General features: G+C 63.7%; 49 protein-coding genes and 1 riboswitch (2 of these 50 cut by a window edge). Of the genes, 31 read left to right on the top strand and 18 right to left on the bottom strand.

What is annotated here, in order from left to right; genetic code table 11:
• Both prcB and prcA read left to right on the top strand, forming a co-directional pair.
• A protein-coding gene (gene prcB / locus AC1Q6C_RS15935; RefSeq protein WP_030536341.1) for a proteasome subunit beta crosses the window boundary here: on the top strand, nucleotides 1–118 show its final stretch. 761 nt of this gene lie to the left of the window's left edge; the window shows 118 of its 879 coding nt (coding positions 762–879); its start codon lies beyond the left edge, outside the window; the stop codon is at nucleotides 116–118.
• On the top strand, nucleotides 115–882 hold the full coding sequence (prcA, locus tag AC1Q6C_RS15930; RefSeq protein ID WP_003945006.1) for a proteasome subunit alpha: 768 nt from the start codon (nucleotides 115–117) through the stop codon (nucleotides 880–882). Before prcB ends, prcA begins: the two co-directional genes overlap by 4 nt.
• Before the next feature lie 37 nt (nucleotides 883–919).
• On the opposite strand, the gene AC1Q6C_RS15925 is transcribed toward prcA, so the two are convergent.
• Nucleotides 920–2,338, bottom strand: coding sequence for a bifunctional phosphatase PAP2/diacylglycerol kinase family protein (locus tag AC1Q6C_RS15925; protein WP_007729871.1), 1,419 nt, complete (start codon nucleotides 2,336–2,338; stop codon nucleotides 920–922).
• A gap of 144 nt (nucleotides 2,339–2,482) precedes the next feature.
• On the opposite strand from AC1Q6C_RS15925, the gene pafA reads away from it, so the two are divergent.
• From pafA to AC1Q6C_RS15890, 7 genes are all read left to right on the top strand, one after another.
• A complete protein-coding gene (gene pafA / locus AC1Q6C_RS15920) occupies nucleotides 2,483–3,841 on the top strand; it encodes a Pup--protein ligase (protein WP_007729869.1) in 1,359 nt (452 codons plus the stop codon).
• Between the two features lie 110 nt (nucleotides 3,842–3,951).
• Nucleotides 3,952–4,962 carry a helix-turn-helix transcriptional regulator gene (locus AC1Q6C_RS15915; protein WP_003944939.1) on the top strand — a complete coding sequence of 337 codons (1,011 nt, stop codon included), beginning with the start codon at nucleotides 3,952–3,954 and terminating at the stop codon, nucleotides 4,960–4,962.
• The gene (locus AC1Q6C_RS15910) at nucleotides 4,962–5,939 is read left to right on the top strand and encodes a helix-turn-helix transcriptional regulator (protein WP_030536343.1); all 978 of its coding nucleotides are present in this window, start codon (nucleotides 4,962–4,964) and stop codon (nucleotides 5,937–5,939) included. The genes AC1Q6C_RS15915 and AC1Q6C_RS15910 overlap by 1 nt, the downstream gene beginning before the upstream one ends.
• A 134-nt stretch (nucleotides 5,940–6,073) precedes the next feature.
• Entirely contained in the window at nucleotides 6,074–6,349 is a 276-nt protein-coding gene (gene tatA / locus AC1Q6C_RS15905; RefSeq protein WP_003944836.1) for a Sec-independent protein translocase subunit TatA, read from the top strand.
• Nucleotides 6,350–6,422: 73 nt separating this feature from the next.
• Nucleotides 6,423–7,451 (top strand): twin-arginine translocase subunit TatC, encoded by a 1,029-nt coding sequence (gene tatC, locus AC1Q6C_RS15900; RefSeq protein ID WP_003945030.1) that lies wholly within the window; start codon nucleotides 6,423–6,425, stop codon nucleotides 7,449–7,451.
• Nucleotides 7,452–7,499: 48 nt separating this feature from the next.
• Nucleotides 7,500–10,211: a DEAD/DEAH box helicase gene (locus AC1Q6C_RS15895; RefSeq protein WP_003944907.1), complete on the top strand. Its 2,712-nt coding sequence runs from the start codon at nucleotides 7,500–7,502 to the stop codon at nucleotides 10,209–10,211.
• Between the two features lie 52 nt (nucleotides 10,212–10,263).
• Complete coding sequence (locus AC1Q6C_RS15890; protein ID WP_003944884.1) at nucleotides 10,264–11,088, top strand: DUF4333 domain-containing protein; 825 nt, start codon at nucleotides 10,264–10,266, stop codon at nucleotides 11,086–11,088.
• A 4-nt stretch (nucleotides 11,089–11,092) separates the two neighbouring features.
• Here AC1Q6C_RS15890 and AC1Q6C_RS15885 read toward each other — a convergent pair whose 3' ends face one another.
• Complete coding sequence (locus AC1Q6C_RS15885; RefSeq protein ID WP_058226780.1) at nucleotides 11,093–12,058, bottom strand: 5'-3' exonuclease; 966 nt, start codon at nucleotides 12,056–12,058, stop codon at nucleotides 11,093–11,095.
• 37 nt (nucleotides 12,059–12,095) lie between these two features.
• Here AC1Q6C_RS15885 and AC1Q6C_RS15880 point away from each other — a divergent pair, with 37 nt between their 5' ends.
• Nucleotides 12,096–13,232, top strand: coding sequence for a M24 family metallopeptidase (locus AC1Q6C_RS15880; protein ID WP_003944794.1), 1,137 nt, complete (start codon nucleotides 12,096–12,098; stop codon nucleotides 13,230–13,232).
• Here the strand turns inward: AC1Q6C_RS15880 and AC1Q6C_RS15875 are convergent, their stop codons facing one another.
• Nucleotides 13,233–13,658, bottom strand: a complete 426-nt coding sequence (locus AC1Q6C_RS15875; RefSeq protein ID WP_007729859.1) for a PPOX class F420-dependent oxidoreductase — start codon at nucleotides 13,656–13,658, stop codon at nucleotides 13,233–13,235.
• Between the two features lie 30 nt (nucleotides 13,659–13,688).
• Here AC1Q6C_RS15875 and dprE2 point away from each other — a divergent pair, with 30 nt between their 5' ends.
• From dprE2 to AC1Q6C_RS15835, 8 genes are all read left to right on the top strand, one after another.
• Complete coding sequence (gene dprE2 / locus AC1Q6C_RS15870) at nucleotides 13,689–14,450, top strand: decaprenylphospho-beta-D-erythro-pentofuranosid-2-ulose 2-reductase (protein ID WP_058226715.1); 762 nt, start codon at nucleotides 13,689–13,691, stop codon at nucleotides 14,448–14,450.
• Complete coding sequence (locus tag AC1Q6C_RS15865) at nucleotides 14,447–15,730, top strand: bifunctional cobalt-precorrin-7 (C(5))-methyltransferase/cobalt-precorrin-6B (C(15))-methyltransferase (RefSeq protein ID WP_065455759.1); 1,284 nt, start codon at nucleotides 14,447–14,449, stop codon at nucleotides 15,728–15,730. Before dprE2 ends, AC1Q6C_RS15865 begins: the two co-directional genes overlap by 4 nt.
• On the top strand, nucleotides 15,727–16,476 hold the full coding sequence (gene cobM / locus AC1Q6C_RS15860) for a precorrin-4 C(11)-methyltransferase (protein ID WP_003944967.1): 750 nt from the start codon (nucleotides 15,727–15,729) through the stop codon (nucleotides 16,474–16,476). The genes AC1Q6C_RS15865 and cobM overlap by 4 nt, the downstream gene beginning before the upstream one ends.
• A 23-nt stretch (nucleotides 16,477–16,499) precedes the next feature.
• A complete protein-coding gene (locus tag AC1Q6C_RS15855) occupies nucleotides 16,500–17,246 on the top strand; it encodes a cobalt-precorrin-6A reductase (RefSeq protein WP_065455758.1) in 747 nt (248 codons plus the stop codon).
• A 166-nt stretch (nucleotides 17,247–17,412) separates the two neighbouring features.
• Nucleotides 17,413–18,312 carry a HAMP domain-containing protein gene (locus tag AC1Q6C_RS15850; protein WP_225320034.1) on the top strand — a complete coding sequence of 300 codons (900 nt, stop codon included), beginning with the start codon at nucleotides 17,413–17,415 and terminating at the stop codon, nucleotides 18,310–18,312.
• 159 nt (nucleotides 18,313–18,471) lie between these two features.
• The gene (locus tag AC1Q6C_RS15845) at nucleotides 18,472–19,113 is read left to right on the top strand and encodes a ScbR family autoregulator-binding transcription factor (protein WP_019748499.1); all 642 of its coding nucleotides are present in this window, start codon (nucleotides 18,472–18,474) and stop codon (nucleotides 19,111–19,113) included.
• 10 nt (nucleotides 19,114–19,123) lie between these two features.
• Nucleotides 19,124–19,483, top strand: a complete 360-nt coding sequence (locus tag AC1Q6C_RS15840; RefSeq protein ID WP_019748498.1) for a VOC family protein — start codon at nucleotides 19,124–19,126, stop codon at nucleotides 19,481–19,483.
• Nucleotides 19,483–19,998 (top strand): DUF1990 domain-containing protein, encoded by a 516-nt coding sequence (locus tag AC1Q6C_RS15835; RefSeq protein ID WP_492666699.1) that lies wholly within the window; start codon nucleotides 19,483–19,485, stop codon nucleotides 19,996–19,998. Before AC1Q6C_RS15840 ends, AC1Q6C_RS15835 begins: the two co-directional genes overlap by 1 nt.
• 13 nt (nucleotides 19,999–20,011) lie before the next feature.
• On the opposite strand, the gene ccsB is transcribed toward AC1Q6C_RS15835, so the two are convergent.
• Nucleotides 20,012–20,971, bottom strand: coding sequence for a c-type cytochrome biogenesis protein CcsB (gene ccsB, locus AC1Q6C_RS15830; RefSeq protein WP_007729846.1), 960 nt, complete (start codon nucleotides 20,969–20,971; stop codon nucleotides 20,012–20,014).
• Between the two features lie 274 nt (nucleotides 20,972–21,245).
• Between ccsB and AC1Q6C_RS15825 the strand changes: the two genes are divergently transcribed.
• Nucleotides 21,246–22,028, top strand: coding sequence for an alpha/beta hydrolase family protein (locus tag AC1Q6C_RS15825; RefSeq protein ID WP_492666698.1), 783 nt, complete (start codon nucleotides 21,246–21,248; stop codon nucleotides 22,026–22,028).
• Between the two features lie 413 nt (nucleotides 22,029–22,441).
• Here the strand turns inward: AC1Q6C_RS15825 and AC1Q6C_RS15820 are convergent, their stop codons facing one another.
• The 7 genes from AC1Q6C_RS15820 to cobG form a co-directional block, all read right to left on the bottom strand.
• Nucleotides 22,442–23,032, bottom strand: a complete 591-nt coding sequence (locus AC1Q6C_RS15820; protein WP_492666697.1) for a dihydrofolate reductase family protein — start codon at nucleotides 23,030–23,032, stop codon at nucleotides 22,442–22,444.
• Nucleotides 23,033–23,109: 77 nt separating this feature from the next.
• Nucleotides 23,110–23,349 (bottom strand): PLDc N-terminal domain-containing protein, encoded by a 240-nt coding sequence (locus AC1Q6C_RS15815; RefSeq protein WP_054188254.1) that lies wholly within the window; start codon nucleotides 23,347–23,349, stop codon nucleotides 23,110–23,112.
• Nucleotides 23,346–23,750, bottom strand: a complete 405-nt coding sequence (locus tag AC1Q6C_RS15810; RefSeq protein ID WP_474337486.1) for a nuclear transport factor 2 family protein — start codon at nucleotides 23,748–23,750, stop codon at nucleotides 23,346–23,348. Before AC1Q6C_RS15810 ends, AC1Q6C_RS15815 begins: the two co-directional genes overlap by 4 nt.
• A complete protein-coding gene (locus AC1Q6C_RS15805; RefSeq protein WP_492666696.1) occupies nucleotides 23,747–24,106 on the bottom strand; it encodes an HNH endonuclease in 360 nt (119 codons plus the stop codon). Before AC1Q6C_RS15805 ends, AC1Q6C_RS15810 begins: the two co-directional genes overlap by 4 nt.
• Before the next feature lie 26 nt (nucleotides 24,107–24,132).
• Nucleotides 24,133–25,620: a precorrin-3B C(17)-methyltransferase gene (cobJ, locus tag AC1Q6C_RS15800; RefSeq protein ID WP_492666695.1), complete on the bottom strand. Its 1,488-nt coding sequence runs from the start codon at nucleotides 25,618–25,620 to the stop codon at nucleotides 24,133–24,135.
• Entirely contained in the window at nucleotides 25,617–26,243 is a 627-nt protein-coding gene (locus AC1Q6C_RS15795) for a precorrin-8X methylmutase (protein ID WP_007729839.1), read from the bottom strand. Before AC1Q6C_RS15795 ends, cobJ begins: the two co-directional genes overlap by 4 nt.
• Before the next feature lie 19 nt (nucleotides 26,244–26,262).
• Nucleotides 26,263–27,405: a precorrin-3B synthase gene (cobG, locus tag AC1Q6C_RS15790; RefSeq protein WP_341514317.1), complete on the bottom strand. Its 1,143-nt coding sequence runs from the start codon at nucleotides 27,403–27,405 to the stop codon at nucleotides 26,263–26,265.
• Nucleotides 27,406–27,456: 51 nt separating this feature from the next.
• A riboswitch (cobalamin riboswitch) is annotated at nucleotides 27,457–27,589 on the top strand.
• 39 nt (nucleotides 27,590–27,628) lie between these two features.
• On the opposite strand from cobG, the gene AC1Q6C_RS15785 reads away from it, so the two are divergent.
• Nucleotides 27,629–31,249, top strand: coding sequence for a cobaltochelatase subunit CobN (locus AC1Q6C_RS15785; RefSeq protein WP_341514316.1), 3,621 nt, complete (start codon nucleotides 27,629–27,631; stop codon nucleotides 31,247–31,249).
• A gap of 39 nt (nucleotides 31,250–31,288) precedes the next feature.
• Here AC1Q6C_RS15785 and AC1Q6C_RS15780 read toward each other — a convergent pair whose 3' ends face one another.
• On the bottom strand, nucleotides 31,289–32,929 hold the full coding sequence (locus AC1Q6C_RS15780) for a GMC oxidoreductase (RefSeq protein WP_492666710.1): 1,641 nt from the start codon (nucleotides 32,927–32,929) through the stop codon (nucleotides 31,289–31,291).
• Between the two features lie 218 nt (nucleotides 32,930–33,147).
• On the opposite strand from AC1Q6C_RS15780, the gene AC1Q6C_RS15775 reads away from it, so the two are divergent.
• The gene (locus AC1Q6C_RS15775) at nucleotides 33,148–33,528 is read left to right on the top strand and encodes a PPOX class F420-dependent oxidoreductase (protein WP_058038797.1); all 381 of its coding nucleotides are present in this window, start codon (nucleotides 33,148–33,150) and stop codon (nucleotides 33,526–33,528) included.
• Nucleotides 33,529–33,535: 7 nt separating this feature from the next.
• Here the strand turns inward: AC1Q6C_RS15775 and AC1Q6C_RS15770 are convergent, their stop codons facing one another.
• Genes AC1Q6C_RS15770 through AC1Q6C_RS15755 form a run of 4 tightly spaced genes read right to left on the bottom strand, consistent with a single transcriptional unit; the run spans nucleotide 33,536 to nucleotide 38,114 of the window.
• The gene (locus tag AC1Q6C_RS15770) at nucleotides 33,536–34,441 is read right to left on the bottom strand and encodes a TIGR01777 family oxidoreductase (RefSeq protein WP_492666694.1); all 906 of its coding nucleotides are present in this window, start codon (nucleotides 34,439–34,441) and stop codon (nucleotides 33,536–33,538) included.
• A complete protein-coding gene (locus AC1Q6C_RS15765) occupies nucleotides 34,441–35,799 on the bottom strand; it encodes a metallopeptidase TldD-related protein (protein ID WP_492666693.1) in 1,359 nt (452 codons plus the stop codon). The genes AC1Q6C_RS15770 and AC1Q6C_RS15765 overlap by 1 nt, the downstream gene beginning before the upstream one ends.
• Nucleotides 35,796–37,316 (bottom strand): TldD/PmbA family protein, encoded by a 1,521-nt coding sequence (locus AC1Q6C_RS15760; protein WP_003944822.1) that lies wholly within the window; start codon nucleotides 37,314–37,316, stop codon nucleotides 35,796–35,798. Before AC1Q6C_RS15760 ends, AC1Q6C_RS15765 begins: the two co-directional genes overlap by 4 nt.
• 30 nt (nucleotides 37,317–37,346) lie before the next feature.
• Entirely contained in the window at nucleotides 37,347–38,114 is a 768-nt protein-coding gene (locus AC1Q6C_RS15755; protein ID WP_030536361.1) for a TSUP family transporter, read from the bottom strand.
• Between the two features lie 38 nt (nucleotides 38,115–38,152).
• Here AC1Q6C_RS15755 and AC1Q6C_RS15750 point away from each other — a divergent pair, with 38 nt between their 5' ends.
• Both AC1Q6C_RS15750 and AC1Q6C_RS15745 read left to right on the top strand, forming a co-directional pair.
• Nucleotides 38,153–39,316 (top strand): sensor histidine kinase, encoded by a 1,164-nt coding sequence (locus tag AC1Q6C_RS15750; RefSeq protein WP_064114397.1) that lies wholly within the window; start codon nucleotides 38,153–38,155, stop codon nucleotides 39,314–39,316.
• Nucleotides 39,317–39,373: 57 nt separating this feature from the next.
• Nucleotides 39,374–40,033, top strand: coding sequence for a response regulator (locus AC1Q6C_RS15745; protein WP_003945024.1), 660 nt, complete (start codon nucleotides 39,374–39,376; stop codon nucleotides 40,031–40,033).
• A gap of 37 nt (nucleotides 40,034–40,070) precedes the next feature.
• Here the strand turns inward: AC1Q6C_RS15745 and AC1Q6C_RS15740 are convergent, their stop codons facing one another.
• Nucleotides 40,071–40,730 carry a hypothetical protein gene (locus AC1Q6C_RS15740; RefSeq protein WP_007729826.1) on the bottom strand — a complete coding sequence of 220 codons (660 nt, stop codon included), beginning with the start codon at nucleotides 40,728–40,730 and terminating at the stop codon, nucleotides 40,071–40,073.
• A gap of 250 nt (nucleotides 40,731–40,980) precedes the next feature.
• Between AC1Q6C_RS15740 and AC1Q6C_RS15735 the strand changes: the two genes are divergently transcribed.
• The 6 genes from AC1Q6C_RS15735 to AC1Q6C_RS15710 all read left to right on the top strand — a co-directional run bounded on the left by AC1Q6C_RS15735 (nucleotide 40,981) and on the right by AC1Q6C_RS15710 (nucleotide 47,682).
• Nucleotides 40,981–41,541 (top strand): FxsA family protein, encoded by a 561-nt coding sequence (locus tag AC1Q6C_RS15735; RefSeq protein ID WP_003944915.1) that lies wholly within the window; start codon nucleotides 40,981–40,983, stop codon nucleotides 41,539–41,541.
• 12 nt (nucleotides 41,542–41,553) lie between these two features.
• On the top strand, nucleotides 41,554–43,188 hold the full coding sequence (locus tag AC1Q6C_RS15730; RefSeq protein ID WP_064114398.1) for an amidohydrolase: 1,635 nt from the start codon (nucleotides 41,554–41,556) through the stop codon (nucleotides 43,186–43,188).
• Between the two features lie 37 nt (nucleotides 43,189–43,225).
• The gene (gene lnt, locus AC1Q6C_RS15725; protein WP_030536364.1) at nucleotides 43,226–44,794 is read left to right on the top strand and encodes an apolipoprotein N-acyltransferase; all 1,569 of its coding nucleotides are present in this window, start codon (nucleotides 43,226–43,228) and stop codon (nucleotides 44,792–44,794) included.
• Nucleotides 44,795–44,886: 92 nt separating this feature from the next.
• Nucleotides 44,887–45,717: a hypothetical protein gene (locus tag AC1Q6C_RS15720; protein WP_047270554.1), complete on the top strand. Its 831-nt coding sequence runs from the start codon at nucleotides 44,887–44,889 to the stop codon at nucleotides 45,715–45,717.
• Nucleotides 45,718–45,853: 136 nt separating this feature from the next.
• The gene (locus AC1Q6C_RS15715) at nucleotides 45,854–46,507 is read left to right on the top strand and encodes a hypothetical protein (RefSeq protein ID WP_228232700.1); all 654 of its coding nucleotides are present in this window, start codon (nucleotides 45,854–45,856) and stop codon (nucleotides 46,505–46,507) included.
• Nucleotides 46,504–47,682: a PrsW family intramembrane metalloprotease gene (locus AC1Q6C_RS15710; protein WP_003944910.1), complete on the top strand. Its 1,179-nt coding sequence runs from the start codon at nucleotides 46,504–46,506 to the stop codon at nucleotides 47,680–47,682. Before AC1Q6C_RS15715 ends, AC1Q6C_RS15710 begins: the two co-directional genes overlap by 4 nt.
• A 429-nt stretch (nucleotides 47,683–48,111) precedes the next feature.
• On the opposite strand, the gene AC1Q6C_RS15705 is transcribed toward AC1Q6C_RS15710, so the two are convergent.
• Nucleotides 48,112–48,450, bottom strand: coding sequence for an RNA polymerase-binding protein RbpA (locus AC1Q6C_RS15705; protein WP_003944971.1), 339 nt, complete (start codon nucleotides 48,448–48,450; stop codon nucleotides 48,112–48,114).
• A gap of 189 nt (nucleotides 48,451–48,639) precedes the next feature.
• Between AC1Q6C_RS15705 and AC1Q6C_RS15700 the strand changes: the two genes are divergently transcribed.
• Both AC1Q6C_RS15700 and AC1Q6C_RS15695 read left to right on the top strand, forming a co-directional pair.
• Entirely contained in the window at nucleotides 48,640–48,996 is a 357-nt protein-coding gene (locus AC1Q6C_RS15700; protein WP_042450945.1) for a hypothetical protein, read from the top strand.
• Between the two features lie 294 nt (nucleotides 48,997–49,290).
• Nucleotides 49,291–57,671, top strand: the 5' portion of a protein-coding gene (locus AC1Q6C_RS15695) for a non-ribosomal peptide synthase/polyketide synthase (RefSeq protein WP_492666692.1). 18,196 nt of this gene lie beyond the right edge of the window; only the first 8,381 of its 26,577 coding nucleotides appear in the window; it begins with the start codon at nucleotides 49,291–49,293; its stop codon lies off the right edge, out of view.

The raw sequence follows: 57,671 nt of genomic DNA, 5'->3' as shown, positions 1-57,671 counted from the left end.
CACCATCACCTCGGCCGGCGCTGTGGAGTTGTCGCCCAGCAGGGCTGCCGAGATCGCCCGGGAGATCGTCGCGGCTCGCACGGCGACCGCGAGTCCGGAAGGGGAGTCTGCGCTATGACGATGCCGTACTACGCATCCGCCGAGCAGATCATGCGCGATCGTTCGGAATTGGCGCGCAAGGGAATTGCCCGCGGGCGCAGCGTCGTCGTTCTCACCTACCGCGACGGAGTGCTCTTTGTCGCCGAGAACCCGTCGCGTGCTCTGCACAAGGTCAGCGAACTGTACGACCGTCTCGGATTCGCGGCAGTGGGCAAGTACAACGAGTTCGAGAATCTGCGCCGCGCGGGCATCGTCCACGCAGACATGCGTGGGTACTCGTACGACCGTCGGGACGTCACCGGGCGTTCTCTCGCCAATGCGTACGCACAAACCCTGGGAACGATCTTCACCGAGCAGCCCAAGCCGTACGAGGTCGAGATCTGTGTTGCCGAGATCGGTCGCTTCGGAAGCAGTACGCCGGCTCAGCTCTACCGGATCACGTACGACGGATCCATCGCGGACGAGCAGGAATTCGTGGTCATGGGCGGCACGACCGAACCGATCGTGACGGCGATGCGCGAGTCGTACCAGCGAGACCTCGACCTCGAATCCGCAGTGCGGATTGCAGTCGGGGCGCTCCAAAAGGGCGGCCCGGCACCGGCCGGAACCACTGAGGCGGAACCACGAACTCTCGATGTGAGTGCACTCGAGGTTGCCGTACTCGACAGCAATCGTCCACGCCGTGCGTTCAAACGGATCGCTGGAACGGTTTTGGAAGAGATGCTTCCAGCTCCGGCAGCAGTCGAGGATGCGCCGCCGGCAAACGGCGACGCACCCTCGTAGATACTCCGTAGGTCTGGGAGTTACTGCAGGTCTGGAGTTACTGAGTGACTCGGTAGACGGCCACCGCGCCCGGTTCGGTGTCGAAATCGAACCGGCGCGCGTCTGCCACCACTTCACCGTCGGTGGCGATGGCTACCGGTGAATCGGCGACTCGAACCGACATCGACGAGACGAGTTCGCGAACGTAGACCCGCGAGCTGCCCAATGTTCCTGTGGCAGCCGCAAACAGCAGACGTGAGCGCGAGAATTTCTTGTCCGCGCGCAGATAGCGGACGTCGAGTAGTCCACGGTTCATCTCCGGACGCGACATCGGCACCTGATCGGCGGGGGAGTATCGCCCGTTTCCGACGAACAGCATCCAGATTGTGGTCCGCTTCCCGTCGATGGTCACCGTCATCGGCTCCGCCGCTGCGAGAACCCGGATCATCGCGGCTCCTGCGGCCGGCCACTTACCGAATCGTGGTTCCCATTTTTCCCTCAGGCGCACAGCATCCGGGTATCCACCGAGGCTGGCTGTGTTGAGAAACCGTGCAGTCACTCCGGAATCCGTGCGCACCACCGCGTGGTCGACGAATGCCGCCTGACCGGACTCGACTGCCTGTGCGGTCTCCTCGACATTCACCGCCCCGACGTCGCGGGCGAAATGGTTCAATGTTCCGCCGGGAAAAACCGCAAGTGGTAGCTCGTGCTTTGTCGCCGCGGTCGCGACCGTGACCACTGTTCCGTCGCCGCCGCATACACCCAACGCTTTCGGCGAGAGCTCGGGGATCTTGGCATCGATCTGCATGTCGAAGTCGATGTCCGCGTCGAACTCGTAGACGATCGCTTCCGGTAGTAGTTCTCGAATCGATTCCACGATCCCGTCGTCCTCGGAGCCTGAACCAGGATTGGTGAAGACCAACAAGCCTTCTCCGCGCGGGAGCGCGGGAACCACGCACTCGGGTCCGAGTTCGGCGGGCTCTTCGTCCCGCACCGCCCACCAACGACGCGTGCCGGCAGCGATAGCACCGCCGACCGCGAGGCCTGCGAAGACGTCGGACGGCCAGTGGACTCCGTTGTGAACGCGTGAGTACGCCACTGCTGCGGCCAGTGGTGCGAGAGCAGCTCCAGCAACCGGGGACTCCATGGCCACTGCCGCGGTGAATGCCGCGGCCGAAGACGAATGTCCGGAGGGGAACGAGGACGACGTCGGAATGTCGACGCCTCGCTTCGGGCTCAGCCAGACGCGTGCCGGTGGGCGTCGGCGGGGAAAGAGGGGCTTGAGTATGCCGTTGGCCAGCGCGCTGGAACCGGCCAGTGCGAGCAGCCCGCGTGCTGCTGCCCTACGGGGCCGCCCGCCGATCATCGCGAGCAAGGCGGCGACAACCATCCACAAAACGCCGTGATCGGCGGCTCTGGAGAGAAACCGCATGGTCGGGTCGAGCACGGAAGGGCGCAGTGCTCCAGTGCTTTCCATGACTTTGACGTCGCTTCGGACAACTTTTCGGCGAATAAGGCTCACACCGTCACACTATGCTGCCGCCCGACGTTGTCGAGTCGTGACTTACGACGCGATCGAAGTACACGGGTGAACCTCGCATTCTGGTTGTACTGTCGAAGTGTGCAGAGACGAATCATGGGTATCGAGACGGAATTCGGCGTTACCTGCACCTTTCACGGGCACAGGAGACTGAGCCCCGACGAGGTTGCTCGTTACCTCTTCCGTCGTGTCGTGTCGTGGGGTCGCAGCTCCAACGTCTTCCTCCGTAACGGAGCTCGCTTGTACCTGGATGTGGGTTCGCACCCGGAGTACGCGACGGCCGAGTGCGACAGCCTCATCCAGCTGGTCAATCACGACCGTGCCGGTGAGCGTGTGCTCGAAGAACTGCTGATCGACGCCGAGGCGAGACTCGCCGAGGAGGGTATTGGTGGCGACATCTATCTCTTCAAGAACAACACCGACTCGGCCGGAAACTCGTACGGCTGCCACGAGAACTTTCTCGTCGCGCGCGCCGGTGAGTTCTCCCGCATTTCGGATGTCTTGTTGCCGTTCCTCGTCACGCGCCAGTTGATCTGCGGCGCCGGAAAGGTACTGCAGACTCCGAAGGCCGCGACGTTCTGCCTCTCGCAGCGCGCGGAACACATCTGGGAGGGCGTCTCGTCGGCTACCACTCGCTCGCGTCCGATCATCAACACCCGCGACGAACCGCATGCGGACGCCGAGAAGTACCGCCGCCTGCACGTGATCGTCGGCGATTCGAACATGGCCGAAACGACGACGATGCTCAAGGTCGGTTCTGCCGCACTGGTGCTCGAGATGATCGAAGCCGGGGTGTCGTTCCGCGATTTCGCGCTGGACAACCCGATTCGTGCCATCCGCGAGGTCAGTCACGACGTGACCGGTAAAAAGCCGGTTCGCCTTGCTGGTGGACGTCAGGCCAGTGCTCTCGATATTCAGCGCGAGTACCACGCCAAGGCGGTCGAACATCTTCGTAACCGCGAACCGGACCCGCAGGTGGAGCAGGTTGTCGATCTCTGGGGTCGCACCCTCGACGCCGTCGAAGCTCAGGATTTTGCGAAGGTCGACACGGAGATCGACTGGGTCATCAAGCGCAAGCTGTTCCAGCGCTACCAGGACCGTCACGGTTTCGATCTGTCCGATCCCAAGATCGCGCAGCTCGACTTGGCTTACCACGACATCAAACGCGGCCGGGGCGTCTTCGACGTTCTCCAGCGCAAGGGCTTGGTCAAGCGGGTCACCGAGGACGAGACGATCGACGACGCCGTCGAGAATCCGCCGCAGACCACGCGCGCCAAATTGCGGGGCGACTTCATCACCGCAGCCCAGGCAGCAGGCCGGGACTTCACAGTCGACTGGGTTCACCTCAAGCTCAACGATCAGGCGCAGAGAACGGTGCTGTGCAAGGACCCGTTCCGCTCCGTCGACGAGCGTGTCGAGCGTTTGATCGCTTCGATGTAGGTCACTCAATTTCGAGATGTACAAGACGGCAGGTCTGTTTTGCGGCGACGCGCCGGGCACGAAAGTGTCCGGCGCGCGTTCGGTTATCGGATAGCCACTAGGATTTCGGCGTGGCGACATCAAAAATCGAGCGGTTGATGAACCTGGTGATCGCGTTGCTGTCCACCAGACAGTTCCTCACGGCGGAGAAAATCCGTGACAGTGTGGCCGGGTACAACGATTCCGCGAACTACGAAGCGTTCAGTCGCATGTTCGAGCGCGACAAGAACGAACTTCGTGACCTGGGTGTCCCGTTGGAAACCGGTCTGGCAGGACGGTTCTCGACCGTCGAGGGGTATCGGATCAATCGCAATGCCTACGAGCTTCCGGACGTGGACCTCACCAGCGAGGAATCTGCTGCAGTCGCCGTCGCGGTGCAGTTGTGGGAGTCGCCGGAACTGATTTCGGCAGCCCAGAGTGCACTACTCAAACTCCGAGCGGCCGGCGTCCAGGTCGACTCAGAAGTCAGTGCCGCCCCGGTCACCGCGATTCCCGCGCGCACCCGCGGTTCGGAGCCCGCGCTCGGCAAGCTTCTTGCAGCGGTCGACGCCGGCCGAGCAGTTCATTTTCAGCACCGCGGCGCATTGAACGAACCGTTCACCGAGCGCACCGTCGAACCGTGGGGCGTCGTCACGCACAACGGCAAGTGGTACCTGGTCGGGCACGACGTCGACCGTGATGCGGTGAGGACCTTCCGGCTCTCACGGATCGGTGACGACGTCAGGGAGTTCGGCCCGGCCGGTTCGGTTCACAAACCTGAAGGTGTCGACCTTCGCGAGGTCGTCGATCGCGTGACCGGTTCGGGCGTCGTGACCGGGACGGCTACGGTGTGGGTCGCAGACGGCCGCGCCCATGAGCTTCGGCGGCTTGCGACGTCGTCGTCCGAACGGCGGTTGACCGATCGCGACGGCAGCGTGCTGGCCATCCCCGTCCGATCCTGGGAATGGACCGCTCGGTTGATCGCCGGTCACGGGTTGGACGCATTGGTGCTGGACCCACCGGATTTGCGTGCTGAGGTCGTCGCGAAGCTGCGCGCCGCCGCGGCGAGCCCGATCACCGGCAATGGACAGGGGGACCACTGATGAGCAATCGACTGTCGTCGCGGTTGGCACGGCTGCTCAACCTCGTGCCGTACTTCATCGCAAATCCTGGCATCAGTCCCGCCGAGGCCGCCGAGGAGCTCGGTGTCAGCACCACTCAACTGATGACCGACCTCAATCAACTGTGGGTGTGCGGACTGCCCGGTTACGGTCCCGGTGATCTCATCGACCTGTCCTTCTCCGAGGAAAGTATCGAGGTCACGTTCTCGGCCGGGATCGATCGCCCGTTGCGCCTCACCTCGACGGAGGCGACGGCGTTGCTGATCGCCCTGCGGTCCTTGGTGGAAATGCCCGGCATGGTCGATCCGTCCTCGGCGCAGCGTGCCATCGCGAAGATCGAGGACGCAGCAGGCTCGGCCGCGGCACGAGCCATCGGTCAGGACCGGGACACATCGCCGGCGCCGGACATCGCCGAAGACCCGATAGCAGCGACGGTCAGAGCCGCGCTCGCAGACAAGACCGCCCTGCGATTGACGTATTACTCCGCCTCGCGCGACGCGGTCTCCGAGCGCATCGTCGACCCCGTTCGTATCGTGTTGGTCGACAACTACAGCTACCTCCAGGCGTGGTGCCGTCAAGCCGAGGGAGTGCGGTTGTTCAGATTCGATCGGATCGACGCCGCCGTCCAACTCGACGAGCCCGCCGACCCGCCGCCGCAGGCCCTCGAGGAGGATTCGAATCTCGAATTGTTCAGCGGCGACGGTTCCCTTCCGGAAGCGCGGTTGTTCATCACCAAAGAGTGGGTGTGGATGCTCGACTACTACCCGTTGGACGTCGAGCACGTGAACGACGACGGGTCGGTCGAGGCGACGATGAGTTTCGGAACACTTGAATGGATGGCAAGGCTGGTGTTGGGATTCGGTGAGGGCGTTCGGGTCCTTCATCCGCCGGAACTGGTCTCCGAAGTCCATGATCGAGCCGTTGCGGCGCTCGACGCCTATGACGTAATCGGTTCGTAAAACTTCGGGAAACTTCACGTTCAGTGAGTTCGCAGGAAACAAACAGGTAAAAGGTAGCTGAAGTAAGTGCTTTGGCACCTCCGAGCGCCGGTTGTGTCCGGTAGCATCGAGGAATCTGATCATGGGAGGTCGTTATGGGTGCAATGCAGCCGATGCATTGGCTGATTGTCGCTGTTGTCGTCGTAATTCTGTTCGGGTCGAAGAAGCTTCCCGATGCAGCACGCGGTCTGGGTCGTTCCCTCCGCATCTTCAAGAGCGAAGTCAAGGAAATGCAGAACGACGATGCGGCGCCCGCAAGCGCGCCGGTCGCACAGCCTGCTCCGGCACAGTTGCCGACGGCCAACACCGCGGTGGTCGCAAACGGTGCAGCAGCACCTGTTGCGCAGCCGACCGAAGTCAAGCCGCTCTAGTACACACTGCGTTCTAGCCGGGGTGAAATATTCGTTCACCCCGGTTGTCTGCTGACCAAGACCAGGATGCACAGTGCGTATTCCGTTAGACCCGCGTAACCGCAAGCGGAAGGTCAACCCAGACGGCACCATGTCGTTGGTCGACCACCTGTACGAATTGCGGACTCGTTTGTTGTTCGCATTCCTCGGCGTGATCATCACCACGGCGTTCGGCTTCTTCTGGTATTCACACTCGATACTCGGTCTCGAAAGTCTGGGCGATCTGCTTCGCGGACCGTACTGCGAGCTTCCGTCCGAGAGTCGCGCCAACCTCAGCACCGACGACGCGTGCCGATTGCTGGCGACCGGGCCGTTCGAGCAGTTCATGCTGCGATTCAAAGTGGCGCTCACCGCCGGCATCGTTCTTGCCTGCCCGGTGTGGCTTTACCAATTGTGGGCATTCATCACCCCGGGCCTCTACGCCAAAGAGCGTCGCTACGCGGTCGGATTCGTCACCGCAGGTGCCGCTCTCTTCATTCTCGGCGCAATCCTGGCGTACCTCGTCGTGGCGAAGGCTTTGCACTTCCTCCTGACCATCGGTGACAACGTCCAGATCACCGCGCTCAGTGGTTCGGAGTACTTCGGCTTCATCATCAATCTGCTGCTCATCTTCGGCGTCAGCTTCGAAATTCCACTGCTCGTCGTCGTGTTGAACTTTGCCGGCATTCTGACGTACGAGCGTTTGAAGGCCTGGCGTCGAGGATTGATCTTCGGGCTCTTCGTATTCGCTGCAGTTGCCACGCCAGGGTCGGATCCGTTCTCGATGTTGGCGCTCGCGCTGGCTCTGACGCTTCTCTTCGAGGTCGCGGTCCAGATCGCTCGCCTCAACGACAAACGTAAGGCCAAGCGAGCCGGTGAAGACTGGGGCGCACTGTCCGACGAGGAAGCTTCCTCCATCTCGGCTCCGTCCGATCTGAACGAGGCTTTCGACAATCCGACCAAACCCAAGGCCGAATCGAGTGGATTGTTCGGACGTAAGTCCAAGTCCAAGGCTCCGGTCGCGGAGAAATCCGACACCGCCGGCGACAACGCGCCCGGCCAGGATTTCACTGACACTCTCTGAGCGCCGTGCCACCACGTCGGCGGCGTGTGAAACCCTGACGAGGTGGTTATGAACAAGAGTGAACTGAGCACGTTCGCGTCCAGCCTGAAGTTCGAACTCGATCCATTCCAGGTGAAGGCATGCGTTGCGCTCGAAGCGGGCCACGGCGTCCTTGTCTGCGCGCCGACCGGTGCAGGCAAGACCGTGGTCGGCGAGTTCGCTGTCCATCTGGCTCTGGCGGCGGGCCGCAAGTGTTTCTACACGACGCCGATCAAAGCGTTGAGCAATCAGAAGTACGCCGAACTCGTCGAGCGGTACGGCCCCGGCGAAGTCGGTCTGCTGACGGGTGATTCGAGTATCAACTCTGACGCACCGGTGGTCGTCATGACCACCGAAGTCCTGCGGAACATGCTCTACGCCAACTCCGAGGCACTGCGCGGGCTTTCGCACGTCGTCATGGACGAAGTGCATTACCTGGCCGACCGGTTCCGTGGGGCGGTGTGGGAGGAAGTGATCCTGCACCTGTCCGAGGACGTACGCCTGGTGAGTTTGTCGGCGACCGTGAGCAATGCCGAAGAATTCGGTGCCTGGATGGAAACCGTCCGCGGCGACACCACTGTGGTCGTGGACGAGACTCGGCCGATCCCGCTGTGGCAGCACATCATGGTCGGTAGGCGAATCTTCGATCTCTTCGACAGTCGTAGTCATCCTGCTGCCGGGCCGAAGACCGTGCTCGTCGACCAGGATCTGGTTCGCCACGTCAAGCAGCGTCAGGCTCTCGAACGCGTCGAGAGCTGGCAGCCGCGTGGCCGCGGACGACGCGGCAGCTACCAGAGTTCCAACGATTTCCGGCCCTTGCCACGACCTGACGTCATCGCTCAGCTCGATCAGTCCGGACTGCTCCCGGCCATCACTTTCATCTTCAGCCGCGCCGGTTGTGATGCGGCTCTTGCACAGTGCCTGCGGTCCAGACTGGATCTCACTTCGCCGGAGCAGGTCCGCGAGATCGACACCATCATCGAGAAACACACCGGGGAACTACCCGAAGAGGATCTCGAAGTTCTCGGATATCGGGACTGGTGCAAGGCACTACGACGCGGACTGGCATCTCACCATGCCGGCATGCTGCCGGCATTCCGCCAGACAGTCGAGGAACTGTTCGTCAAGGGGCTCGTGCGGGCGGTCTTCGCGACCGAGACGCTGGCCCTCGGCATCAACATGCCGGCACGCACGGTGGTGCTCGAACGTCTGGTCAAGTACAACGGTGAATCGCACGCCGAACTGACGCCGGGGGAGTACACGCAGCTGACGGGTCGGGCCGGCCGACGCGGCATCGACGTCGAAGGCCACGCTGTGGTCCTGTGGCAGCCCGGGGTCGAGCCGACGGATGTCGCCGGTTTGGCGTCGACACGGACGTTCCCGCTCCGCAGTTCGTTCCGCCCCTCGTACAACATGTCGATCAATCTCGTCGAACGCATGGGCGCGGCGGATTCACGGAAGCTGCTCGAACGTTCCTTCGCGCAGTTCCAAGCGGATCGCTCGGTGGTCGGCCTGGTGCGTGGCATCGAGCGGAACGAAGAAGCACTGAAGGGTTTGCAGGAGAAACTCGGCGGTGCGGACGGCGAATACTTCGAATACGCGTCGTTGCGTGAGCGGCTCAGTGCGCGCGAGCGCGCGCTCGAACGTAAGGGCCGCGAAGACCGACGCGGAGATGCGGTGGAGTCCCTCCGTGCACTCGCCCGCGGTGACGTGATCGCAATTCCCATCGGTCGTCATTCCGGGGTGGCAGTGGTCCTCGTCCCGGACAACGATCCGAAGGACCCGCGTCCGCTGGTTCTGACGGCCGATCAGTGGGCCGGCCGACTCTCCTCGGGTGATTTCCCGGAAGCAGCCGACGTTCTGGGAAAGATGCGACTGCCCAAGCATGTCGATCACCACACCGCGCGGATCCGGCGCGATCTGGCCTCGGCGTTGCGTAGTACCGGGATCAGTGCCCCCCGGCGAAAGAAGCGCCACAAGGCGGGCGCATCCGAAGATGCCGAGGTCGCTACTTTGCGACGTGCTATTCGCTCGCATCCGTGCCATAGCTGGCCCGATCGTGAACATCTGAGCCGGATCGGTGAGCGCTACAACCGGCTGGCCAGGGAAACGCAGTCGATGAGGGAAAAGGCTGCGGCCACCACCAACTCGTTGGCGCGGACGTTCGACCGCATCATTGCGCTACTCAAAGAGCGTGAGTACATGACTGCCGAAGCAGCGCCCGAAGTCACCGAATCCGGACGACGACTCAGCCGCATCTACTCGGAAAGCGACCTTCTGGTCGCCGAATGCCTGCGGACGGGGGCGTGGACAGGTCTCAGCCCGGCCGAGTTGGCGGCCGTCGTGTCCTCGGTGGTCTACGAATCACGTCGGGACGGGGACACCGTGGATCGGGTGCCGACAGCGGCGCTTCGTCACGCACTCAACGACACTCAACGATTGTGGAGCGAACTGCGGTCGGACGAGATTCGCCACAAGCTGCCGCCGACGCGGGAACCGGATCTCGGATTCGTCACTGCCGTTTATCACTGGGCGAGCGAAAACTCGCTTGTCGACGCACTGATCGCGGCTGGAGTGCAGGGTCGTGCGCTGTCTGCGGGTGACTTTGTACGTTGGTGTCGTCAGGTGATCGATCTCCTCGATCAGGTCCGCCTGACTTCGACGGATGCCGACGTCGCGAAGACTGCGGCGCGGGCGGTAGCTGCAATTCGTCGCGGGGTAGTTGCTGTCGACGCAGCATGACCGCAACTATGTGGTTTGATTCGCAGACTGGTATTTCGAGTGGGAGGCGAACATGAGCGGGCCTTACGGACCGAACGATCCGAATCGGCAATGGGGTCCTGGTGATCAGCAGCAGCCGAACGAGCAGCAGTGGGGGCAGAATCCTCAGCAGCCGGGCGGACAACAGCAGCCTGGTCAGCAGCCCGGCCAGCAACAGCCGTGGGGTCAGCCTGGTCAAACACCGCAGCCCGGTCAGCAGCCCGGCCAGCAACAGCCGTGGGGACAACCTGCCTACGGCCAGCCGGGTGGTCAGCCTGCGTACGGTCAGCCGCAGCAACCTGGACAAGGACAACCCGGCCAGCAACAGCCGTGGGGACAACCCCAGCAACAACCTCCCGCACAGCCGTGGGGTCAGCCCGGGCAACAGCAGTCACCTGACGCAACCCAGGCGTGGGGTCAGCCTCCGGCTGCCGCACCGCAGCAGGCGTGGGGCGCCACGGCCCCCGGGCAGACTCCGGGACAGCAGAACCAGTGGAACCAGGCTCAGCCGTTCCCGAGTCCCGGTGCGCCCGGAAACCAGTCGGGTAAGTCGAAGAAGCCCCTGATCTTCGGTGCGATCGGCGTTCTCGTCGTTCTTGCCGCTGTCGTGGTGGCCCTGGTGTTCGGAGTCTTCGGCAAGAACACACTCGATCAGAGCGCGGCTCAGGCCGGCGTCGAGAAGATCGTCACCGAGTCCTACGGGGCGAAGAACGTGAGCAACGTTCAGTGCCCCGCGGACCAGGAAGTCAAGTCAGGCAACAAGTTCACCTGCACGCTTTCGATCGCGGGTGTGAAGTCGAACGTGACCGTGACGTTTGTCGACGACAACGGCACGTACGAGGTCAGCCGCCCGAGCTGACGCCCTATTGGTCGGAACGGCCTGCCGCCGCAGCCTCGAGCGCGGCGGCAAGCCGGCCGGCCGAGCGCTCGATGTTCAGCGAGGCCGCCACTTCCTCGAAGCGGACGGGATCGACGGGGGTCGCCGGGAGTCGGTCGTCCTTCGAGAACTGAACGTCCGCGTCGCGAACTACTCGTACGACCGGCAACGCAGCATCAAGGTAAGCCATTGCCTCAGGTGAGGTCAGTTTTGCGCGAATCCCCTTGGCCATATCCGATTCAGGATCAGCTGCGGCCGCCCGAAGTCCGGCCAACGAGCCGTAACGGAGCATCAGTGTCGACGCAGTCTTCTCACCGACACCTTTGATGCCGGGTAGACCGTCGGAGGCGTCTCCGCGCAGTACCGCGAGTTCGGCGTAAGCTTCGCCCGCACGGTCACCGGGTACTCCGTACTTCTCCGCAACCTCGACCGGTCCGAAGAGTTCCGCCTTGGACAGGCCACGGCCCACGTACAGGACACGGACGGGCACGTACTCGTCTGTGACGACCTGCAGTAGGTCTCGGTCACCACTGACGACGACGGTGAGATCTTCGCGCTCGGTGGCGGCAAGCGTTCCCAGTACGTCGTCGGCTTCGAGTCCGACTGCACCCGCCGTCGCGATACCCGCTGCAGCGAGCACGTCCATGATCATGTCGACCTGAGGCGTCAACGTGTCCGGAACTTCTTCGGACGCACCGTCAGAGCCTTCCTCGACGCGATGCGCTTTGTACGTCGGGACTGCATCGACGCGGAACTGCGGTCGCCAGTCCAAGTCCAGGCACACGGCGAGACGACTCGGCTGGTGTTTGGTGATCAGGGACGCCACCATGTCGGTGAAACCGCGCACCGCGTTGACAGGTCTTCCGTCGGGATCGACGAATGACTCGGGCAGCGCGTAGAACGCACGAAACCACAGGCTGGCACCGTCGAGGAGAAGCAATGGCCCACTCATGGTCACCATCCTGCCAGTCGGCACTAACCTGTAAGCCATGACGTCTCCAGCCGAACAGGATTCCCGATTCTCCAGCGCCGTGTACGGCGCACGTATCGCTCGCGCCGCGGAGTTGGCTCGATCAGCAGGACTCGACGGTCTGGTGGTGACTCCAGGTCCGGATCTTCGGTACCTGACAGGTTCTCGGGCTGACTCGTTCGAGCGCTTGACCGCGTTGGTCATCGCCGCGGACACGGCGAAGGCGTCCGTCGTACTTCCTCGGTTGGAGTTGGCGTCGCTGAAGGAATCGGCAGTGGGCGATCTCGGGTTGACCGTCCTCGACTGGGTCGACGGTGTCGACCCGTATGCGATTGTGGCGGCGCAACTCCCGACCGGCGCGAAGGTTGCGGTGACGGATGCGATGCCTGCGCTGCATCTGATCCCGCTCGCAGACACCTTGGGCGCGTTGCCGATTCTCGCCACCGGCGTCTTGCGCGAATTGCGGATGGTCAAGGACGGCGCCGAGATCGAGGCATTGCGGCGAGCCGGTGCGGCCATCGACCGTGTTCACGCCCGCATGGCCGAGTTCTTGGTCGTCGGACGTACGGAAGCTGAAGTAGGCGAAGCGATTTCGGCGGCGATTCTCGAAGAGGGGCATACCGAGGCCGCGTTCGTGATTGTCGGTTCGGGCCCGCACGGCGCCGATCCGCATCACGAGGTTTCGGACCGGGTGATCGAGAGGGGCGATATCGTGGTCATCGATATCGGCGGACCGGTCGAGCCCGGATACAACTCGGACTCCACTCGCACGTACAGCATGGGGCAGCCGTCCGCGGAGGTTGCCGCACAGTTCGCGGTACTCGAGGCGGCGCAGCAGGCTGCGGTCGATTCGGTGCGGCCAGGAGTCTCCGCAGAATCCGTGGACGTTGCAGCCCGCGAAGTGCTTGCCGCACAAGGGCTTGCAGAGGTATTCGTTCACCGCACCGGTCACGGTATCGGGCTGTCCGTGCACGAGGAGCCGTACATCGTCGAGGGCAACACCATCGAACTCGTCGAAGGTATGGCCTTCAGCATCGAACCGGGAATCTACTTCCGCGGCAGTTGGGGTGCCCGTATCGAGGACATCGTCGTCGTGACCGCCGACGGTTGCGAGTCGTTCAACAACCGTCCGCACGGCCTGACTGTCCTCGCCTGATCAGCTTTTCTTGAACGCAGCGGACCCGAGTATGCGTGTGACGTCGATTTCGATGACCACGCGCGCGGGATTGACCCGTGGCTGGCGGTACCGCTCGGCATAGCGCCGAACGGCGTCGGCCACGGAGTCCGCGTCGGTGAGCACGCGTGCCGGCCCCTCGAGCGTGAGCCAGCGGCCACCGTCGACCGAACTGACGGCGGCGTATCCGCCACGCGCTGCGTTGATCGCCTTCTGTGAGCCACCGCTGGTGATCACGCGCGCTTTTCCGGCTTCCTGGTCCCAGGTGAACCCGACGGCAACGACGTGTGGGGTGCCGTTCGGACGCAACGTCGTGAGTGTCGCGAGGTGGTATTCACCGACGAACTTCAGCCCGTCTTCGGTGAGAGTCTGCTGTGACGATGGCGTGGTGGAGGGGGTGAGCGTCATGCCACGACGGTAATCCAGGACACTGGAGCGGTGACTGCGGGTGCGAACGTGAATGACATCGAGACGGTACTGCTCCTCGGCGGACGAAGTGAGATCGGCCTCGAGATCGGGGTCAGGCTCGCGCCGGGCCGCAACATCGTTCTGGCTGCCAGACGCAGCGGAGAGCTGTCGGAGCAGGAGCAGATGCTCAAAAACGCCGGCGCTGTCGACGTCTCCACCGTCGAGTTCGACGCCGACGCTGTCGACACGCACGGAGACCTCCTGGGCGCCGTAGTCGCCGAGCACGGTCGGATTTCGATTGCAGTGCTGGCCTTCGGGATTCTCGGCGATCAGGCGCGTGCCGAAACCGACGCGGCGCATGCGGTCGCGGTGGTGCACACCGACTACGTGGCTCAGGTCAGCATCCTCACGCACCTCGCGGAGATCATGCGCCGACAGGGAACCGGAAAGATCGTGGTGTTCTCGTCCGTCGCCGGCGTTCGGGTTCGCCGCGCCAACTACGTCTACGGGAGCGCAAAGGCCGGCTTGGAGGGTTTTGCCAGCGGTCTGGGCGACGCGCTGCACGGTTCGGGCGTGCAGTTGATGCTGGTACGGCCAGGGTTCGTCATCGGGAAGATGACCGAGGGAATGTCGCCTGCCCCGATGTCGAGCACTCCGTCGCAGGTCGCGGACGCCGTCGTGCGGGGACTGAACTCCGGGGCGACGCGTGTGTGGGTACCGCGAGTTCTGCAGCCGGTGTTCTTCGTCATGCGGCTTCTGCCTCAGACGATCTGGCGCCGGATGCCGCGATGACCACACACCCGGTGGTGATCGTCGGCATCGGCGCCGACGGCTGGGATGGGCTGTCCGAGAGCGCAAAGGGCGCAATCCTGGGCGCGGAGGTCCTGATGGGGTCGCCGCGCCAATTGGACTTGGTCCCGGCGACACATCTCGGGGCACGGCGTGCGCCCACCAGGCTGACCTGGCCGTCTCCGATGATTCCGGCGTTGCCGTCGATGTTCGCCGAGAACGCGGACCGCAGAGTATGCGTGCTCGCCAGCGGTGACCCGATGTTCCACGGTCTCGGTGTCACATTGGTCAGGCTGCTCGGCGCGGACAACGTGCGAGTGATCTCCCACCCGTCGTCGGTGGCGTTGGCGAGCGCGCGAATGGGATGGGCATCGGCCGAGATCGACGTCGTGAGCCTGGTCAACCGAGACTCGGCGACAGTATTGGCTTCCGTGACTTCTGGTGCGCGACTGCTGGTGTTGAGCAACGGGCGCTCGACACCGGGGGAGGTGGCACGTCTGTTGTCCGGCGCGGGCTTCGGTCGATCGATCGTGACCGTGCTGGCCCAGCTGGGCGGGGCCGGGGAATCGCGGACCGTCATGGTCGCAGACGAGTGGGATCACGCGGACGAGGACGTGGACGCGTTGAACGTTCTGGCCGTCGAGTGCATCGCGGCCGATCCTCTCTTGCGGCTGACTCGAATCCCGGGGCTACCGGATGCTGCTTTTGTCGGCGACGGTCAGATGACCAAGCAGGAGATCCGTGCGTTGACGTTGTGCGCGCTTGCCCCGGCGCCGGGAGAACACCTCTGGGACGTGGGCGGTGGGTCGGGAACCGTCGCCATCGAGTGGATGCGAACTCACCCACGTTGCACTGCAACAATATTCGAGAAGGTGGCGAGCCGCGTGTCGCAGATCGGTGCCAATGCACTCAATCTCGGCGTGCCCGCGTTGAACGTGAAAGGGGCCGCGCCGGAGGCGTTTGCGGACGAAACTCGACGTCCCGATGCGGTGTTCGTCGGCGGCGGCGTCACGCAACCGGGAATGCTCGAAGCGTGCTGGGAGCAGTTGAGCGTGGGTGGTCGTCTGGTCGCGAACGCCGTGACCGCCGAGTCCGAATCGTTGCTGCTCGGCTGGATGAGTCGCCATGGTGGGACGCTTCGACGCTTTCAGGTGCAGCGCGCCGAGCCGTTGGGAATGTTCAACGTTTGGCGACCGCAACTTCCGGTGGTCCAATGGTCCGTCACAAAACGTCAGCCGTCTGCAGGCGCAGACACAGATACGCCGGAGGAATCCACACAATGACCGTTCATTTCATCGGTGCGGGTCCCGGTGCGGCAGATCTGATCACTGTCCGCGCGCAACGGATCATCGCTGCGAGCCCTGTGTGCTTGTACGCAGGCAGCCTTGTTCCAGCGGAGTTGCTCGAGTGGTGCCCGGTCGGAGCTCAGGTCGTGGACACTGCTCGGCTGAGCCTGGACGAGATCACCGCGATTCTTGTCGAAGCGGATTCCGCTGGGCTGGACGTCGCGCGTTTGCATTCCGGTGATCCGTCGATCTTCAGTGCAGTGGCAGAGCAAGCTCGTCGCCTGGACGCCGCAGGAGTCGATTTCGACATGATTCCCGGTGTTCCTGCATTTACCGCGGCTGCAGCCGCGCTGGGGCGCGAGCTGACTGTCCCAGGCGTCTCGCAGACCATTGTTCTCACCCGAGTCTCCACCTTGTCGACGGCGATGCCGGAGGGCGAGGATCTGCGGTCCCTCGGCCGCAGCGGCGCGACGATGGTGATTCACCTCGGCGCTCATCGCATCGAACAGATCGCATCCGAGTTGGCCGACAATTACGGCGAGGACTGCCCGGTCGCGGTGGTCGCCTTCGCCTCACGGCCCGAGGAGATCGTTGTTCGAGGCACTTTGAAGACGATCGTCGAACTTGTTCATGCGGCCGGCATCACGAAGACGGCCGTCGTGATCGTCGGCCGAGTGTTGACTGCGGAGGGGTTTCCGGACAGCTACCTCTACTCGGCAGCGCGCGAGAGAAGCACACACTGACCTCGACAGGTACTCGTCGTCGCGTGCTCCTGCTCGGCGGCACAGGCGAAGGTCGAGTGATCGCTTCTCGCTTGGCCGGTTCAGCCGACCTCGAGGTTGTCACATCGCTGGCCGGCCGGGTTCGTGATCCTCGATGGCCGGAGGGGGAAGTGCGTATCGGCGGGTTCGGGGGAGCCGAAGGGCTGTCGGAGTGGTTGTCGGCCAATGATATTCGTGCAGTGCTCGACGCCACGCATCCGTTTGCCGCTCGCATCACCCAGAATGCGTTCGAAGCGTGCCTTGCGAATTCCGTGCCGTACGCCATGTACCGACGCCCGCCCTGGCACGAGCAACCCGGTGACACTTGGCTTCCGGCACGCGATCTCGATCACGCCGCAGAGTTGGTGCCGACGGTCGGCTCACGCGCTTTTCTGACGATCGGGAGGCAAGGAGTTTCGGCGTTCGACCGCGTGAAGAGCGTCTCGTTTCTCGTCCGCTCGATCGATCCGCCTTCGGGGACATTGCCGCCTCACGCGCAATTGCTGCTCGCACGTGGTCCATTCGACATCGAAGCGGAAGTCGATCTGATGCGAACTCACAGCATCGACGTCGTGATCACCAAGAACAGTGGCGGCGAGCAGACGTACGCAAAGATCGCTGCAGCCAGGCAATTGTCGATCCCGGTGATCGTCGTCGAACGACCACCGATCCCGGCGACCGTCCCGGCATTCGATACCGAAGCCGAGGCGATGGACTGGCTCACGGCTTTCGGTCGTGGAACGGCGCTGTGAGGCCGACATCGCGTTCGCTTCAGGTTCGTCTAAGGTTCCGTGACCATACTGGAGGGATGTTGGGATTTTTCGACGCCGCACTGCGGGACCGCGCATGAGAGTGTCGGTTCCCGGAATGAGCCGTCGAAAACCATCGGGAATTCACGTGCGGACGCTCCATGCTCGCGTGAAATTGCTGACTGCAGGCCTGGTGGCGATCGCGGTGATCGTGTCGGCGTCGGCGGTGTACATAGTGTTCAACGCGTATTTGCAAGGCAACGTCGATCGGCAACTCGAGCGCACGAGTGACGCGATCACCGACACCGTCAATTTCGGCGGTGTCACACCGGTTCTGGGATTGACGGCCGGCGCGGATACAGCGGTCATCCAGGCAGTGGGGCTTCTCACTGCCGACGGCGCCTTGGTGACGGCGACTCCCGGTCTGCCGCCGTTCAGTACGAGCGCAGACGCCATCAGGTCGATCGCAGACGGCAATTCGTCGCAGACAATCGCGACCGTCGATGCGTATCGAATTCTTGTCGAGCCCTCGGTTGCGGGCCAGACTTTGGTTGTCGCGCAATCCCTGGGGCCGACGCGTTCAGTACTCAAGCGACTGGCAGTGGTGTTGGCGGCACTCGGGGCGGCCGGAATCGCCCTAGCTTACGCGGCCGGAGATGCTGTGGCACGCACAGGATTACGGCCGATCGCGCGACTTACTGCGGCGACGCGGCGGGTCGCCGAAACGGATGATCTTGCGCCGATCCCGGTGACCGGTGACGACGAGTTGGCGTCGTTGACAGTCAGTTTCAATCGGATGCTCGGGACGTTGTCGGAATCGCGGGCACGCCAGAGAAGTCTGATCACCGAAGCGGGCCAGGACCTTCTGGCTCCTTTGACTGCACTTCGCACCAATATCGAGTTGTTGATGTCTTTCGATACCAAGTCCGGCGCGATTTCCGAGGCGGATGCAACGCAGCTGCGTGAGGAAATCACCGACCAGATGATGGAGTTGACGCTCCTCGTCGGAGAGTTGGTGGACCGTGCGCGGGTTGACGAAAGCACGTTGGGGAGAGGAGATTCCCTCTAAATCGGACGTCTGACCAGCGACTTTGTTGCATTCGTAATTGAAGCAATGGAAGGAGCGCTGGTAATGTGGGGCAATTGTGAAGTTTTTGGGTATAGCTGGAATGTGGCGCGAACCGTGGGGTTTGCTGGGCGGGGGCCTTTGGAGGACGAGAGGGATTCAGTGGTCAAGCAAGCACGCGCCGAGCTGACTCGGCAGCAAATCGTTGCCGGCGCGGCCGCGCAGTTCGAGAAGACTGGTTACGGCAGCACCAGCATGGCCGACATAGTCTCGGGGGCCGGTACTACCAAGGGCGCGTTGTATTTCCATTTCGCGTCGAAGGACGAGCTCGCGCAATTCATCATTGCCGAACAGCATCGGCTCTCGATCGAGTCGGTGCAGGCGATTTCCGCGACGGGCAAGGACCCGTTGGAACAGATGATCATGCTCACGCACGAAATGGCACGCCAGATTGTCGACGAGCCGATCGTTCGCGCGGGCATTCGCCTCACGCTGGAACTGAGCACGTACGAGGGGCCGGTGGAACCGTACGCCGAATGGATCTCGGCAATCACCGATCTCACCGCCAGAGCTCAGGCGGAAGGTGAAATCCGAAAATCGGTCAGCGCAGAATCGTTCGGCAGGTTCATGCCCTCGGCATTCACGGGGGTACAGCTGGTTTCGAACGTCCTCACCCGACGCTCGGATCTTCCGGATCGTGTCGACGAGATGTGGCAGATCCTGCTTCCGGGAATCGTCAGCGACGAACTTTCCGGTGACATCGAGCGCCTCGTCAAGTCGCGGTGGACTCCGGCGGCGGCGTAGCCTGCGGGACATGGCCGTCACGCGGATAGTTTCGGATCTGTCGAGTAGCTCGCTCGAGGCCGCGCAGCGCTTCTACACCGAAGTGCTGGGCCTCGAAGTTGTCATGGATCACGGGTGGATCGTGACGTTGGCTTCGCCGACGGATCCGTCATTGCAGATCAGCGTCATGACGCACGACGCTCATGCGCCCGTAGTACCGGACGTCTCCGTCGAGGTGGATGATCTCGACGCGGCGTACGAGGCCGCGGTGCAGCGCGGCGACACCATCGTCTATCCCGTCACCGAGGAGCCGTGGGGTGTCCGCAGGTTCTTCGCTGCCGACCCCGACGGCCACGTGATCAACATCCTCAGCCACCGACGCGAGCAATGATGGCGTCCCGCCCGGGCGGGCTGACGTACCTCGAGGTGGGCGCAACGTCAGGCGTTCTCCCCGCCGGCTATCACCACGTTCACGAGAGCGCGACGGTCGGATCCGGACGGGAGGATTTCGAGGTTGCCGCTCGAACCGTCGCGAATTGGGGAATGCACCGCGGAGCCGGACTGGCCGTACGGACGGCAGCCCCGACCGCCGTGGCGGGTCAGGATGCGACCTTCGGACTCGGTCCGGTAACTATCCCCGTTCGGATCGTCTATGTCGTAGACGAACCCAATCGCAAGGGCTTCGCGTACGGAACCCGCGCGGGCCACCCCGAATGCGGGGAGGAATTGTTTGTCGTCCAGTTCGACAAGGCCAGCCAAGCGGTACGTATCGAGATCGTTGCGTTCTCCAAGCCCGGAACGTGGTGGGTGCGTCTCGGCGCTCCGATCGGACGTCGAGTACAGGCGTTTGTCACGCGCCGCTACATCCGTGCCGTCCGCCAGAGCGTCGCCCGATCGCGGGTCTGACCCGTTGTAGGCGTCAATTCAATCCAGCGTACGAATGCAATCCCGACACGACGTAGTTGATCGCAAACATGTTGAAAAGCATGGTGGCGAGCGCAGCAACATTGATCCATGCCGCACGCATGTTCTTCAACCCGGCGGTAGCGCGCGCATGGAGGTACGCGGCATAGAGAACCCAGGAGATGAACGAGACCGTCTCCTTGGGGTCCCAGCCCCAGAAACGTCCCCACGCGGCCTCCGCCCAGATCGCCCCGCAGATCACCCCGATGCTGAACAACGGGAACCCGACGACCGTTGTTCGGTAGGCCACGCGGTCAAGCAATTCGGATGACGGCAGTCGTGCCGCAATCCAACGCAACGCGCGTTTCTTCGACTGCGGGCCCACCTCGGCAATCATGAAAAGTGCGCTGACCGAACTTGCGAACGTAAGGATGCCGGAGGCGGCGACGATGATCGTGACGTGCACGCCGATCCAGTACGAACGAAGAGCGGGTACGACCGGCGCTGCCTCGGCATACATGCTTGCGGCGGCGACGAACAGAAGCACCACGGTGGGTGACAGAACGAAGATGGTCAACGATCGAATCGGGTACCGCCGCAGAATGACCAGCCAGCATGCCACCAATGCCGCGCTGAGGAAAAGCGCGTACTCGTAGAGGTTTCCGAGAGGCCATCGGTGCGTCGAGATGCCGCGAAGTGCAAGCGCGGTGACGTTGAGGACCAGGGCGACGACGATGAGAGACATGGCAGCGCGACCCGCACGATGAGCGCGGGTTCGATTCGGCAGCAATGCGATCCGGCCGGGCAATGCAGGATTCGATGCACTTCCGGCATGTGCGAGTGCCGGTCGCACCGTGGCAGAGAGGGGTGTGCTGGAGAAGTCGACGACGGAAAGAACCAGGGCGAGAACGTAAATCGCGAAAGACGACGCGAAGGCGTAGTCGCTGTACTGCGCGAGAACTGGATCGACCGACATCAGACTCCTCATAACGACCGGTTGGTTGTCATTTGGAATCTACTACACACGATCGTAGAACTGGCAGGGCCGTCTGTCGGATCAGTGGCCCGGAAAATGATTGGACGAGCTTCGGTTGGGGTTGATAGCTTGTGCGAGACCGTGACAACACGCCAGGAGGTGAGACCCATGAACGCTGTAACCATGTGGGTGCTCCCACTCGTGTTCACGGATCGGCGATTGACGTAGGTGTCGCCGGGAGCGCCTCGAGTAGGCAATCCCGAAAGGTAACACCATGCAATCCAATTCTCAGACCATCGAATTCACTTCCGAGACAACGTCGAACGGTGTCATCGAACGCCATTTCATTCTGGACGACATCACCGGTGTGCTCTGGTCACCCGCGTCCGGATCTGTCGAATCACCCCTTCTGCTGTCCGGGCACTCCGGCGGCATGCACAAGAAGGCACCAGGACTGGTTGCCAGCGCACTCCACAGTGCGAGCTCCCACGGGTTCACAGTCGCCGCGATCGACGCGCCCGGACACGGCGACCGCCCGCGGAACACACAGGACGAACAGTGGGTCGAGGCGATCCACCAGGCTAGGGCGGCCCACGAGCCGATCGCCCCGATCGTCGTCGAGTACAACCGATCGTTGGCGGAGCGTGCAGTGCCGGAATGGCAGGCGACCATCGACGCTCTGCAAACGCTGCCCGACGTCAACGCCGACGCTCCGATCGGCTTCGGCGGCGTGTCGCTAGGGGTCGTGACCGGGCTCATGTTGGCCCCGGTCGAATCCAGGATCGCTGCCGTGAGCTTCGGGGGAGTTTTTGTGGACGACTCCCTCATCGAAGCGGCACGAAAGCTCGCGGTCCCGGTCGAGTACCGGATCCCTTGGGACGACAAGGATTACGACCGCACGTCGGGGATAGCGTTGTTCGATGCCTTCGGCTCGAAGGAGAAGACGCTGCACGCCTACTCGGGCAGGCACTATCCGGTGCCCGACTACGAGCGAGACAGTTCGGCTCGGTTCTTCGCCCGCCACCTCGGCGGGAGCGGTGGCGCTCCTGTGAGCTGACGTGAACTCGTATCGGCGTCCGGCCTGTGTCGGACGCCGATACGATCTCGATCCTTCGCTCGCTAGTAGCCGTCCAGCTTGGCCATTTTTGCTGAGGCGCGCGAGGGTGCGCGCAAGCATGGCCCTCGACCGGGGGTGCTTACAGCTCGAGGTGCAGTGCCCGTGGAATAAGGGGCCAGAGTGTTCGATAGCGACAAGTGGTCCTTACGGTCCGCCGGGCGGAACGAACTTGTTCGTGATCCAGTTCGATGCTTCGATCTCGTCGAGGGTTGTCCGGAGACTTCGGTGGCTAATGCTCGTGCTGTGCCGAGTGTCCGGTCAATACCGAACATCGAACAAGACTGGAAACTTTCTCGTGTCCGACCTGAGGCGACGACATGTCTTTCAACCGCGCATTTCCAGCCATGCGTCGACTAACCGTCCGATACCTGACCCGGGGGCGGTATTTGAGTGGGCCGATATCGCACGGCGACTGCACCCGACTGGAACTCGTGGCGGTCGACGAGTTCGAGTTGGATGCGCTCGTGCAGACCGGCGAGCAACGTCGGTCCGTGTCCGGCGAGGACCGGTTGCACAACGAACTCGTACTCGTCGATCAGTCCCAGGTCTGCCAATGCCAGGGGGAGTGTCACGCCGCCAACCCACAGACCTTCGCCGGGTTGCTCCTTGAGCCGTTGAATCGCTGACCCCAAGTCGCCTTGCACGAGTTCGGCATTCCAATCGACCCCGCTCAGCGTGTTCGACACGACGTACTTCTTCGCCCGGTCCATGGCCTGGGCGAACGGGATCTCCCACTCGTCCATCCAGTCGGGCCACGCCCCCGTTGCGGGCCGCCGCCACGCCGACTCCATCATCTCGTAGGTCACCCGGCCGAACAGCAAGGCATCGGCTCGTTCCATCTGAGCGGTCCAGTAGCGCATCGACTCCTCGTCGGGTGGGAGCCCCGCCTCGTGATGGCAGCAGCCGTCGAGTGTGACGTTGATCGAGTATCGAAGTGGTCTCATCTCGTTGTTCTCCCCTGATAGGCGCAGAGTGACAGCACCGGACCGTACTCAGACTACTGCCGGGCCGTCGGTGTAGATCAGGTTCGGGACCTGGAGTCACGCGGGGGTCGACCGAACAGTAACCAGACGAGCGCACCGAGTACAGGCACCGCGATCACCAATGCCGACCACCAGAATTTGCCGCCCGAGCGTTCGAAGTCAGTGCGCACGATCGCCACGAGCGCGCTAATCGTGATGAAGATCCAGGCAAGAACGAAGGCGGTGAAGGTGATGTCCATCCAAAGCGGAATGGTGGGGTTGTGGGTCGATTCGTTCACGCTTCCAGACCACTTTCGACGACTGTGCCTTGATGAAATATCACGGTCCACCGATTCTCGGTGAACCGCCAGATGGATGATCGCTCGGTAACTCGTTGCGCTTGCGCCAGCCGGTAAGTCACCAGATACGTGTCAGGTGCAATCCGGCTCAGCGCGGGTCGGTCAACCCTCCATCCGAGTTCGGCCGCGTCGTTCACTTCGCCGCGGAGTCGCCGGGTCTCGACTACGGACTGCACGTAGTCGCGGGTGTATCGCGCACCGGAGGCTCCGATTTCCCGGAACTCCGGGTCGACGACCGCATCGAACTCGTCTCGTGACATCGCTACTCGAGTTCGGTGAAACAGAGGTTCGAACTCCATCAACTCGTCGAGGATCGGGCGCAACTCGTGCGGAGTCGTCACGACTGCTCCGAGAACTGCGCCCTCATCTCGATACCTATCTCCGCGTGGCGCAGGAGGAAGGCCTTCTCGTCATACCCCTTGCGCCGCAACCAGAGAGTGACCTCGCTGTTGCATTTGCTCGCATTGCACGAGCGGCACGCCGGTGCGATGTTGTCGAGTGTGTAGCGCCCACCGCGGGAGATCGCCAGCACGCAGTCACGTTGCGGCGACTCGTCCGGCTCGCCGCAGTACGCGCAGCCACCCCAGGCCGCTTTGAGCGCGGACCACTGCTCGACGGACAGGTCGTGCTCCATCAGATCCATTCGGCGTTTCCGTTTACGCGCGTATCTGGCTTTCCGGGTCCGGTTGACGGGCATGAGGCCATGCTATCGCCGTGCGGCGTTCACTCCGGGTAGCGCCGCGGGGTGAACACCTGACGGCCCGAACCGGTTTCGACGACGGTTGTCATCGACGAACCGACGATGAGCAGCGTCCGCATGTCGATCTCGGAAGGCTCGAGCTCGCCGAGGGTCACGACGCGAACTGATTCCTCGGCACCGGCAACATCGCGCCCGATGACGACGGGAGTCTCGGGGGAGCGGTGCTCGAGCACGAGGTCCTTCATGGCTTGGACCTGCCACGTCCGGGACTTGGACGCCGGGTTGTAGACCGCAAATGCCATGTCCGCGGATGCAACTGCCGAGATACGGCGCGCGACGACATCCCACGGCTTGAGGCGATCAGACAACGAGAGCACCGCGTAGTCGTGCCCGAGGGGAGCGCCGACGCGACTGGCGACAGCGTTTGCCGCCGTCATGCCGGGAAGGATGCGGACCGGCACCCCGCGCCACTGGTCTTCGGCGGCAACTTCGAGAACTGCTGCAGCCATGGCGAATACGCCGGGATCTCCCGATGAGACGACAGCTACACGGGCGCCGTTCTTCGCCAGGTCCAACGCCATCGCGGCGCGTTCCGCTTCGACGCGGTTGTCGCTGGAATGGCGACGCTGGCCCGGACGCGTCGGCACGCGATCGACGTACGGGCCGTAGCCGACGAGGTCGGTTGCCAACGAAAGCTCATGCGCCACTTCGGGTGTGGTCCAGGCGGTGTCGCCCGGCCCGAGTCCGACCACGACCACCTCGCCGCGAGACTCGGCTGCGGGTCGAGGGTTGTTCGACGGGCTCGGAACGATGGCGATCGAGAAGTACGGAACTCCGTCCGGGTCGACCTCGGCAGCGGATTCGACGCGTTGACGTGTGGTGCTCGCGCGCTCGACGTAGTGAGCTTCATCCAAGCGGCCGGAATCCTCGAGCGATTGGAGGACCGGTGGGAAGGTACGTCCGAGCTTGAGGATGGCCGCGGCGTCGGTTTCCTTGAGCCGCCTGGTCAGCTCGGCCTGCGGCAACGTTCCGGGCAGGATCGTGAGGATCTCTTCACCCTCGACCAGCGGCTTTCCGAGTGCAGCAGATGCCGCGCTGACGGAGGTGACGCCGGGAATCACTTCGGCGTCGAAGCGATCGGCCAGTCTCTTGTGCATGTGCATGTAGGAGCTGTAGAAGAGCGGATCGCCGGCGGCGAGCAACGCGACGGTTCGACCGGCCGCGAGGTGAACTGCCAGCCGTTCGGCAGCTGCTTCGTAGAACTCGTCCATCGCGCCCTGGTATCCGCCGGGATGATCAACGGTCTCGGTGGTCACGGGGTAGACGAGGTGTTCTTCGATCTGTCCTTCGCGCATGTACGGCGCTGCAACTCCGCGGGAGATGCTCTTGCCGTGCCGCGCGGAGTGGAACGCAACCACATCGGCCTCGCCGATGACGCGGGCTGCCTTGACGGTCACTAATTCGGGATCGCCGGGGCCGATACCGACACCCCAGAGCTTGCCTGCACTCATTCGACTTCGCTCGCAATCGCATTGACGACGGCCGCGGTGATCGCGCTGCCGCCGCGTCGGCCGCGGAGAACGAGATGATCGATCCCGCTGGCGTGTTCGATGAGGGCTTCCTTCGACTCGGCAGCGCCGATGAAGCCGACCGGACCTCCGACGATGGCGGCCGGACGGGGTGCGCCGGCTTCGATGAGGTTCAGGAGATGGAACAGTGCGGTGGGTGCGTTTCCGATCGCGACAACAGCGCCCTCGAGCTTGGCTCCCCACAGTTCGAGAGCAGCCGCCGAGCGAGTGTTGTCGATGGTCGACGCCAGCACGGGAACCCGCGGATCGCCGAGGGTGCAGATGACGTCGTTGCCGGCGGGCAGACGCTTGCGCGTGATGCCGGCAGCCACCATCTGGGCGTCGCAGAAAATCGGCGCGCCGTCGCGCAGAGCTGCGCGCGCAGCCGAGACGACACCGGGTGTGAAGGCGACGTCGTCGACGAGATCGACCTGGCCACTTGCATGAATCATGCGCACTACAGCTTGCGAGACATCCGCCGGGAAACGGCTCAGGTCGGCTTCGGCCCGAATGGTGGCAAAGGACTGGCGATAGATTTCCGCGCCGTCACGGATGTACTCGATCATGTGCCACACGATAGAGGCATCACCGATCGGGCGGATTCACCCGGTAACCGTCACCCGTCGCGATCACATCCGCTACGTCCCCGCGGGGACGTCCACAACTGCGGTCGCACCCGGCCCAGTGCTGGCGCCCGACAACGGGAAGTTCTGCCTGCTCGACGGCGGTGATCGCGTCGGCGCGCACATCGGCGAGCGACTTCTCGCATCCCGGACTTCCGGTGCAGGCGGTGACCTCGAGCCACGGTGAGTTCTCGTCGAAGATCAACCCCATGGGTGCCAGCACCCGGACTACCTGCTCGGCTGCCCATTCGTCGAGGTCGAAGATATGCACCGATCGCCACGGTGTCACGACGACGGGCTTGTCGACGGCTGCGAGGAACTCGGCCAGCCGAGCGTCGAGCAGTCCGAATCGCAGGCCGCCGCCCAGAGCTACGGTCCCGTCGCGCTGCTCGAGCCAGCCGATAGTAGGCCGTGCATCCGGCGTGAGGTCCGCAGCACCGGTGGACTCGGCGCTCAGACCCAGCTGCTCGAGGGTGCGTTCGATTCCGTCCGGAACCTCGGCCAGGCGCCAGTGCTTGTCGCGGACGTCGAGGAATGATCGAGCCGCCTCGAGGAGCAATTCGACGGCGTCGTCCGCCTGGACGAGATGAGTGGTGTGGTGACCGGCGAGCACCAGTGAATGCTCGGTGGCGCTGCGCGCATGGAGTCCGAAATCGCCCCGTAGCCCGGTGATGTCTCCGCGCCCGTCGTCGAGGGTGAACAGGGTTCGCCCTGGCAGATCTGCCAATGCTTGATCCGCTTGGATCGCCGAATCGAGACGGTGGACCAGTTCACGAATGTCGGCGACGCCCCCGATACGGCCGGACAGTGGGGACGCGAGGATGTTGCGCACTCGTTCGTGCGTCGCGGACGGCAGCAGACCGGCCGAAGCGATACGCGCCGCGAAGGCTTCGGGGTCCGAGACCGAGCGCAGTTGTACGTTGCCCCTCGAGGTGAGTTCCATCTGCCCGTTGCCGAGATCGCGCGCTGCGTCGGCGAGCGTCTGCAATTGGACCGGGGTGAGGAGTCCGCCGGGTAGGCGCACGCGTGCCAGTGCGCCGTCGGCGGCGTGGTGAACTTGCAGTGCACCCGGGCACGCGTCTGGCTGTGAACGGTCCGTGGGCATGGCTCCAGGGTACGACCTGTCATGAGTGCCTTCTGCGGACCGGTAGCATCACCACCACCAGTGACGGCAGTTGAGGAAACCGGTGAGAGTCCGGTGCGGTCGCGCCACTGTGAGTGTTGCTCGAGCGGGACGTGTTTCCGCTCGGAAACACGAGTCAGACCCTCAACCGCCGTCGATGACAGATCTGTGCCACGGGGCGCGAAACCCCAGGAAGGCTTCACCCGTGATTCTTCTGCTCTCCACGTCCGACACCGATCTGCTGAGCGCCCGCGCCAGCCAGGAAGCCGGCGACGGCGTCTCCTATCGCTGGGCCAACCCCTCACGCTTGCTGGTCTCGGAGGACTTGCCGCCCTTGCTCGACGGCGTCGACCTCGTGATCGTTCGTATCCTCGGTAGCCGTCGCAGCTGGGAAGACGGCCTGGACATGGTCCTCGCCTCCGGACTCCCCGTAGTCGTTCTCGGCGGCGAGCACGCGCCGGACGCCGACCTCATGGAGTGCTCGACGGTTTCCGCCGGTGTCGCTGCCGAGGCTCACAACTACCTGGCCGAGGGTGGCGCACAGAATCTGGCACAGCTGCACCACTTCCTGTCCGACACCGTCCTGCTCACCGGCCACGGGTTCGAACCGCCGGCCCACCTGCCTTCCTGGGGCATCGCTGATTTCGCGCCCGATCTCGACTCGGCGAGCGGTCCGGTCATCGCAGTTCTGTACTACCGCGCCCAGCATTTGGCCGGAAACACCCGGTACATCCAGGCGTTGTGCGACGCGGTCGCCGAGGCCGGTGGCACCGCGCTGCCGATCTACTGCGCATCTCTGCGAACCGCAGAAGCCGAACTTCTGAGCACGCTCCGCCGCGCCGACGCCATGGTCGTGACAGTTCTTGCTGCCGGTGGCACGAAGCCCGCGACCGCGTCCGCCGGTGGCGACGACGAAGCCTGGGATGTCGCCGCACTCGCTGCGCTCGACGTCCCCATCCTGCAGGGCCTGTGCCTGACCAGTAGCCGCGCCACCTGGGACGAGAACGACGACGGACTGTCGCCTCTCGACGTCGCGACCCAGGTCGCGGTGCCGGAATTCGACGGCCGCATCATTACCGTCCCGTTCTCCTTCAAGGAAATCGACTCCGACGGACTGTCCACGTACGTCCCCGACGTCGAGCGCGCTGCCCGTGTCGCCGGGATCGCGGTCCGTCACGGCAAGCTGCGCCACATTCCCACCACCGAGCGTCGCGTTGCTCTGATGCTCTCGGCGTACCCGACCAAGCATGCCCGCATCGGCAACGCCGTCGGTCTCGATACTCCGGCGAGCGCAATCGACCTGCTCACCGAAATGCGTTCTGCCGGTTACGATCTCGGTCCGGTCGACGGTCCGGACGCAGTTCCCGGCCTGGCGGCGAAGGACGGCGACGCGCTGATCCATGCCCTGATCGCGGCCGGCGGCCAGGATCCCGACTGGCTCACTGCCGAGCAGCTCGAGGGCAATCCGATCCGCATCTCGGCAGCGAAGTACCGCGAATGGTTCGCCACCCTGCCCGAGGAACTGCGCAGCGGCGTCGAAGAGCATTGGGGCGCAGCGCCCGGAGAGCTGTACGTCGACCGCTCGCAGGATCCGGACGGCGAAATCGTCATCGCGGCACTGCGATTCAACAACATCGTGCTCATGGTCCAGCCGCCCCGTGGATTCGGCGAAAAGCCCGTCGCTATCTACCACGATCCGGATCTGCCGCCAAGCCATCACTACCTCGCGGCCTACCGCTGGATCGCGGCGACGCCTGATGCTGGCGGATTCGGCGCCGACGCCGTTGTACACCTCGGCAAGCACGGCAACCTCGAATGGTTGCCCGGCAAGACACTCGGCATGTCGAGCAACTGCGGCACCGACGCGGCCCTGGGCGACCTGCCGCTGATCTACCCGTTCCTCGTCAACGACCCGGGTGAAGGAACACAGGCAAAGCGTCGCGCCCACGCGACTCTCGTCGATCACCTGATCCCGCCGATGGCCCGCGCCGAAAGCTACGGCGACATCTCCCGTCTCGAGCAACTGCTCGACGAGCACTCCAACATCTCCGCACTGGACCCGTCCAAGCTGCCGGCCATTCGCCAGCAGATCTGGACGCTGATGCGGGCAGCCAAGATGGACCACGACCTCGGCCTCGCGGAGCGTCCCGAAGAAGACGTGTTCGACGACATGCTCCTGCACGTCGACGGTTGGCTGTGTGAGATCAAGGACGTCCAGATCCGCGACGGCCTGCACATTCTCGGCCGCGCACCCGAGGGCGACGCCGAAATCGAACTGGTCCTGGCCATGCTCCGTGCCCGTCAGATGTGGGGCGGCGAACAGAGCGTCCCTGGTCTGCGCGAAGCTCTCGGGCTCAGCGAAGACGGCGACGAGTCCCGCAACCGTGTCGACGACGTCGAGGAAAAGGCGCACGCTCTGGTTCGCGGCATGTACGACGCCGACTGGAACCCCGCTGCGGCAGAACAACTCAGCGACGACGAGACCGTCGTGAAGATCCTTCAGTTCGCGGCCACCGAAGTGATTCCACGCCTCCGACAGACGAACAACGAGATCAAGCAGGTCCTGCACGCGCTCGACGGCGGCTTCATCGCCGCCGGCCCGAGTGGGTCACCGCTGCGCGGCCTGATCAACGTGCTTCCCACCGGTCGTAACTTCTACTCCGTCGATCCCAAGGCAGTTCCCTCACGACTGGCGTGGGAGACCGGTCAGGCGATGGCCGAGTCGCTCGCCGCTCGATATCTCGCCGATCACGGCGAGTACCCGCGCTCGGTGGGTCTGTCCGTGTGGGGTACCGCCGCCATGCGTACCTCCGGCGACGACATCGCCGAAGTGTTCGCGCTCCTCGGTGTTCGCCCTGTCTGGGACGAAGCAAGCCGACGCGTGGTCAACCTCGAGGTCATCGATCTCGAAGAGCTCGGCCGCCCGCGCATCGACGTCACCGTCCGCATCTCCGGATTCTTCCGTGATGCGTTCCCGCACGTGCTCGCACTGCTCGACGACGCTGTTCAGTTGGTCGCCGCATTGGACGAGACGGACGAGCAGAACTACGTGCGCGCCCACGCGCAGGCCGACCTTGCCGAGCACGGCGATGCCAGGCGTGCGACCACTCGCATCTTCGGTTCGAAGCCCGGAACCTACGGCGCCGGCCTGCTGCAACTCATCGACTCCAAGACCTGGCGCGGTGACGACGACCTCGCCGAGGTGTACACCAACTGGGGCGGCTTCGCGTACGGCCGTGGGCTCGACGGAATCCCGGCAGCCGACGACATGCGCAGTGCATACCGTCGAATCAACGTGGCGGCCAAGAACACCGACACGCGTGAGCACGACATCGCCGATTCGGACGACTACTTCCAGTACCACGGCGGCATGGTTGCCACCGTGCGCGCGCTGACCGGAAAGTCGCCCGAGGCATATATCGGCGACAGCACTCGACCGGAATCGGTTCGCACACGCACACTTTCGGAAGAGACCGCACGTGTCTTCCGGGCGCGCGTGGTCAATCCCCGCTGGCTCGACGCGATGCGCCGTCACGGGTACAAGGGTGCGTTCGAGATGGCGGCCACGGTCGACTACCTCTTCGGGTACGACGCCACCACAAACGTGGTCGCGGACTGGATGTACGAAAAGCTCGCCGAGACCTACGTTCTGGACGAGCAGAACCAGAAGTTCATGACGCAGTCCAACCCGTGGGCCTTGCACGGAATCGCCGAGCGGCTCCTCGAAGCCGCCGAGCGCAACATGTGGGAGCACCCCGAGCAGAAGACACTCGACGGCTTGCGTCAGGTGTACCTCGAAACCGAAGGCGAACTCGAGGGGGAGTAAACCTCGAGAATCACCGGCAGGTCCGGGCGCTGAAGTGTGTCAGCGGCCGGACTTGATGATCTGAGCGATGTTCCGCTCCGCCAGAGCAGTGATGGTCAGTGACGGATTGACGGTGCCGGTGCTGCCCGGAATGGCAGCGCCGTCCATCACGTACAGGCCGTCGTAGCCCTTGACTCGCCCGTAACCGTCGGTGGCCTTGCCCAGAACCGCACCGCCTAGGGGATGCGCGGTGAACGAGGAATTGACGTCCTTCGCGAACGGCAATGCCGACGGCAGCGTGGTGCCGGCGAAGGCCATCTTGTTCTGGACGGCGCGTAGTGCCTCGACGGTGGCGTCGTTGCCGTTCTTCGGCCAGTTCAGCACCACCCGATCGGAGCCGCCGTCGTAGGCGAAGTCGGCGCGCTGCGAGTCGAGGGTCATCCCCAATGTTCCGAGCATGCCGATGTTGACGGGTAGGCCGGGGACGTACCAATTTTCCAGGGAGAGTGGCATTCCCGACTCGTCGACGATGCGTGATGCCGACGGTGCGGCTTGCGCAGTGCCGTCACTGAAGCCGAACGAGCGCACCATCCCGGCGTCGCCGTTCGTTCCCCAGCCCTTACCGACGTGTTCGTTGAGGTTCGGCAGCGCGCCCGTCGCCTGGGCGCGTACCAGCAGTTCGGAGGTGCCGATCGAGCCGGCGGCGAGGAACAGACGGTCACAGGTAAGAGTCTTCCGGGCCAGAACGCCACCCGTCGGATCCGTCGATTCGACGTCGACGACGTAGCGTCCATCACGTTCGCGACTGATCGCGAGCACCTGATGTCCGTAACAGACGGTAGCTCGTCCGGTGGCTTCGGCGGCGGGAATGTAGTTCTGTGTGAGGTCGAACTTCGCGCCGTTGGAGTTACCCATGTTGCTGTCACCGACAGTGGCCGAGGCTCGGGTTCGGCCGTCGAGTTCTGAGCGCACCACGTCCCAGTTCCAGATCCCGTCGATCCGCTGCGGATCGAATCCGGCACGACGAGCGTCCTGATCCCAACGACGCGAGTGGCCGAAATTCGGGGTTTGGTAAATGTCTTCGGGCAACGGGCTCAGACGCAGCATCTGGCGCACCTTGGGGTACCAGGTGGACGCCATCTCGTCGTAGTCGAGGGAGTTGCCGAAGACTGCGTCGAAGAATCGGCGCTCGGGCGCGATCATCACGCCGGTGAAGATGATGGAACCACCGCCGACTGCAGCGCCGCGCCAGACCGAGATGTGTTCGTAGTCGGTGGCATCGAGGACGCCGCTGAAGTAGTCGCACGCCACGGGGAGTCCGGTGAGGTTGGTGAACGATGTTCGCCGGAAGACTCCGCGGCCGTCGGCCAGCATGTCGGAGGTGTGAATCTCCCGTTGCGGATCGTGGGGCCAGCGAAGTCCGCGTTCGAGGATGGTGATCTGGGTGCCGCTCTGCGCCAGTCTGAGGGCGGTGGCGCTTGCGCCGAATCCGGACCCGATGACGATGGCTTCGGAATGCTCCGGGGGAGTAGGAGAGGGTGCGAACAACTCGGGGACGAGCGCGCGGTAGTGATCAGCACCCATCGGGAGCGCCCGCAGTGGTGCGGGGGTGGCGTGGCTGGTCGACGTCGAGATGAGCGGTGTCGCGGCGGCAACTGCTGCCCCCGCCCCGGCGGCTTTGAAAAAGTCACGACGCTGCATGTCACGGCGCTGCATGTGTAAGTTCGACTCCCCAGTTCGACGGTTTGCCTCAGAATAACTCGAGATGGAGTTCGGGGACGAAACGGCGTGTCCGACGTCAAGAAGAACCGGATAAAACGTGCATAAGTGGCACTTCCTGGGTGGTACTGATCGGTCGCCAGATAGTCGCGGAAACCTGTCGATGTTCAGCGAGAGGCGCTCGCACCTATCCTCGAGGAGTGAACTCCGACTTCAAGCGCGTCTCCGAGGCCAAGTACGTCCTACTCACGACCTTCCGCAAGGACGGAACGCCGGTGGCGACTCCGCTCTGGGCCGCGCCGGACGGCGACAAGCTCCTGATGTGGACCGTCACCGATTCCTACAAGGTCAAGCGCATCAGGCGAAACCCGTCGGTCACCGTCGCTGCGTGTGACGCTCGGGGAAATCCCAAGGGTGAACCGGTGGCCGCCGTCGCCGAGATCCTCGACGCGCCGGGCACCGATCATGCTCGCGACGCGATAGCACGTCGGTACGGAATCCTCGGCTGGATCACCATGAAAGGCAGTCTCCTTCGCCGCGGCAAGACCGGAACGATCGGACTTGCCATCACTGCAGCCTGACCGCGCGTCAGTTGCCGAGCAGATCGTCCAACGCTGAATCGAACCGCGGATACGTGAAGGGGAAGCCTTTGTCCGCCAACACTTTCGATACGGCATGACGACCCGTCAGGCCCAGGGCAGCGTCGCTGCGAAGAAGGAACGCGCCGAATCTGACCATGAAAGCGGGCGTCGGCGGCGCAGGCGGCCGGTGAAGGTGCTTGCGCAGCCCGGCCATCAGCTCTGAGTTTCGGACGGGATCCGGAGCCGTCGCGATGACCACGCCCGAGGCAGCCGAATCGGGTTCGAGTGCCCAGCGCACTATCGACAGCCAGTCCTCGATGTGAATCCAACTGGTCCACTGCCTACCCGAGGCGACGCGTCCGCCCAGACCGAGACGCACGAGCAACAGCAGTCGCTCGAGCGCCGGTGTGCCCTTCTCCAACACGACACTGGTTCGCAGGATCACCACTCGTGACGCGTTTGCTCCTTCGACCGCTGCCTCCCAGTCCTTTGCGACGTCGGTCATCTGAGGTGGTCCGTCAGCGAGTGGGGAAGCCTCGTCGAGCCGGGTCTCTCCGGCGTCGCCGTAGATCGCGAGCGTGCTCGCCTGGATCCACACCGGAACAGGGTTCGCCAGTAGTTTCGACGCTTCGACCAGCGCGCGGGTCGGATCGACTCGGGAGTTGGTGAGTAGTGCGATGTTTGCCGGTGTGGGTCGGCGATCGACCAACTCGCCGGCCAGATTGATCACCGATGCGCCGTCGAGTTCTCCTGCCCAGTCGCCCACCGTGACGCAGTCCCACTGAACCTGCCTGTGCCTGCCGGGTTTCGGTGAGCGAGTCAGGACCACGACGTCATATCCGCGGTCCGCGAGATCGTCGCTGATTCGGCGGCCGAGAGCACCGGTGCCGCCGGCGATCACGACCTTCGCCATCACTGCGCCTGGCTGACGGAGGACATGTGGAAGTCGGGAATGCGCATCGGCGGCATGGCCGTGCGGGTGAACCAATCTTTCCACTCCCGAGGAAGCGTGATCTCGGTGCGTCCAGCCTCGGTGACCCGCCGCAGGAGATCGAGCGGACTCTCGTTGAAACGGAAGTTGTTGACGGCGCCGACGATCTTGCCGTCCTCGATCAAATACACCCCGTCACGGGTGAGTCCGGTCAACAGCAGCGTCGTCGGATCCACCTCACGGATGTACCAGAGGGTTGTGAGCAGTAGACCCTTCTCGGTACCTGCGATCATGTCCTCGATCGAGGTGTCGTCACCACCGGTCAGGATGAGATTGTCGCCGGGAACTGCGACAGGTCGACCGAATTCTCGTGCAGCGTGGCGCGGGTACGCCAGCGCATTGACGACGCCGTCTCGGACCCAGTCGACGGGTTCGATCTCCATACCGTTGTCGAACAGTGAGACGGATTCACTCGACGACGTCGTGATCACGAACGGCGCGGATTGCAAGCCCTCGGCGCCGGGGTCGGAGGTGAGTGTCAGTGGCAATCCGAGCTTCTCGCCGATCCGGGTACCACCGGTGGTGGACAGTGCGGTGTGGCCCTCTTCGGCGCCGCGACCCTCCATGGTCCACATCAGATAGATCATCAGGTCCGCCACAGCCGACGGCGGAAGAATTGTCTCGTAGCGGCCGGCAGGCAGACTGACGGAGTTACCCGCCCAGTCGAGTCGAGTGGTCAACTGCGACAAGAGCTTCGGTATCGAGATATCGCTGAAATCGACAGTTCCGGATCCGACCCAGGCGCTGGCGTCGCCGCGCTTGCCGTTGATTTCCACGGAGCCGGTGGCCTGAGCCGTTCTACGTCGCACGCCCGTCGAAGTTCCGAGCCAGGTGGTGTGCAACTGGTGGTGAGCGAAGCCGAACAACTGGTCGCCGCCGTCGAAGCCCTTCGCCAGGTCGGCAGCCAACTGAGCAAAGACACCGATGTCGGTCAGGGCGGCCGGCAGGTCCCAGTCGGTCTCTGCCGCCGACTGCGTGATCAGGTCGGACGCGTCGTCAGCCGGAGTGGCTGTGCGCGCAGCTTCTTCGCTTGCCTGTACGAGTACGGAAATCTGCTCCGGATCGACACTGCTGGAACTGACAGTGCCCACCTTCGCGATGTCACCCTCGCGCACGATCGAGATCACCGTGCACGTCCGGGACAGCGAAACTCCGTTGGTGGTCATCGAATTGTTGGCCCACCGCAGCGACGCCTCACTCGCATCGGTCACGATCACCAACGATTCGTCTACCGTCCTCGCGGCCAATGCACGCTCGACGACCTGCTGCGGATCGATCACTGCTGAGCCTCCGAACGAGTATTGAGGATGTTGACTCCGCGGAACAGAGCGGACGGGCAGCCGTGGCTGACCGCCGCAACCTGACCGGGTTGTGCCTTGCCGCAGTTGAACGCGCCCTGCAGGCGCCAGGTCGACTCACCGCCAACGGCTTCCATCGAGCCCCAGAAATCCGTCGTCGTCGCCTGATACGCCACGTCACGCACCTGACCGTCGAGCTTTCCGTCACGGATCTTGAAGAACCGCTGACCGGTGAACTGAAAGTTGTAGCGCTGCATGTCGATCGACCAGGACTTGTCACCGACGACGTAGATGCCGTTCTCGACTCGCGAGATCAGGTCTGCAGTCGAGGTGTCCGTAGAAGGGTCGGGGGAGAGCGAGACGTTGGCCATTCGCTGGATGGGAACGTGATGTGCGGAGTCTGCGTACGAGCAACCGTTGGAACGCGTCAGCCCCAGCCTCGGCGCGAACACGCGGTCTAGTTGATACCCGACCAGTGTTCCCTCTGCCACCAGATCCCACCGTTGAGAGGCGACGCCGTCGTCGTCGAATCCGACGCTGGCCAGGCCGTGCTCTTCGTTACGATCGGCGGTCACGTGCATGAGTGGCGTTCCGTATTTCAGCGTTCCCAGCTTGTCCGGCGTCGCGAACGACGTACCGGCGTAGGCCGCTTCGTAGCCGATCGCCCGGTCGTATTCGGTGGCGTGTCCGATGGATTCGTGGATCGTGAGCCACAGATTGGTCGGATCGATCACGAGGTCGGTCGGACCCGCTTCGACGGTCGGTGCCTTGGTCTTCTCGGCCAGCCACTCCGGGATCTGCGCGAGCTCATCGCCCCAGTTCCATGTGCTCTCCGCCCCGAGGTACTCCCATCCTCGGCCTACCGGCGGCGCCAAGGTGCGCATCGATTCGAAGCTGCCGGCCGACTTGTCGACGGCGGTCGCCTCGAACTCGGGGTGCAGACGCACCCGTTGCTGGGTGATCGACGAACCGGCCAGATCCGCGTAGAAGGTCTGCTCCTTGACCTGGAGGACACTCGCCGTGACGTGATCCACGCCGTCGGCGGCTTGAAGCCGTCCGGAGTAGTCGACCAGCAGGCCTACCTTCTCGGCCGTCGGTGTCGCGAAGGGATCTTCGAGGTACGGCGACACCCACGTCGCGTCGGCGTAGACGGGCTCGTCGGCGAGGGTGACCGGATCCCGATTGAGCGAGCGCAATGCCTTCGCGACCTCGACCGCTTGGCGTGCCAGCGCAGCAGCGACATCGGGGGACACCTCGGCGTGCGAGGCGAATCCCCACGTGCCGTCGACGATCACACGGACGGCGACCCCGATCTCGTCTCCGTCGGACACCGCCTGAACTACGCCGTCGCGCAACCTGATCGACTGTGTGAGCACGCGGTGGACACGAACATCGGCGTGCTGGGCGCCGGCCGTTCTCGCTGCCGACAGCGCCGCATCAGCGACAGCTCGCAGCGGGAGGGCGAGGAAATCTGCATCGACATCTCGGGTGACGGTCACGCACACGACGCTAGCCGACGACCGCCGATCTCAGCCGAACTGCTGCCATCCGAGGCGAATCACCATGGCGATCACGACCACCAACAGCGTGATCCGCACGAATCCGGATCCCTTGCTCAGCGCCATCCGCGAACCGATGACCGCGCCGAGAACGTTGCACACCGCCATCGCCAAACCCAAACTCCACCAGACATGCCCGGTGACGGCGAAGTAGGCGAGCGCGCCGAAATTGGAACCGAGATTGATCACCTTCGCCATCGCTGCGCTCCGAACGAATTCGGTTCCGAGGAAGGTCGCGAAGCTGATGATGAGGAAGGTGCCGGTGCCGGGTCCGAGCAGACCGTCGTAGAGGCCGATGAGTCCGGCGGAGAGCAGCAGGACGAGGACGGTCTTGCGCTGCGTCGGACGATGGGTCGCGATCGTGGTGCCCAGCGTCGGACGCATGGTCACGAAGACGGCGACGGCGACGAGGACGACCATCACGATCGGAATGAAGTACTTCTTGTCGATCAGCGAAACGGCCGCCGCCCCGCACGCGGCCGTCACCGCAGCCAACGCGGCTGCCGGCGCCATCTGCCGCCACTCCATCGGGATTCGACGGGAGAACGTGTACACCGCAGCACTCGTCCCGGTGAATGCCGTCAATTTATTGGTGGCCAGTGCCGCCTGTGGGGTCAATTGCGGGGCGACCAGAAAGAGCGCCGGCAACAGAATCAATCCACCGCCGCCGACCACGGCGTCGACCCAACCCGCCGCCGTCGCTGCCGTCATCAGCAGTCCCCAATCAGCAATATCCACGGCGGTGACTCTTTCACAGCTGTGACACTCTTGAGCACATGCGGAGGTTCAGCCTGTGGCTGCGAGGAAAGCCGATGATCGCGGACAGCGCGCTGGCGCTCGTGTTCTTCGCGCTCGAGGTAGTCACGTTCGTCAGTTCGCCGCGTGAGGAGCGGTGGCCTCAGCTCGTCGTCGGATTTCTGATCTGCCTTCCCGTCGTGTGGCGTCGCAAATATCCGCGTATCTCCGCCGCGTCGATCTTGTCGATGTCGTACTTCGCAACCTTGATGATGTGGGCGACAGGGGATCCGGCTGCGGAACATCCAGGCCTGTTGGCGCTCGGGGTCTCGCTCTACACACTCGTTGCGTATGTCGATCGACGCACCGGGGCGATTTTCGCGTGCTTCCTTGCCCTGGACATGACACTCTCGTTGCTCGTCATCCGCGAAGACGTGATCCTCACGATCATCATTGCGACCCTGCTCTATGCACTCGCCTGGATCACCGCCGAGTTCTTGAGCGCCCGCCGCGCCTACGACGAGGAAGTGGCCGCCAGACTCGAAGTGGCCGAATACGAACGGGATCGGCGGGCCGAGGATGCGGTGGCCACGGAAAGAACCCGAATCGCCCGCGAACTCCACGATGTCGTCGCCCACGCGGTCAGCGTGATGATCGTCCAGGCCGACGGCGCGTCGTATGCGGTCGATTCCAATCCCGCGTTGGCCAAGAAGGCGCTCGGCAACATCTCCAGCACCGGACGCGACGCCCTTGCCGAGCTTCGCCGTACCGTCTCGCTGCTGCGCACCGAGGTCAGTACTGATGCGATGCCGCAACACGGAACTGCCGGCATCGCCAAGGTCGTCGAGATGATGCGGGCCGCTGGTCTCGGCGTGCGCCTCGAGCTGACCGGCGAGCTCGACGACGTCAGTCCTTCAGTCAGCCTGGGCATTCATCGCCTGGTCCAAGAGTCACTGACCAATGTCCTCCGCCACGCCGGCGCAAACCCGAAGGCACGAGTCACCGTGCGCCGCACCGACACCGCGGTACTACTCGAGGTCGTCGACAACGGAACGTCGAGTTCGACCTTCTCCCACGGTTCGGGGAATGGACTGGTCGGAATGCGTGAGCGGGTGGCGGTACTGCACGGGACACTCGAGACGGGACGACGCCCCGACGGCAGTTGGCGTGTGTACGCAGAGCTGCCGCTCGAGATCCACGATTGATACCGGCTCGCCGCAATCGCATTGGCACCGACGTCTCAGGCCCGATAGGTTTACGCCGTGCCCATCACCGTGCTGCTAGTCGACGACCAGGAACTCATGCGGATGGGCCTGAACATGGTGCTCGAAGCACATGAAGACATCTCCGTCATCGGTGAGGCCGGCGACGGGGCCGCGGCGGTCGCAGCGGCGGTGGCGCTGAAGCCTGACGTCGTGTTGATGGACGTGCGGATGCCGATTGTCGACGGAGTGAAAGCGACCGAGCAGATTCTTGCCTCCGGGATCGAATCCAGGGTCCTGGTGATGACGACCTTCGACCTGGACGAACACGCTCTCGGTGCCTTGCGCGCCGGAGCCAGCGGCTTCCTTCTCAAGGACACCCCGCCCGAGGATCTCGTGTCGGCAATCCGCAGCGTGGCAGCCGGTGACGCGGTTGTTTCCCCGAAGGTGACACGTCGTCTGCTGTCGAGGTTCATCGTGGACGGTCCGGCGCCCCGGCGCGATCCGGTAGTTCTCGACGTCCTGACCGAACGCGAACGCGAAGTCCTCGGACACGTGGCCACGGGACTGTCGAACATCGAGATCGCACAGCAGCTGTACCTGTCCGAATCGACGATCAAGTCGCACGTCGGACGCATTCTCACCAAACTCGATCTGCGTGATCGTGTGCAGGCTGTGGTGCTGGCCTACGAGACCGGACTGGTGACTCCGGGCGCGTAGGCCAGCCGCCTGTCAGGGATCGAGCGTTTCGCTCTGCTCAAGCATCAAAAGAGCCCACTGTTGGCAGCACGATGCAGGTCTTCCCGTCTGCGTAATCGACATTGCCGAACAGAGCGGCAAACACCTTGCCGTCACCGGTGTCGACGACCTTCGAGAGCAACGGCGTATCGAGTACGGGCAACTTCTCGTCCAACGGGACGATGCCGCCCTTGAACGTGCCGACGTTGATCCAGGCAACACTCAACCCTGAGGTCTTGGGTATGCCGACGTAACCCGGGATTGCCTGGAAACGGAGATGGTCGGCCTCGACCCACGGCGGCAACGGGAAGTTCGGACCGGCCTGTGCGGAGCTGAGGGTGACGGTGACGGGTTCACCGGCCACGCCACACCCGACCGTCGGTGCGGGGTACATGAACGACTGCGGCTTGGTGACGCCGATGTCCGGGAGATCGAGAGCGGTCGTGATCTGATCAGCGCCTGCCGTGCCGATCAACTGCTGAACAGCAGCAGAGGCTTCGGGGGAGATGGCTGCGGCCTGCGCGATCAGCGCGGCAATTCCTTCGGGTACCACCGGTTCTGCGGCCGCGGTTCCCGCGCTGATCATCGCGCTGCCGGCGGTGAGTGCCACGACGGCGGCAGTGCCGGCGATGGCAGCGGGAATGCGTCGGGCGAGTGTCTTGCCGGGGAGTCGGCTCATGTCGGGCTCCTTCATTTCATGAGGCCGGGAAATGCGGCCCGAAGTGACTTGACCATGCGCAGAGTCTCAACGTCAACTTGAGGTTTAGAATCGTTAGCGGAGCGTTAGTTAACGCCAGGCAAGTCGCACGTGCGTGAGAGAAGGCCCGTGTGACTCACGGCACCCACCTGTTTTGCACCTCTGCGTCGTTGTCGGGAGAAAAACCGGTCCCTCGAGCGTTGAACGAATAGACCGTCTGAAAGGGGACGTCATGATCGCCGCCGTATTTCTCCTCTACGTGATCGTCGAGATCGCAGCCTTGGTCATCGTGGGCAACGCCATCGGTGTCGCCTGGACAGTGCTGCTGTTTCTCGCCGGATCGCTTGTCGGATTGATCCTCATGCGCTCGCAGTGGCGAAGGGTCATGGACGGGTTCCGTAAGGCCACGCGGGGTGAGGGATCGCCGTCACTGGCGGTCGCCGACGGCGCCTTGGTCGCGGCGGGCTCCGCGTTGATGTTCGTACCCGGACTCGTGACTTCGGTTCTGGGCCTGCTGCTTCTGATTCCGCCGACCCGCTGGGCGCTGCGCCCGCTTGCAGTGCTCCTGGCAGGTAAGCGCGCAGCAGCATTTGCCGCCGGTGGTGACGCCTTCGCCGGAACCGTCGGCTACGCGGCGCGGATGCGCGGAAACGGCGAGGTGATCGACGGCGAGATCATCGTCGAGACACCCGAAACCACCGAGTACGTCGCCAGCAACGGCAAGGAACTCGTCCTCGAGGGTGAGATTCTGGACACGGATACACCCACCCGTTCGCGGGGGCCGCAGTACTAACAGGCAGACTGGGTGCTCGTGACTACTCGTCTGCTGGTCAACGGCCGGATCTACAGTTCATTTGCACCTGATGCGACCTCGATCGCCATCACCGACGGCACCGTCGTGTGGGTCGGCGACGAGCGCGCCGGACGGGCGTTGCACCCCGCCGCGGAGATCGAAGACCTGGGTGGTGCGTTTGTCACTCCCGGGTTCGTCGACACCCACGTCCACATCACCGCACTGGGACTCAATCTCGTCGGCCTCGATCTCGTGGGCGCGAACTCTCTGGACGAATGTCTCTCGCGAGTACGAACATTCGCAGCCGCGAACCCCGAAACTGCCCATCCCGACGCAGTCATCTGGGGACACGGTTGGGACGACACCGAGTGGGCCGAGCAGACCCCGCCGTCGACCGCAGATCTCGACGCGGCCGCCCCTGGCCGCAAGGTGTATCTCTCGCGGATCGACGTTCACTCGGCCGCGTGCTCGAGCGCATTGCGCGACGGGATCTCCGGCCTCGCCGACACCGCTGGATACTCAGCCGAAGGCCCGTTGACGTTCGACGCACACCACCTGGCGCGCAATGCCGCTCGGAATCTGCTGACGGAAACTCAGCGCGCGTCTGCTCGTACCGCTGCGCTCGATCTCTGCGCCTCACGCGGAATCGTGGCCGTTCACGAGTGCGGGGGACCGGACATCTCGGGATTGACCGATTTCCAGGAACTGTTGGCCCACGATCACGGCGTGGAGGTTCGGGGCTACTGGGGTGAGCGTGTCGACAGCGAAGAGGATGCTCGCGCGCTCATCGACAAAACCGGAGCAGACGGACTCGGCGGGGATCTCTTCATCGACGGCTCGCTCGGTTCGCATACCGCGTGGTTGCTCGAACCCTATGCAGACCAACCTGATTCGACGGGCAATGCCTACCTCGACGTCGACGCGATCGCCGCACACATCCGGGCCTGTACCCTCGCGGGCGTCCAGGCCGGGTTCCATGCCATCGGTGACGGCGCCGTCTCGTCGGCAGCTGCCGCGTTCCGCAGGGTCGCCGACGAACTGGGTGGCCCCAGGGTCGCCGCGTTGGGTCACCGCCTCGAGCACGCGGAAATGATGTCCATGGCCGACGCGGAAACCTTTGCCGCCTTGGGTGTCATCGCTAGCGTCCAACCGGTGTTCGACGCACTGTGGGGTGGCGCCGACGGTCTGTACGCCACGCGCCTGGGAGTAGAGCGCGCAGCAGCGTTGAATCCGTTTGCACCTGCTGCCGGTAAGGGTGTCTCGCTCGCATTCAGCTCCGACGCCCCGGTCACCCCCATCGAGCCGTGGGCGATGCTGCGCGCCGCTGTCCAGCACCGCACCGACGGAAGTGGAATCTCGCCGCGTGCGGCCTTCTCCGCGGCAACTCGCGGCGCCTGGCGCGCGGGCGGAGTGCGGGACGGCGCCGCGGGAACCCTCAATCCGGGCGCACCGGCCTCCTACGTGTTGTGGGAGGCAGGCGAACTCGAAGTGAGCGCACCCGCCGACTCGGTTCAGCGATGGTCTACCGATCCGCGCTCGCGCGTACCCGCTCTGCCGAGGCTGGCGGAAGATGCGCCGATTCCGGTCTGCATCAAGTCGGTGCATCGCGGACGCGTCGTCTATCAGCGCGGCTCGTCGAGTGAGTGAGGCCGGCGCAGAGGCGTCTGTCGGTGATCGCTCCCGTGTGAGCGCTGTGCTCACCGGTTCCGCATGGCTACGTTCGCTGTACGCGGCCGCAGGTGGATTCCTGATCTTCGCAGGGTTCCCACCCCGCCCGCTGTGGTTCTTGGCGCCCGTCGGGATCGCTCTTCTGACGTGTGTGTTGACGAACTTCGGGCGCGGCGGACTGCGCCTTCGTGCCGGCTTCGGTTACGGATACTTGGCTGGTCTCGGATTTCTGGTGCCGTTGCTTCCGTGGATCGGTGTGTTCGTAGGTGCGGTCCCGTGGATCGCGTTGGCCGCGGTGGAGTCGTTGTTCATCGGACTGTTCGGGCTGCTTGCGGTTCTGGTGGCGAGGTTGCCATGGGCACCCTTGTGGATTGCTGCGACCTGGACGCTCACCGAGTGGCTTCGTTCCAGCGTTCCTTTCGGCGGATTTCCTTGGGGCAGGCTCGCATTCGGTCAATCCGAAGGGTGGCTCCTCCCTCTTGCGAGTGTCGGCGGTGCGCCGCTGCTCAGCTTCGCGGTGGCCCTGACCGGTACCGGCTTGGCAGCAGTTGCAGTCGCTGTCGCGGCCAAACGATGGGACCGAGGATTCTTCGGAGCTGTTGCCGCTGCCCTCGTGCCCGTGATCATTGCTCTCGCGGTGTCGCCGTTCTTGTCCACCATGGATTCCGGTGATCGAACGATCACCGTCGCCGCCATTCAGGGAAGCGTTCCGAGGTTGGGCTTGGACTTCAACTCGCAACGCAAGCAGGTCCTCGACAACCATGTCGCCGAAACCGTGAAACTTGCTGCCGAGGTGGACGCGGGCCGCGTCGATCAGCCTGACGTCGTGATCTGGCCGGAGAACGCCTCGGACATCGACCCCCTGCGAAACGCCGATGCCGCTGCCGACATCACCCGGGCCTCCGAAGCGATCGGAGCGCCGATTCTTGTCGGCACCGTACTCGTGAATGCCGATCGTACGACTACCAATTCGGTGATCGTGTGGGACGGCGCCAACGGTCCTCAGGAACAGCACGACAAGAAGATCATTCAGCCGTTCGGCGAATACCTGCCCTACCGAAGCTTCTTCCGGAACTTCTCCTCGTACGCCGATCGCGCGGGCAATTTCGTTCCCGGCGAGGGCAACGGCGTTGTCCATGCAGCGGGAGTACCCATCGGTGTCGCGACTTGTTACGAGGTGGCGTTCGACCGGGCGTTCCAGGAATCGGTGCGCAACGGTGCACAGTTGCTGGCGGTACCGACCAACAACGCCACTTTCGGGGACACCGAGATGACCTATCAGCAGCTGGCAATGTCGCGTGTGCGGGCAGTCGAGCACGGCCGCGCCGTCGTTGTCGCCGCAACCAGTGGTGTCAGCGCCATCATCGCTCCCGACGGTGCGGTGACTTCGCAAACCGACCTGTTCGTGCCGGCGGCCCTGGTGGCGAAGGTGCCGCTCTCGACCAGTTCCACCCTTGCCAGCCGAGTAGGTCCGGTGCCGGAGATCGTGCTCAGCATCATCGCGGTCGGCGCGATTGCCATGGCAGTGCTGGCCCGGCGCCGAGATCAGGCTGAGCACTCACCCGAGGAGACTGCGGCAATCTGAGCCGAGCATCGGATATTAGGGCTGCCGATGTTCCGAGGAGCGCCTACGCGGGTACTCGCTGTGCCACCCGTTCCTGCGTAAGGCGGCTTCTTGTGACCGAGCCTGAGAAAACCGAGCCAGACAAGTCCGAGCCCCGGGATGCAGTTCACAAAACCAGTGTCGTCGACGCGGTTCTGCAGTCACCGCTCGCCGGCCTGTCACCGTGGATCTTGCTGTCTTTGCTCTCCGGGCCGGGAAGGTTCGAGGAATCCGCGGCCGCAGCCCTCGGGTTGTCGCTGCTGATCTTGGCGGCCAGTCACCGGCGCGGCGGCACCGTGAAGCTGTTGGAGGTCTTCGACGTCGTGTTCTTCGGCGTTCTGGCGGCCATCGGCCTCCTCGCGTCGGCGAACACGATTCGGTGGTTCGAACTCTGGGGAGGCGAACTGACCAACATCGCGCTGGTGGTCTTTGCCTTCGGATCGATCCTGCTCCGCAATCCTTTCACTTTGCAGTACGCGAAAGAGTCGACGCCTGAAGAGTATTGGACGACGCCACTGTTTCTGCGCATCAACTACGTCATTACGGCGGTGTGGGCTCTCGCCTTCACCTGGTCGGCCGTGGTGGGCCTGTTCGGAGACGCACTGCTGCACGACGGTGACAACTTCTGGACCGGATGGATTCTGCAGTTGCTCGGAACCTTCTTCGCGATCTCCTTCACCGAGTGGTACCCCGAGTATGCGCCGAACAAGGCCGCTCAGGCTCAGGGCCTCGAAACCGAACCACCGCAGTCGATTTTCAGGCTGTTCGACTTTTTGCCGGTGTTCGTAGCCGTGACCGGCATCGCGGGGTTGGTGACCGACTCCGTTTCCGTGACCGCAGGCGTCACGTTGATTCTGGTCGGCGTGTTCGGACATCTGGCGATGCGAAGATTCACAGTCGACTAGGAGCTCTCGGTGATCTCGCGCCTACGGGAACTTGGTGCACGATCGTCTCGATGACCGGCAGGTGCCGGCTGATGCACGGAATTTGTCCGTTTCTGCGATAGTCAGTGCACCTGCTGTGCAATGGAAACGAGGGAAATTGAGCGTTATTTCGAGTACTGCACACAAGCACGAGCCCCTACACGGAAGACGTCCACCAGCGGATCACCGCTTCCTCGGATTCGACACACGAGTCTTCCCACACGCCCTCGCGATCTTGGCGGTGTGGATGCTCTGGACCGTGATCGTGCCCGCCATCGATTCCGCTGTCTCCTCCGAAGATCCAACCGGCGCCGGAGACCGGATGGCCGTGACCGAAACGGTCTCCTTCGCCGTACCTGCGGGCTGGAATGTCGACAGTGGTTTCCGAACCGACCAACATGGCGCGTCCGATTCGCTCCCACGTGTGACGTTGACCGATGGCACCGTCACCGTGAGCGTCGACGCCGACACATTCAGTGGAACTGCCGACGAGCTCCTCTCCCAAACAGATGCCGTGAGTCTTGCGACGAACGGCAGTTCCGTGCTTGCGGTCTCCGGTGCGCGCCAGCCGATCAGCACCGCCGGGGGTCTGAGCGGCGTCCAGGTCAGCTTTGACACTCCGCGGTCCGCCGGATCGGTGACCACATTCGTCGTCGACGGCAAGGGAATTCGGGTACAGGTAGTCGGCCCACCCGATCAGATCGCCGCCCGCAGTCGAGAAATCACCGACATGATCGCCTCTATCGGCACACACGAGGGAGACACCAAGTGAGCACCGATCTCCTCGAAACCCGCTCCCGCGCATTCGATACGACGGCCTGGGGCGAGAAATTTCACTTCTTCCAGCCACGCAACGTCGTGTTCTGGATATACCTGTGGATGTGCGGATTCGGCCTCGTCAAAGGCTGGCAGATGTTTGCTCCCTTCGCCGGATACTTCGGGCGCGCACTCCTCGTTGCCGGCATCGTCGGCGTCATCAGCGCCGCGGTCTGGACATGGTGGTTCCGGCACATCGACCGCTACGAACGCCAACCCGTAGGACTAGTGGTCACCGGCTTCATCTGGGGCGCCACCGCAGCAACGTTCACTATCGCAGTACCCGCGAACGGAGCAGTCGGTTCGCTCTACTCGAAGATTTTCGGGCAGGTATGGGCTCAGGACTGGCATGCGGGCCTCTCTGCACCCTTCGTGGAGGAAACCGCCAAAGGCATCGGCATCGTAGTCCTCCTCGCGCTTGCACCACGCCTGGTGCGCACCGCAACCGACGGCCTGCTCCTCGGTGCTTTCATCGGCTTGGGATTTCAGACCAGCGAAGACTTTCTGTACTCGATTGCCGGCGCAACACAGGGCTTCGGCGCCCACCAAACCGACGGCCTGCTCGGTTCCATCGCCACCCGCACCTACTCCGACATCGTCTCTCATCCCCTGTTCACCGCCCTTTTCTGCGCCGGCGTGATCTATCTGATCGGCACCCCGGCCCAGCCCCGGCGGATCGGACGCGGATTGGCGTTGATCGTGGCACCCATCCTGATCCACGGCGTGTGGGATTCCATGCTCGCGATCGCCGGCGGCAGCAGTTCGCTCGTGTTCGTCATCATGATCGGCGACATCGTCTTCGCGTTCACTGCCTTGTGGATCGCGTTCGTCTGGGCGCACCCACGTGAATCCCACTTCGTCCGTGACATTCTCGCCCCGGAAATCGAGTCCGGCGTCCTGACCGACGCCGAGGTGACAGCCGCCGGCGGATGGCGACAACAACGCACTTACGCGAAAGCCGCACCCACTCGCACCGAACGTCGCCAACGACGACATATCGTTCGTGCCGCGCTGGATCTGTGCAGCGACCTAGCTGTCAGCAAGGGCGACGACAGCCCCCAGGTCGTCGAATCACGCAACGAAATCACCCGCCTCCGCCAAGGAACCGCGGCACAGAGCATCACTCGGTGACCGGGAAGTAGCGGAAGAACCGTTCAGCACCGCAAATCATTCACCCACACCCCAGTCGGCCGGGTTGCTTGCCATCGTCACTTGGCAAGCAACCCGGCCGAGTGACTGGGCTACCAGTTCACTCCGTATCGAAGTTTGGTGTACCGAAGTTTGGTGTGTCGCGGGGTGGGGGATACAGCTCACACTGGTGCACGAAGCAGTGCCGATGGTTCTTCAGCGCAAGTCCAGGATTTGCGCACTGTCGGCCCGCGAGTGCGCCTGGATGCTGAATGACGTTGCCCTGAAGTGTCTTTGAGGACCGCGAAGCATCCTGAAGTTGCCACGTCGAAGAAGGGCCGAAGTATGACGTCGACTTGTGAACGATCACTCCCCGAAGAACGAGAAAGACCGCCCGGTGTAGAACCGGACGGTCTTGATCGAAGTGCTAGTTCATGCGCCGCGACGCTTGGCCTTCAGCAAATCGAGACGCTCTTTGAGGAGCTCTTCGAGTTCCTCGACCGAGCGACGCTCGAGCAGCATGTCCCAGTGGGTGCGGGGAGGCTTGACCTTCTTGGCTTCGGGAGCAGTCCCCTCCATGAGGGTGCCTTCGAGGCCGTTTCGGCACAACCAGGTGCCGGGGATCTCGGCTTCGTCCGCGAACGGGATGTCGAAGATCTCGCCGTTCTCGCACTTGTACTTGGCCATACGACGGGGCGCGAGGTCATGGTCACGGTCGGTCTCGTAGCTCACAGCTCCGAGTCGGCTACCTCGAAGTACGCGATCTGCCATGGTGGTGTCCTCTCTTCGTTCGTCACCGCTGGTGGGCGCCCTGACTTGGGGAGTAGACGCTCACACTCATCTACAACGCCACGAGCACCCGATTGGTTCCCGTGTGGCGAGAAGACGCAACCTCTCCATCTTACCGGGTACCGTGCGCGTTCATCGAAGGCGTCCGAATCTCGAGTACAGTGTCGATTCATGGCTGAGAGCACACGCGTCGGATCACCGCAGTCTGCGCGTTCGGGAAACCCGTGTGTGTGGTGTGGTCGAGAGGTCGCGGTGACCGGTGTCGGTCGTCGACGCCGGTACTGCAGCCAGTCTTGTCGACAGCGTGCGTACGAGCAGCGCAATGCCGTCAAGGGCACGTCGATCCCGGCTGACGCCGTCATCTTGACCGCAGTCGAAGCGGTCGAACTCGTGGATCGGATGTTCGAGGTCCGATGCGCTGCCGAAGATGTGGCGACAGCAGTTGCCGAGGGCGCAGAGAGTTCAGAGCTCACACAGTTGTGTGAACGGTTGACCGAGCTTGCCCGCGAAGCCGAACGTTTCCGGTAGAGCAGGTGTGGGCAACCGGTTTCTAGCCTTGCGTCGAGCACTGCAACACTGCGGTGCTCCTGACGCCTGACGACGACAAATTTTGATCCTGAGTTCGGACCTTCGGGGAGGTTCGGACTTCGAAGCGACCCTTCGTCGAGGTCGATGACCTTCGGCTGCGCTCTCGCAGGATCGCCACATGGTTTCCACTCGATATCGAGGCGGTGCGATGTTTCTCTTCAATCCCCGAGCCACACTTCCCGGCGCTGATCGTGACAACGCTGATCGTCACAACGCTGTGTGGGGGTGGTCGTGATGGATACCGACAAGAGGATCGACCCGCTCACCGGATCGCGAAGCCTGCCGGCAGGAGCGTTCCCCCTGTCTGCGGTGCAGCGCAGCATGTGGTTTGCGCAGCAACTTCACCCGACGGTCCCGTACTTCATCGCGCAGTACATCGAGTTCCACGGCGATTTGGACATGCAACTGCTCAGTCGCGCCGCGGTGGAGGCTGCCCACGAGTTCGAATCGCCGTTTCTACGGTTGATGTACCCGGATGGGGAGCCCTGCCAGATCGTGGACTTCACAATCGACCCGGGCATCGACTACTTCGACTTCCGCGAGCGTGAGAACCCTCGGCAGGCTGCCTCGGAGTGGATGGACAACGATTACGCGACGACGCTCGATCTGACTCGCGATCGTCTCGTCGAGATGACAATTCTTCAAACTGGTGATCGGGATTACCTGTGGTACACCAGGATTCATCACGTCGCTCTCGACGGATACAGCGGTATGACGATCGTCAATCGGATTGCGGCGATCTACACCGCAGCCGTCGAAGGTCGAGAGCCTGCGGTGAACAAGGCGCTCGACGTCACGACGCTGTCCGAGCTCGACCAGAAGTACCGCGAATCGAGCCGATTCGAAGCCGACCGCGAGTACTGGGCCCAGCGTGTGTCGGGCGTCGAACACGGTTCGACATTGGCCACCCGTGAGGGACCCCCGACTGCACGCAGTGAGCTCGTCAGTGCCGCGATGTCGGCGAACAGCCTTGCTGCCTTGGACGAATGGAATTCACGTTCCGGTGCAACTCCGGCCGCAGTGTTGATTTCGGCGCTGGCGTGCTACCTGTCCCGCAGTACCGGCTACGACGACGTGCTGATCAACCTGCCGGTTTCCGCGAGGACGACGGCACCGCTGCAGCGGTCCGGCGGAATGCTGGTCAACGTCGCGCCGCTACACATCCACGTAAACCCGGACGAAAGTGTCGACGATCTGGTCGGGCGCGTGCAACTCGAACTTCTCGGTGCGCTTCGTCATCAGCGATGCAGCCTCGAGGACATCCGGCGTGATGCCGGTCTGACCGTCGGCGACGCGCGTCTGTCCGGCCCGATGATGAATGTGATGCTCTTCCGGCAGGAGATAACCCTCGGGCCACTGACCGGTGAGTATCACATCGTCACGTCGGGTCCGGTCGAGGATCTGCTGGTCAACGTGTACCAGAGCGGCGATCCGGCGCAGACGTTGATCGACTTTCGCGGAAACCCCAATCGCTACGGCCACGACGAACTGGCCGAGCACCACCGGGCGTTCACCGAGTTGGTCGCAGAACTGACAGCAGCACCGGCCGGTACGCCGATGAACCGGATTCATCCGGCAAGTGCCGAGGCAGGGGCGCGCAGTGCACAGCGCAGGGAACTCGAGCGGTTCTGGGCGAGATACCTGGGGGACTCCGACGAGGGCTCCACACTGGACCTCGAGACACTGGGCCTCGAGCGAATCGACTCCGAAGCGGAGCCCACCGGTACGAATCGGCTGAGCGTCCCACTCGATCCCGCGGTCGCCGAACTTGCGCGCACGGAAGGCGTCTCCCTCTTTGCCGTTGTCCATGCCGCATTTGCTGCGTTGCTGTCGAGATCGACCGAGCGCCGGGACGTGCTGATCGGAACGAGGACCGAGTGGGGAACTCTGCCCCTGCGCTGCGAGGTCGATCCGGCGGCGCCGTTCGACGAGTTCGTGAGTTCTCTTGCTCGAGAACGCGATACGTTGTCGATTCGATCGGCGGCAGGTGTCCCCGCACTGCCCGAGTTGCACGTCCACCTCAACGACGGCTCGCAGGAGACCACGATTGCCGGCCTCGACGTGGCGATCGACGTCCACGCAGATACCGGCGCCCTCGAGGTTGCGTACTCCACGCAGCACTACGCCGAATCCACGGTCCGAGCCTTCCTCTCGCGACTGGTGCGGATCCTTGCAGGCGCAGCAGCAGCCCCGCGAACGCCGGTCGGAGACCTCGATCTCCTCGACGACTTCGAGCGTGAGTCCCTGGTACCGGCGCGAGGAGCGACCGCGTCCTCCCCGTTGACTCTCCCCGATATTCTCCGCCGGGCCTCGGCTGTGAACCCCGATGCCCCAGCGCTTGTTTTCGGTGATCGTGAGGTGAGCTACCGGGATCTCGACGCCGAGTCGAACACACTCGCCCGTGAACTGATCAACAGGGGAGTCGGCCCCGGCACCTATGTCGCCCTTGCGCTGTCGAGGTCTCTCGAATCGGTGACCGCGACGTGGGCGGTGGCCAAGACCGGCGGTGCCTTCCTCCCGATCGATCCGCACTACCCCGAGGATCGTGTTCGGCACATGCTCACCGATTCGGGAGCTGTAGTCGGAATCAGTGTGGGGGAGCACCACGGCGGGCTCGCCGATTCGGTGGATTGGCTGCTCCTCGACGAACTGGACACCTCGCACCAGTCCGATGCACCGGTCGACGACGCCGAGCGGCGTACGCGCCTGAGCTACGACGATCCGGCATACCTCATCTACACGTCCGGCTCCACCGGTGTCCCCAAAGGCGTCGTGGTCAGTCACCGCGGGCTGAGCAGCTTCGCCGACGAAGAACGAGTCAGGTTCGGAGTCGAACCTGGAGACCGCACCCTGCATTTCTCTTCGCCGAGCTTCGACGCTTCAGTCCTCGAACTCCTCCTTGCCTTCGGGGGCGCGGCAACGATGGTGATCGCGCCGCCCACCGTGTACGGCGGCGACGAACTGGCACAGGTGATGCGTATCGGACGGGTCACCCACGCTTTCGTCACCCCGGCCGCGCTGGCAACAGTCGATCCCGCCGGCCTACCGGATCTACGAGTGGTCGTGACCGGCGGCGACGCATGCTCACCCGCGCTGGTGGATCAGTGGTCACACGGACGCTCGATGTTCAACGCGTACGGACCGACCGAAACCACCGTCGTCGCCACTCTGACCGGACCGCTGAGCAGCGATGTTCCCGTCACCATCGGGAAGCCGATGCGCGGAGCCGCAACCGTCCTCCTGGACTCGCGGCTTCAACCGGTGCCGATCGGTGTCGCCGGCGAGCTCTATGTGAGCGGTGTCGGTTTGGCGCGCGGGTACCACGCGCGTGCCACGATTACGGCCGAACGATTTGTTGCCGACCCCAACGGTGTTGCGGGAGAGCGCATGTACCGCACGGGTGACCTCGCGCGGTGGAACGGCGAGGGTGAGCTGGAGTACCTCGGCCGGAGCGACTTCCAGATCAAGATCCGCGGTTTCCGCGTCGAGCTCGGCGAGATCGACGACGTGCTGCGCCGCCACCCGAGCGTCGCACAGGCAGTCACCGCCGGAGTTGCGGGCCCGAGTGGGGAAACACTGTTGGCGGCGTACGTCACGGCGGCTGCGGGCACACACATCGACAACTCCGAGCTGGTCGCCCACGCGAGATCTTCGTTGGCAGCCCACATGGTTCCGGCGCGGATCGTCGTCCTCGACTCCATTCCGTTGACTCCGGCAGGAAAGATCGACAGGAAAGCGTTACCGGACATCGATTCTGTGGGCGGGTCGGCTGAATACCGTGCCCCCGAGACCTCGACCGAGAAGCGAATTTCGGCGGTGTTCTGCGATCTGCTCGGTATCACCCGGGCGGGAGCAGACGACAGTTTCTTCGACCTCGGCGGTGACTCGTTGATCGCGACCCGCGTCGTGTCGCGAGTCAACGGAGCTCTCGGAACGACGCTGAGCGTTCTCGACCTCTTCGAGGCGCCGACCGTCTCCGCTCTGGCAGCACGTGCCGACCTCGCGGACTCGCGGAACACACGTGCCCCGGCACTGACGCGTATCGATCGCCCTGACCGGATACCGGTATCTCTGGCGCAGCAACGAATGTGGCTGACCAATCAACTCGATCCGAGTTCGCCGGCGTACAACATTCCGATCGCGGTTTCGATGACCGGCGATCTCGACGTCGATGCACTGTTCACCGCGCTGCGGGACGTCATCGTTCGACACGAGATCTTGCGGACCGTTTTCCCCGAGAGTGCGCGTGGCCCCGTCCAGCACGTTCTCGGTGTAGACGACATGTTCGATCATCTCGAGGTGGAAACGGTGCCTGCCGCAGCGACCTCGGCGCGGGCGAGTGAGCTCGCGCGAGAGGGATTCGACGTCAGCGAATCGGTGCCGATCCGCGCGACTCTGCTCGAGGTGAACGAGCGCGAGCACACCTTGGTCCTCGTCGTGCACCACATTGCAGCAGACGGCCTGTCGATGGCGCCGCTGGCTCGTGACGTGATGGTGGCGTACGCCTCGCGGGCGAGCGGACGCGTGCCGGCGTGGCTGCCACTCGAAGTGCAGTACGGCGATTTCAGCGAGTGGCAACGCGGAGCGCTCGGTGAAGCGTCCGACCCGGATTCGATTCTTGCCGAGCAGTTGCGGTTCTGGTCGCACACGCTCACCGAACGCGGTGAGCTCGCGGAACTGCCGATGGATCATCCGCGCCCTGCGGGTGTCTCGCTGCGCGGTGACGATCTCGATTTCCGGATCGACTCCGCGACGTACCGCCGGGTCGGCGAGATCGCGGCGCGCAGCGATGTCAGCGTGTTCATGGTGATCCACGCCGCGCTGGCCGTCCTGCTCAGCCGAGAATCCGGAGCGAACGACATCACGATCGGCACTCCGGTGGCCGGGCGGAGCGAGCGCGCTCTCGACGACGTCGTCGGAATGTTCGTCAACACGGTGGTGCTGAGGACGGTTCTCGAGGGGGGACTCACCTTCGGTGAAGTTCTCACCCGCGTCCGCGACGTCGACGTGGCGGCCTTGCAGCACACCGAAGTGCCGTACGACGTACTCGTCGAATCCCTCGCAGACAACCAGGCGCCGCTGTTCCAGGTGATGCTGGTGATGCAGGGCGCCGCTCCCACCGAGGTCACTTTGCCCGAGCTCGAGGTCACGGTCGACGAACTGTCGACGGGCGCGGCAAAGTTCGATCTTCAGGTCATTCTCACCGACCGCGGCGACCATCTCGACGGCCAGTTGAACTACGCCAGCCAGCTTTTCGACTCGGACACCATGTCCGGCCTCGCTGATCGCTTCACGATGCTCCTCGACGCGGTAGCTGCCTACCCGGAATCCGTCGTCGGCGACGTCGGTCTCACAGCTCCGGGCGAGGCGGAACTGGTCCTCGAGCGTTGGAATGCCACCGAACACGCCGTACCGATCACCACCCTCTCGGACCTGGTGGCGGAGCAGGCAGCCCGGACACCCGAGGGGGCCGCGCTGGTCTACGGCGAGCGGACACTGACCTATGCGGAGTTCGACGCGAGAGTCGGTGAACTTGCCAGAACCCTCATCGCCCGCGGGGTCGGCCCGGACATGCGCGTCGCGGTGTCGATTCGACGGTCACCGGAACTACTCGTCGCGGTCCACGCCGTGATCCGTGCCGGTGCGGCATATGTCCCGGTGGACCCCGATCATCCCGCCGAGCGCATCGCGTACGTCTTCGACATCGCGGAACCGATCTGCGTGCTGAGCCGGCCCCAGGACCACGGCGCTCTTCCCGCGCGAGTCCCGATCGTGGACGTCGATCTCGATCGTCAGTTGTCCACGACGGCGCCGATCACCGACGCTGATCGGCTCGGACCCCTGCGCCCGGACAATGCTGCTTACGTGATCTTCACGTCCGGATCGACGGGTCGACCGAAAGGTGTTGCAGTATCACACCGTTCGATCGTCAATCGCCTGCTGTGGATGCAGGACACGTACCCCCTTCACGCGTCGGACGTGGTGCTGCACAAGACTCCGGTGACCTTCGACGTCTCGGTGTGGGAACTGTTCTGGCCCCTGCAGACCGGCGCGCAGTTGGTGATCGCGGAACCGGACGGGCACCGTGATCCCGGGTACCTGTCGGCGTTGATTGCCGAAAAAGGCGTCACGACGGCGCACTTCGTTCCGTCGATGCTCGCGGAATTCGTCGCTGCCGCGACTGCCGGGCAGTGTGCGAGCCTGCGTCAGGTGTTCTGCAGCGGTGAAGCGCTCGCGCCTACCACTGCGGAGGCGTTCACCCGTCTGAGTTCTGCGGGACTGTTCAACCTGTACGGACCCACGGAGGCTGCCGTCGACGTCAGCGCCGCCGAATTCACCCCCGACATGACCGTCACCGTTCCCATCGGTGCGCCCGTGTGGAACACCCAGCTCTATGTCCTCGACGGGCGGCTGCATCCGGTTCCGGTCGGCGTTCACGGCGAGCTGTATCTGGCGGGAGTGCAACTGGCGCGTGGATACCTCGGGCGCAGCGATCTCACCGCCGACAGGTTCGTGGCCGACCCGTACGGCCCGTCTGGCACCCGGATGTACCGAACCGGTGATGTCGTCCGGTGGCGCGCCGACGGGCTGCTCGACTATGTCGGTCGACGCGATTTCCAGGTCAAGATCCGCGGGCAGCGCATCGAACTCGCCGAGGTCGAAGCAGCGTTGCTCAGGCTGCCCGGTGTCGCGCAAGCTGCTGCTCTCGTCCATCACGACGACGTGGTCGGTGACAGTTTGGTCGGCTACGTCATCGCCGAGACCGGCACTTCGATCGACACGGACGGCCTACGCACCGAGTTGAGAGGTCTCCTTCCGGCCTACATGGTTCCCGCTGTGGTCATCGCCCTCGACGTGTTCCCTCTCGGTTCGACCGGCAAGCTTGATCGGAAGGCTCTGCCCGCGCCCAGCTTCGACAGTTCGCAGACGTATCTGGCGCCGCGAACACCGCTCGAAGCGCAGTTGGCGGCGATCTTCGAGGAGCTTCTGGAATCCGGGGCAGTCGGTGTTCACGACAACTTCTTCGAGATCGGCGGAAACAGCCTCGTCGCTGCACGCGCTGTGGCGCGCGTGAACGATTCGCTGTCGTTGAACTTGTCGATCAGAGAGTTGTTCGACGCGCCGACCGTTGCGCAGTTGGCGGTCGAGTGCGCCACGGCACGAGGGGGAGCGGCAGTCCTTCCGCTCGAGGCATTGCCGCGGCCACAGACGATCCCGCTGTCGCTGGCACAAAAGCGCATGTGGTTCGTCAATCAATTCGACGTCACGTCCGCGGCGTACAACGTCGCCATAGCGATCAGGCTGAGAGGCCGATTGGACGTTGCCGTGTTGGAGGGCGCGATCACCGACGTGCTTACTCGCCACGAATCGCTGCGCACGCTGTTTCCCATGATCGAGGGAGTGCCGGCGCAGGTGATTGTCGAACCCGGTGAAGCGTTGGGCGCGCTGCCGGTTGTCGCCGCGAACGCCGAAGCGGTACTCGGGGAGATCGAACGTCTCACCTCGAGGGGCTTCGACGTCACGCAGGCTCCACCGATCAGGGCGGAACTGATCGAGGTCGACGAAGAAGATCACGTCCTGACCGTGGTCGTCCATCACATCTGCGCCGACGGATTCTCGATGGTACCGTTGGCGTTCGACGTGATGAGCGCGTACTCGGCAAGGCATCGAGGTGAGGCGCCCGACTGGTCTCCTCTTCCGGTCCAGTACGCGGACTTCGCCATCTGGCAGGAAAGGGCTCTCGGTCGGATCGACGAAGCGGACAGCACTCTTGCCGGTCAGCTCGAGTACTGGACACGTCAACTGGCGAGTGTTCCCGAACTTCTTGCGCTCCCCGCAGATCGACCGCGTCCGCGTGTGCAGGATCTCTCGGGCGGCGTCGTTCGATTCGACATCGATGCCGGCATCCACCGTCGTCTGAGCGAAACCGCGATCGAACACCGAAGCAGTATGTTCATGGCGGTACACGCCGCATACGCAGTGCTCGTGGCGAGATTGTCCGGCATGGAAGACATCACGATCGGCTCACCGATCGCCGGGCGCGGAAATGCCCTGCTGGATCCGATGGTCGGTATGTTCGTCGGCACGTTGGTCCTGCGCGCCGACGTCGACCCCGCCGCCTCGTTCACCGATCTGTTGGCCAGAGTTCGCAGCACCGACCTCGACGCCTTCGCTCACGCAGACGTCCCCTTCGAGCGCGTCGTCGATGCGCTGGCTCCGGAGCGGTCGACGTCGCATTCACCGTTGTTCCAGGTGATGCTGGAGTTCAAGAACACCACTCGGCCAGCAGTTCGTCTGACGGATTTGGACGTCGAGGTCCTCGAACTCGAATCCGCCGTCTCGAATTTCGATCTGCAACTCACGCTTGCCGAGACCTTCGACGACGACGGCCGGCCGGCCGGAATCGAGGCCGGGTTCACCTACGCCAGCGCCCTGTTCGACGAGTCGACCGTCGAAGGTTTCGCTCGATACCTGGTTCGGATTCTCGGTGCTGTCACCGAATCACCGCACACGCCGGTCGGCGACATCGATCTCGTGAGTGATCTCGACACGATTCGCGCCGTCACACCGGAACTTCCCGAGCAGGTTCACTTCTCGACGTTGCTCGAGCGGAA

The sequence above is a fragment of the Rhodococcus sp. MT28 genome (assembly GCF_058792695.1).
This window is presented reverse-complemented; position numbering and strand designations above follow the sequence as displayed.

Bases quoted from the DNA above. Each gene is read 5' to 3' on its own strand.
- cobM (WP_003944967.1), top strand. From the start codon at position 15,727: ATGACCGTTCATTTCATCGGTGCGGGTCCCGGTGCGGCAGATCTGATC.
- AC1Q6C_RS15895 (WP_003944907.1), top strand. From the start codon at position 7,500: ATGAACAAGAGTGAACTGAGCACGTTCGCGTCCAGCCTGAAGTTCGAA.
- AC1Q6C_RS15750 (WP_064114397.1), top strand. From the start codon at position 38,153: ATGCGGAGGTTCAGCCTGTGGCTGCGAGGAAAGCCGATGATCGCGGAC.
- AC1Q6C_RS15780 (WP_492666710.1), bottom strand. From the start codon at position 32,929: ATGCAGCGTCGTGACTTTTTCAAAGCCGCCGGGGCGGGGGCAGCAGTT.
- AC1Q6C_RS15840 (WP_019748498.1), top strand. From the start codon at position 19,124: ATGGCCGTCACGCGGATAGTTTCGGATCTGTCGAGTAGCTCGCTCGAG.
- AC1Q6C_RS15795 (WP_007729839.1), bottom strand. From the start codon at position 26,243: ATGATCGAGTACATCCGTGACGGCGCGGAAATCTATCGCCAGTCCTTT.
- AC1Q6C_RS15700 (WP_042450945.1), top strand. From the start codon at position 48,640: ATGGCTGAGAGCACACGCGTCGGATCACCGCAGTCTGCGCGTTCGGGA.
- AC1Q6C_RS15705 (WP_003944971.1), bottom strand. From the start codon at position 48,450: ATGGCAGATCGCGTACTTCGAGGTAGCCGACTCGGAGCTGTGAGCTAC.
- AC1Q6C_RS15885 (WP_058226780.1), bottom strand. From the start codon at position 12,058: ATGAGTGGGCCATTGCTTCTCCTCGACGGTGCCAGCCTGTGGTTTCGT.
- prcA (WP_003945006.1), top strand. From the start codon at position 115: ATGACGATGCCGTACTACGCATCCGCCGAGCAGATCATGCGCGATCGT.
- AC1Q6C_RS15925 (WP_007729871.1), bottom strand. From the start codon at position 2,338: ATGGAAAGCACTGGAGCACTGCGCCCTTCCGTGCTCGACCCGACCATG.
- tatA (WP_003944836.1), top strand. From the start codon at position 6,074: ATGGGTGCAATGCAGCCGATGCATTGGCTGATTGTCGCTGTTGTCGTC.
- AC1Q6C_RS15740 (WP_007729826.1), bottom strand. From the start codon at position 40,730: ATGAGCCGACTCCCCGGCAAGACACTCGCCCGACGCATTCCCGCTGCC.
- AC1Q6C_RS15770 (WP_492666694.1), bottom strand. From the start codon at position 34,441: ATGGCGAAGGTCGTGATCGCCGGCGGCACCGGTGCTCTCGGCCGCCGA.
- AC1Q6C_RS15805 (WP_492666696.1), bottom strand. From the start codon at position 24,106: ATGCCCGTCAACCGGACCCGGAAAGCCAGATACGCGCGTAAACGGAAA.
- AC1Q6C_RS15890 (WP_003944884.1), top strand. From the start codon at position 10,264: ATGAGCGGGCCTTACGGACCGAACGATCCGAATCGGCAATGGGGTCCT.
- AC1Q6C_RS15825 (WP_492666698.1), top strand. From the start codon at position 21,246: ATGCAATCCAATTCTCAGACCATCGAATTCACTTCCGAGACAACGTCG.
- AC1Q6C_RS15735 (WP_003944915.1), top strand. From the start codon at position 40,981: ATGATCGCCGCCGTATTTCTCCTCTACGTGATCGTCGAGATCGCAGCC.
- cobJ (WP_492666695.1), bottom strand. From the start codon at position 25,620: ATGAGTGCAGGCAAGCTCTGGGGTGTCGGTATCGGCCCCGGCGATCCC.
- AC1Q6C_RS15880 (WP_003944794.1), top strand. From the start codon at position 12,096: ATGACGTCTCCAGCCGAACAGGATTCCCGATTCTCCAGCGCCGTGTAC.
- AC1Q6C_RS15865 (WP_065455759.1), top strand. From the start codon at position 14,447: ATGACCACACACCCGGTGGTGATCGTCGGCATCGGCGCCGACGGCTGG.
- AC1Q6C_RS15910 (WP_030536343.1), top strand. From the start codon at position 4,962: ATGAGCAATCGACTGTCGTCGCGGTTGGCACGGCTGCTCAACCTCGTG.
- ccsB (WP_007729846.1), bottom strand. From the start codon at position 20,971: ATGTCGGTCGATCCAGTTCTCGCGCAGTACAGCGACTACGCCTTCGCG.
- AC1Q6C_RS15875 (WP_007729859.1), bottom strand. From the start codon at position 13,658: ATGACGCTCACCCCCTCCACCACGCCATCGTCACAGCAGACTCTCACC.
- cobG (WP_341514317.1), bottom strand. From the start codon at position 27,405: ATGCCCACGGACCGTTCACAGCCAGACGCGTGCCCGGGTGCACTGCAA.
- AC1Q6C_RS15820 (WP_492666697.1), bottom strand. From the start codon at position 23,032: ATGAGACCACTTCGATACTCGATCAACGTCACACTCGACGGCTGCTGC.
- AC1Q6C_RS15835 (WP_492666699.1), top strand. From the start codon at position 19,483: ATGGCGTCCCGCCCGGGCGGGCTGACGTACCTCGAGGTGGGCGCAACG.